At 38.7% G+C, this 57,671-nt stretch carries 55 protein-coding genes, 1 tRNA gene, 1 riboswitch and 1 other annotated feature (2 of these 58 running past the window's edge); of the genes, 11 read left to right on the forward strand and 45 right to left on the reverse strand.

Annotated features, from left to right (window positions below):
• Both ACQKOG_RS07285 and ACQKOG_RS07290 read right to left on the reverse strand, forming a co-directional pair.
• Window positions 1-43 carry the start of a tyrosine-type recombinase/integrase gene (locus ACQKOG_RS07285; protein ID WP_427445795.1) on the reverse strand. The gene continues 950 nt to the left of window position 1, outside the view, so the window shows 43 of its 993 coding nt (coding positions 1-43); its start codon is at window positions 41-43; its stop codon lies off the left edge, out of view.
• A gap of 122 nt (window positions 44-165) precedes the next feature.
• A tRNA-Arg gene (locus ACQKOG_RS07290) sits at window positions 166-239 on the reverse strand.
• A gap of 201 nt (window positions 240-440) precedes the next feature.
• Between ACQKOG_RS07290 and ACQKOG_RS07295 the strand changes: the two genes are divergently transcribed.
• The gene (locus tag ACQKOG_RS07295) at window positions 441-1,187 is read left to right on the forward strand and encodes a glucose 1-dehydrogenase (protein ID WP_427445797.1); all 747 of its coding nucleotides are present in this window, start codon (window positions 441-443) and stop codon (window positions 1,185-1,187) included.
• A gap of 43 nt (window positions 1,188-1,230) precedes the next feature.
• Here ACQKOG_RS07295 and ACQKOG_RS07300 read toward each other — a convergent pair whose 3' ends face one another.
• The 13 genes from ACQKOG_RS07300 to ACQKOG_RS07360 all read right to left on the reverse strand — a co-directional run bounded on the left by ACQKOG_RS07300 (window position 1,231) and on the right by ACQKOG_RS07360 (window position 12,462).
• Window positions 1,231-1,932 (reverse strand): YqjF family protein, encoded by a 702-nt coding sequence (locus ACQKOG_RS07300; RefSeq protein ID WP_370075540.1) that lies wholly within the window; start codon window positions 1,930-1,932, stop codon window positions 1,231-1,233.
• Between the two features lie 61 nt (window positions 1,933-1,993).
• Window positions 1,994-2,167, reverse strand: coding sequence for a DUF2639 domain-containing protein (locus tag ACQKOG_RS07305; RefSeq protein WP_370075542.1), 174 nt, complete (start codon window positions 2,165-2,167; stop codon window positions 1,994-1,996).
• Window positions 2,168-2,803: 636 nt separating this feature from the next.
• Window positions 2,804-4,264 (reverse strand): protein adenylyltransferase SelO, encoded by a 1,461-nt coding sequence (locus ACQKOG_RS07310; protein WP_427445800.1) that lies wholly within the window; start codon window positions 4,262-4,264, stop codon window positions 2,804-2,806.
• Between the two features lie 145 nt (window positions 4,265-4,409).
• Window positions 4,410-4,913: a metallophosphoesterase gene (locus ACQKOG_RS07315; RefSeq protein ID WP_370075546.1), complete on the reverse strand. Its 504-nt coding sequence runs from the start codon at window positions 4,911-4,913 to the stop codon at window positions 4,410-4,412.
• Between the two features lie 12 nt (window positions 4,914-4,925).
• Window positions 4,926-5,519 (reverse strand): XTP/dITP diphosphatase, encoded by a 594-nt coding sequence (locus ACQKOG_RS07320; protein ID WP_402868467.1) that lies wholly within the window; start codon window positions 5,517-5,519, stop codon window positions 4,926-4,928.
• Window position 5,520: 1 nt separating this feature from the next.
• Window positions 5,521-6,270: a ribonuclease PH gene (rph, locus tag ACQKOG_RS07325; RefSeq protein WP_370075550.1), complete on the reverse strand. Its 750-nt coding sequence runs from the start codon at window positions 6,268-6,270 to the stop codon at window positions 5,521-5,523.
• A 133-nt stretch (window positions 6,271-6,403) separates the two neighbouring features.
• Window positions 6,404-7,201: a glutamate racemase gene (racE, locus tag ACQKOG_RS07330; RefSeq protein ID WP_370075552.1), complete on the reverse strand. Its 798-nt coding sequence runs from the start codon at window positions 7,199-7,201 to the stop codon at window positions 6,404-6,406.
• A gap of 10 nt (window positions 7,202-7,211) precedes the next feature.
• Window positions 7,212-7,664 carry a MarR family winged helix-turn-helix transcriptional regulator gene (locus tag ACQKOG_RS07335; protein ID WP_323653188.1) on the reverse strand — a complete coding sequence of 151 codons (453 nt, stop codon included), beginning with the start codon at window positions 7,662-7,664 and terminating at the stop codon, window positions 7,212-7,214.
• 75 nt (window positions 7,665-7,739) lie between these two features.
• Window positions 7,740-7,961, reverse strand: a complete 222-nt coding sequence (locus ACQKOG_RS07340; protein ID WP_004226437.1) for a helix-turn-helix domain-containing protein — start codon at window positions 7,959-7,961, stop codon at window positions 7,740-7,742.
• A gap of 427 nt (window positions 7,962-8,388) precedes the next feature.
• A complete protein-coding gene (locus ACQKOG_RS07345; protein WP_370075554.1) occupies window positions 8,389-8,847 on the reverse strand; it encodes an acyl-CoA thioesterase in 459 nt (152 codons plus the stop codon).
• Between the two features lie 400 nt (window positions 8,848-9,247).
• Window positions 9,248-10,027 (reverse strand): succinate dehydrogenase iron-sulfur subunit, encoded by a 780-nt coding sequence (gene sdhB / locus ACQKOG_RS07350; protein WP_370075556.1) that lies wholly within the window; start codon window positions 10,025-10,027, stop codon window positions 9,248-9,250.
• 5 nt (window positions 10,028-10,032) lie between these two features.
• Window positions 10,033-11,787, reverse strand: coding sequence for a succinate dehydrogenase flavoprotein subunit (sdhA, locus tag ACQKOG_RS07355; protein ID WP_370075558.1), 1,755 nt, complete (start codon window positions 11,785-11,787; stop codon window positions 10,033-10,035).
• Between the two features lie 66 nt (window positions 11,788-11,853).
• Window positions 11,854-12,462 (reverse strand): succinate dehydrogenase cytochrome b558 subunit, encoded by a 609-nt coding sequence (locus ACQKOG_RS07360; protein ID WP_370075560.1) that lies wholly within the window; start codon window positions 12,460-12,462, stop codon window positions 11,854-11,856.
• A gap of 272 nt (window positions 12,463-12,734) precedes the next feature.
• On the opposite strand from ACQKOG_RS07360, the gene ACQKOG_RS07365 reads away from it, so the two are divergent.
• Complete coding sequence (locus tag ACQKOG_RS07365) at window positions 12,735-13,169, forward strand: YslB family protein (protein ID WP_370075562.1); 435 nt, start codon at window positions 12,735-12,737, stop codon at window positions 13,167-13,169.
• 530 nt (window positions 13,170-13,699) lie between these two features.
• On the opposite strand, the gene ACQKOG_RS07370 is transcribed toward ACQKOG_RS07365, so the two are convergent.
• The 17 genes from ACQKOG_RS07370 to zapA all read right to left on the reverse strand — a co-directional run bounded on the left by ACQKOG_RS07370 (window position 13,700) and on the right by zapA (window position 33,790).
• The gene (locus ACQKOG_RS07370) at window positions 13,700-14,959 is read right to left on the reverse strand and encodes a methyl-accepting chemotaxis protein (protein ID WP_427445805.1); all 1,260 of its coding nucleotides are present in this window, start codon (window positions 14,957-14,959) and stop codon (window positions 13,700-13,702) included.
• A gap of 427 nt (window positions 14,960-15,386) precedes the next feature.
• Complete coding sequence (locus ACQKOG_RS07375) at window positions 15,387-16,625, reverse strand: aspartate kinase (protein WP_427445807.1); 1,239 nt, start codon at window positions 16,623-16,625, stop codon at window positions 15,387-15,389.
• Between the two features lie 218 nt (window positions 16,626-16,843).
• A riboswitch (Lysine riboswitch) is annotated at window positions 16,844-17,022 on the reverse strand.
• Window positions 17,023-17,158: 136 nt separating this feature from the next.
• On the reverse strand, window positions 17,159-17,353 hold the full coding sequence (locus ACQKOG_RS07380; RefSeq protein ID WP_370075568.1) for a hypothetical protein: 195 nt from the start codon (window positions 17,351-17,353) through the stop codon (window positions 17,159-17,161).
• A gap of 10 nt (window positions 17,354-17,363) precedes the next feature.
• The gene (gene uvrC / locus ACQKOG_RS07385; protein WP_402868458.1) at window positions 17,364-19,154 is read right to left on the reverse strand and encodes an excinuclease ABC subunit UvrC; all 1,791 of its coding nucleotides are present in this window, start codon (window positions 19,152-19,154) and stop codon (window positions 17,364-17,366) included.
• A 141-nt stretch (window positions 19,155-19,295) separates the two neighbouring features.
• On the reverse strand, window positions 19,296-19,607 hold the full coding sequence (trxA, locus tag ACQKOG_RS07390) for a thioredoxin (RefSeq protein ID WP_004226420.1): 312 nt from the start codon (window positions 19,605-19,607) through the stop codon (window positions 19,296-19,298).
• A gap of 124 nt (window positions 19,608-19,731) precedes the next feature.
• Entirely contained in the window at window positions 19,732-21,090 is a 1,359-nt protein-coding gene (locus ACQKOG_RS07395) for an amino acid permease (protein ID WP_370075570.1), read from the reverse strand.
• Between the two features lie 186 nt (window positions 21,091-21,276).
• Window positions 21,277-21,510 (reverse strand) — a binding site (T-box leader).
• A gap of 430 nt (window positions 21,511-21,940) precedes the next feature.
• On the reverse strand, window positions 21,941-22,918 hold the full coding sequence (locus tag ACQKOG_RS07400) for an electron transfer flavoprotein subunit alpha/FixB family protein (RefSeq protein ID WP_370075571.1): 978 nt from the start codon (window positions 22,916-22,918) through the stop codon (window positions 21,941-21,943).
• Between the two features lie 51 nt (window positions 22,919-22,969).
• The gene (locus ACQKOG_RS07405) at window positions 22,970-23,743 is read right to left on the reverse strand and encodes an electron transfer flavoprotein subunit beta/FixA family protein (RefSeq protein WP_049667561.1); all 774 of its coding nucleotides are present in this window, start codon (window positions 23,741-23,743) and stop codon (window positions 22,970-22,972) included.
• Window positions 23,744-23,860: 117 nt separating this feature from the next.
• On the reverse strand, window positions 23,861-24,634 hold the full coding sequence (locus tag ACQKOG_RS07410) for an enoyl-CoA hydratase (RefSeq protein ID WP_370075572.1): 774 nt from the start codon (window positions 24,632-24,634) through the stop codon (window positions 23,861-23,863).
• Window positions 24,635-24,648: 14 nt separating this feature from the next.
• Entirely contained in the window at window positions 24,649-25,230 is a 582-nt protein-coding gene (locus tag ACQKOG_RS07415) for a TetR/AcrR family transcriptional regulator (RefSeq protein ID WP_049667778.1), read from the reverse strand.
• A 207-nt stretch (window positions 25,231-25,437) separates the two neighbouring features.
• On the reverse strand, window positions 25,438-27,129 hold the full coding sequence (locus tag ACQKOG_RS07420) for an AMP-binding protein (RefSeq protein ID WP_402868454.1): 1,692 nt from the start codon (window positions 27,127-27,129) through the stop codon (window positions 25,438-25,440).
• A 527-nt stretch (window positions 27,130-27,656) separates the two neighbouring features.
• Window positions 27,657-28,238 (reverse strand): hypothetical protein, encoded by a 582-nt coding sequence (locus ACQKOG_RS07425; protein WP_402868452.1) that lies wholly within the window; start codon window positions 28,236-28,238, stop codon window positions 27,657-27,659.
• A gap of 156 nt (window positions 28,239-28,394) precedes the next feature.
• Window positions 28,395-28,808 (reverse strand): DUF350 domain-containing protein, encoded by a 414-nt coding sequence (locus ACQKOG_RS07430; RefSeq protein ID WP_132357141.1) that lies wholly within the window; start codon window positions 28,806-28,808, stop codon window positions 28,395-28,397.
• Window positions 28,809-28,830: 22 nt separating this feature from the next.
• On the reverse strand, window positions 28,831-31,197 hold the full coding sequence (locus ACQKOG_RS07435) for an endonuclease MutS2 (protein WP_402868450.1): 2,367 nt from the start codon (window positions 31,195-31,197) through the stop codon (window positions 28,831-28,833).
• 18 nt (window positions 31,198-31,215) lie between these two features.
• Window positions 31,216-32,925 (reverse strand): DNA polymerase/3'-5' exonuclease PolX, encoded by a 1,710-nt coding sequence (gene polX / locus ACQKOG_RS07440; protein ID WP_427445812.1) that lies wholly within the window; start codon window positions 32,923-32,925, stop codon window positions 31,216-31,218.
• 59 nt (window positions 32,926-32,984) lie between these two features.
• Window positions 32,985-33,524, reverse strand: coding sequence for a CvpA family protein (locus tag ACQKOG_RS07445; protein WP_370075579.1), 540 nt, complete (start codon window positions 33,522-33,524; stop codon window positions 32,985-32,987).
• Between the two features lie 5 nt (window positions 33,525-33,529).
• Complete coding sequence (gene zapA, locus ACQKOG_RS07450; protein ID WP_370075581.1) at window positions 33,530-33,790, reverse strand: cell division protein ZapA; 261 nt, start codon at window positions 33,788-33,790, stop codon at window positions 33,530-33,532.
• A 133-nt stretch (window positions 33,791-33,923) separates the two neighbouring features.
• On the opposite strand from zapA, the gene rnhC reads away from it, so the two are divergent.
• Window positions 33,924-34,850, forward strand: a complete 927-nt coding sequence (gene rnhC / locus ACQKOG_RS07455; protein WP_402868446.1) for a ribonuclease HIII — start codon at window positions 33,924-33,926, stop codon at window positions 34,848-34,850.
• A gap of 129 nt (window positions 34,851-34,979) precedes the next feature.
• Here the strand turns inward: rnhC and ACQKOG_RS07460 are convergent, their stop codons facing one another.
• The 4 genes from ACQKOG_RS07460 to ACQKOG_RS07475 form a co-directional block, all read right to left on the reverse strand.
• Window positions 34,980-36,947, reverse strand: a complete 1,968-nt coding sequence (locus ACQKOG_RS07460) for a methyl-accepting chemotaxis protein (protein WP_415731886.1) — start codon at window positions 36,945-36,947, stop codon at window positions 34,980-34,982.
• A 249-nt stretch (window positions 36,948-37,196) separates the two neighbouring features.
• The gene (gene pheT / locus ACQKOG_RS07465) at window positions 37,197-39,614 is read right to left on the reverse strand and encodes a phenylalanine--tRNA ligase subunit beta (protein ID WP_427445816.1); all 2,418 of its coding nucleotides are present in this window, start codon (window positions 39,612-39,614) and stop codon (window positions 37,197-37,199) included.
• 12 nt (window positions 39,615-39,626) lie between these two features.
• The gene (gene pheS / locus ACQKOG_RS07470; RefSeq protein ID WP_370075589.1) at window positions 39,627-40,664 is read right to left on the reverse strand and encodes a phenylalanine--tRNA ligase subunit alpha; all 1,038 of its coding nucleotides are present in this window, start codon (window positions 40,662-40,664) and stop codon (window positions 39,627-39,629) included.
• A 713-nt stretch (window positions 40,665-41,377) separates the two neighbouring features.
• A complete protein-coding gene (locus tag ACQKOG_RS07475; protein ID WP_427445818.1) occupies window positions 41,378-42,142 on the reverse strand; it encodes a TrmH family RNA methyltransferase in 765 nt (254 codons plus the stop codon).
• Window positions 42,143-42,620: 478 nt separating this feature from the next.
• Between ACQKOG_RS07475 and ACQKOG_RS07480 the strand changes: the two genes are divergently transcribed.
• Complete coding sequence (locus ACQKOG_RS07480) at window positions 42,621-43,016, forward strand: (deoxy)nucleoside triphosphate pyrophosphohydrolase (RefSeq protein ID WP_415731889.1); 396 nt, start codon at window positions 42,621-42,623, stop codon at window positions 43,014-43,016.
• 77 nt (window positions 43,017-43,093) lie between these two features.
• Here the strand turns inward: ACQKOG_RS07480 and ACQKOG_RS07485 are convergent, their stop codons facing one another.
• The gene (locus tag ACQKOG_RS07485) at window positions 43,094-44,443 is read right to left on the reverse strand and encodes an FAD-binding oxidoreductase (RefSeq protein ID WP_427445820.1); all 1,350 of its coding nucleotides are present in this window, start codon (window positions 44,441-44,443) and stop codon (window positions 43,094-43,096) included.
• Between the two features lie 168 nt (window positions 44,444-44,611).
• Here ACQKOG_RS07485 and ACQKOG_RS07490 point away from each other — a divergent pair, with 168 nt between their 5' ends.
• The 3 genes from ACQKOG_RS07490 to ACQKOG_RS07500 all read left to right on the forward strand — a co-directional run bounded on the left by ACQKOG_RS07490 (window position 44,612) and on the right by ACQKOG_RS07500 (window position 46,641).
• Window positions 44,612-46,027, forward strand: coding sequence for a LysM peptidoglycan-binding domain-containing protein (locus ACQKOG_RS07490; protein ID WP_427445822.1), 1,416 nt, complete (start codon window positions 44,612-44,614; stop codon window positions 46,025-46,027).
• A 236-nt stretch (window positions 46,028-46,263) separates the two neighbouring features.
• Window positions 46,264-46,437: a hypothetical protein gene (locus tag ACQKOG_RS07495; protein WP_370075599.1), complete on the forward strand. Its 174-nt coding sequence runs from the start codon at window positions 46,264-46,266 to the stop codon at window positions 46,435-46,437.
• A gap of 12 nt (window positions 46,438-46,449) precedes the next feature.
• Entirely contained in the window at window positions 46,450-46,641 is a 192-nt protein-coding gene (locus tag ACQKOG_RS07500; protein WP_100544861.1) for an H-type small acid-soluble spore protein, read from the forward strand.
• Window positions 46,642-46,951: 310 nt separating this feature from the next.
• Here ACQKOG_RS07500 and ACQKOG_RS07505 read toward each other — a convergent pair whose 3' ends face one another.
• The 3 genes from ACQKOG_RS07505 to ACQKOG_RS07515 form a co-directional block, all read right to left on the reverse strand.
• Window positions 46,952-47,212, reverse strand: coding sequence for a hypothetical protein (locus ACQKOG_RS07505; RefSeq protein ID WP_402868434.1), 261 nt, complete (start codon window positions 47,210-47,212; stop codon window positions 46,952-46,954).
• Between the two features lie 19 nt (window positions 47,213-47,231).
• On the reverse strand, window positions 47,232-49,394 hold the full coding sequence (locus ACQKOG_RS07510) for a bifunctional diguanylate cyclase/phosphodiesterase (protein ID WP_427445826.1): 2,163 nt from the start codon (window positions 49,392-49,394) through the stop codon (window positions 47,232-47,234).
• Window positions 49,395-49,584: 190 nt separating this feature from the next.
• Window positions 49,585-50,106 (reverse strand): sigma-70 family RNA polymerase sigma factor, encoded by a 522-nt coding sequence (locus ACQKOG_RS07515; protein WP_370075605.1) that lies wholly within the window; start codon window positions 50,104-50,106, stop codon window positions 49,585-49,587.
• Between the two features lie 236 nt (window positions 50,107-50,342).
• Between ACQKOG_RS07515 and sspI the strand changes: the two genes are divergently transcribed.
• Together sspI and ACQKOG_RS07525 are read left to right on the forward strand one after the other, a co-directional pair.
• Window positions 50,343-50,552, forward strand: coding sequence for a small acid-soluble spore protein SspI (sspI, locus tag ACQKOG_RS07520; RefSeq protein WP_370075607.1), 210 nt, complete (start codon window positions 50,343-50,345; stop codon window positions 50,550-50,552).
• 78 nt (window positions 50,553-50,630) lie between these two features.
• On the forward strand, window positions 50,631-52,010 hold the full coding sequence (locus ACQKOG_RS07525; RefSeq protein WP_370075609.1) for an FAD-binding oxidoreductase: 1,380 nt from the start codon (window positions 50,631-50,633) through the stop codon (window positions 52,008-52,010).
• A gap of 55 nt (window positions 52,011-52,065) precedes the next feature.
• Here the strand turns inward: ACQKOG_RS07525 and ACQKOG_RS07530 are convergent, their stop codons facing one another.
• Genes ACQKOG_RS07530 through ACQKOG_RS07540 form a run of 3 tightly spaced genes read right to left on the reverse strand, consistent with a single transcriptional unit; the run spans window position 52,066 to window position 55,057 of the window.
• The gene (locus tag ACQKOG_RS07530; protein ID WP_427445829.1) at window positions 52,066-52,902 is read right to left on the reverse strand and encodes an ABC transporter ATP-binding protein; all 837 of its coding nucleotides are present in this window, start codon (window positions 52,900-52,902) and stop codon (window positions 52,066-52,068) included.
• Entirely contained in the window at window positions 52,899-53,900 is a 1,002-nt protein-coding gene (locus tag ACQKOG_RS07535; RefSeq protein WP_402868425.1) for a FecCD family ABC transporter permease, read from the reverse strand. Before ACQKOG_RS07535 ends, ACQKOG_RS07530 begins: the two co-directional genes overlap by 4 nt.
• Before the next feature lie 14 nt (window positions 53,901-53,914).
• Window positions 53,915-55,057 (reverse strand): ABC transporter substrate-binding protein, encoded by a 1,143-nt coding sequence (locus ACQKOG_RS07540; protein ID WP_370075615.1) that lies wholly within the window; start codon window positions 55,055-55,057, stop codon window positions 53,915-53,917.
• Between the two features lie 337 nt (window positions 55,058-55,394).
• Here ACQKOG_RS07540 and ACQKOG_RS07545 point away from each other — a divergent pair, with 337 nt between their 5' ends.
• Window positions 55,395-56,030 carry a hypothetical protein gene (locus tag ACQKOG_RS07545; protein ID WP_370075617.1) on the forward strand — a complete coding sequence of 212 codons (636 nt, stop codon included), beginning with the start codon at window positions 55,395-55,397 and terminating at the stop codon, window positions 56,028-56,030.
• On the forward strand, window positions 56,027-56,638 hold the full coding sequence (locus ACQKOG_RS07550) for a hypothetical protein (protein ID WP_427445832.1): 612 nt from the start codon (window positions 56,027-56,029) through the stop codon (window positions 56,636-56,638). The genes ACQKOG_RS07545 and ACQKOG_RS07550 overlap by 4 nt, the downstream gene beginning before the upstream one ends.
• A 111-nt stretch (window positions 56,639-56,749) precedes the next feature.
• Here ACQKOG_RS07550 and ACQKOG_RS07555 read toward each other — a convergent pair whose 3' ends face one another.
• Window positions 56,750-57,262: a GNAT family N-acetyltransferase gene (locus ACQKOG_RS07555; protein WP_370075621.1), complete on the reverse strand. Its 513-nt coding sequence runs from the start codon at window positions 57,260-57,262 to the stop codon at window positions 56,750-56,752.
• 33 nt (window positions 57,263-57,295) lie between these two features.
• Window positions 57,296-57,671: the 3' portion of an amino acid ABC transporter permease gene (locus tag ACQKOG_RS07560; protein WP_370075622.1), read on the reverse strand. 332 nt of this gene lie beyond the right edge of the window; 376 of the gene's 708 nt are visible here — the last part of the coding sequence; its start codon lies beyond the right edge, outside the window; the stop codon is at window positions 57,296-57,298.

The following is a 57,671-nucleotide window of genomic DNA, read 5'->3' on the forward strand; positions in this document are numbered from 1 at the left end:
TTAAATCCGTACCTACATTTAAGCCGTTTCTTTTTTTAGACAACGCAAAAAACCTCCTAACGTTTAGTTAGAAGGCGTTTCAATTTCCGCAGTTAGACCGCTTCATTGACCGCTATAAAACTACGCTAGAAGGTTGATTTGACGCGGTTTATACCGCAATAATGACGTCCCAGGAGGGATTCGAACCCCCGACCGACGGCTTAGAAGGCCGTTGCTCTATCCTGCTGAGCTACTGAGACATGATGTTATTTTTTTATGTAGTCCATATCAAGGACAATATTTATTATATGTGCTTTATATCATAATGTCAACATTAATTTTACTATGAAGGCAAGGTTTGCCTCATATTAATATTATATGATTTCTTGTACCCCATTATGCCCTCCTCATCTCTACTTTTCCTAAAATAATAAAAAGCAAAAAAACTGGAGGAAGCTATTATGTTTAAAGATTTAGTAGTCGTCGTAACTGGCGGTGCACAAGGGATTGGCAAAGGCATTGCGCTTGCGTATGCACGAAATGGTGCCAATGTTGTAATTGCTGATGTAAATAAAGTGTTAGGTCAGCAATTAGAAAAAGATTTACTTGAGCAAGGTTATTCTGTTCTTTTTGCTCAAACTGATGTTACGAAAGAACAGGACATCGTTTCTTTAATGCAAAAAGCGGTTGATCATTTTAGTACTATTCATATTTTAATTAATAATGCGGGGAAATTTCACCATAAATCTTTTTATGACGTAACATTAAATGAATGGAATGTTATGATTCAAACTAATCTGACGAGTGTCTTTTTGTGTTCGAGAGAGGCTGCAAAAGTTATGCGAGCTAATAACAATGGTGGCTCAATCGTTTCTATAGCCTCTACACGTGCTGAGATGTCTGAGCCCCACACCGAAGCCTATGCAGCAACAAAAGGCGGTATCGTTGCATTTACACATGCTTTAGCGCGTTCTTTAGGTCCAGATCATATTACGGTTAATTGTATTTCACCTGGTTGGATTGAAACAGGTGATTATAAACAGCTCCGTATGATTGATCACGAGCAGCATTTATCGGGGCGTGTAGGCGTACCTGAAGACATTGCACAGGCTTGCTTATATTTAACTAGCCCCACAAATAATTTCGTCACAGGCATTAATCTAACTGTTGATGGTGGGATGACAAAGAAAATGATGTATGAAGAATAAGTCAAACTACTACTAATCAACAAACAAAAGCAAACCAGATTCACTAAGCATTTTTGAATCCGGTTTCTATTTTTGGTGAATAAATTCTAGCTTGCTTACTCTTCGAATAATGAGCAATCGGTTGAATGCCTTGGACAGATTCCCTCACAAATGGAGCTAGTGTGTTGCTCTCAATGTTGATATGGACTCGTTGTAGCTGCCATGGCATATGATCTATATCTATGCGAAATAGGGAATTCTTCCACTTTGACCAAGAATGATAACGTTCTACTAACCATTTATCAAAGGTAGAACTACTTGTTTCACTGGCAATCGGTTGATATGAAATTTCCAACCTTTCATCGAGTGCACCTTGATATAAACTTGTAAAAGAGAAATTGTTCCCTATTTGTTTTAAAGCTATTTTTGAATGGCGATATGATAAACTGCCCTTTGTAGCTATTTGTACAATAAAACGATTCGTAACATCTAAGTTAAAGAAATAGATACCCTTCATGCCGTTATATGTAACATATGTCCGCACATTAAGCTGCAAATGAGTACCTACTCCTGGGAATGGTGGTAGAAATCTCAGTCGTTGTCCTTTTACTTTAAAAAGGACAGCACTAAGCCAAGCGTTATTTTCATAGAGATCCAGCTGCAACTCTTGCGGAATGTACTGTTCTAAATCCTTAGGTGATACTGGCCAATGTAGAAACAACACATCTTGCCATATTTGCGTTAAAATCCACGGTTTACTCCACATAAAATAACTCCTTTCTGTAGTTAGATTCTTTCCTACAAAGGAGTTATTCAAACGAAAATGATTATTTTTGTTCTGAATCTAATGTTTCTGTTTCAACATATCGGTAATATAAGTTGCGCAGTTCGGATTCTTTATAACTGCCTAAATGACTTTTATATTGTGGATGCACCAAAATACCATGATCTCGAAGTTGCTTCACAAACCAACCTTTTGAATACTTATGCACTTTACACATTCCCTTCACTACTATTCATAACATAGCGTATGCTCAGGAATTTATGTAGTGACATTTTTTCAAAATAAAAAAACAAAATGGGTCAAGGTAATTTTGGTGAATGTTGTTGCTATTTAAATAAGGATGATTCCGTTCCAGGCCACTCGCTTTCATACATAAGATACATACTATGTGAGTTGGTTGATTGGAGTGGAGACTGGGCGACTCCTTGGGGATTAGCAAATTGAGGAACGAAGGCTAAAACCATCACGTCCTGTAATAACGCCTTCGTGACCAACATCATGTTGGCCCGAGACCCCGGAGCCAGCAAATAGAGGAACGAAGGCTAAGAGCATCACGTCCTGTGATAACGCCTTCGTGACCAACATCGTGTTGGCCCAAGCGGCTCATCGGACGCCCCCAGGAAGCTTTGCTCTGTGCGAAAGCAAAGCGACAGCAACAAATGTTTTCTGTAGCGAAAGCAAAGCGGCAGCTACAAATGTTTTCTGTAGCGAAAGCAAAGCGGCAGCTACAAATGTTTTCTGTAGCGAAAGCAAAGCGGCAGCTACAAAGCGCCCAGTCGGAACGGAAATCAACCCCTCTTTTTGCCAAGAGGCATACTTTATTTAATATGGCTCTATTCCCTCGTTTTTCAACTTATGTGCCACAAAACGTTCGATATGGTTGGTTAGATGGCGTTGGTAATGTCGCATATTCCTGCTGCTCCACACAATGTGCAAAAGGTTGAGCAAGCGCATCCAATAATCGCTCCATAACGCTATAGTCACCCTGCTCAACAGCAGCCTCTAATGCTTCTTCTACACGGTGATTTCGTGGAATAACTGCTGGATTATAATCGCGCATTAATTGTTGAGACATTTCTTTAGTTTCTTGCTGTCTTTCTATCCTTGCGAGCCAATTCTTATGCCATTCTTTAAATTCATTTGTATTAAATAACGGTGAGTCATCAAATTTATCGAAGGTTAATGCGATAAATGTATTCGTATAGTCAGCTTGATGTTGCTGCATTAACTTTAGAAGCTCTTCAATGAGTGCCCCGTCCTGATCTTCTTCGTTAAATATCCCAAGCTTTGCCCGCATACCTGTTAGCCAGTTTGCATAATACAGCTGAGGATATTGCTTTAAAGTCTCTTGAGCTAAGTGTATAGCCTCTTCCTGATTTTCATGGATTAACGGTATTAATGATTCTGCCAGTCGTGTTAAATTCCATCCACCGATATTAGGCTGGTTCCCGTAAGCATAACGTCCCTGTCGATCAATAGAGCTAAATACTGTCGCTGGATCATACGTATCCATGAAAGCACAAGGACCATAATCAATCGTCTCTCCACTAATGGTCATATTATCTGTGTTCATGACGCCATGAATAAAACCAACTAGCTGCCATTTTGCAATGAGAGATGCTTGTTTCTTGATAACTTCCTGTAGTAGTGTTAAATAACGATTTTTAGTTTCATCAGCATTAGGAAAGTGACGTTCCAAAGCATAATCCGCCAAAGCTTTTAGCTCATCCTCAGTTCCAAAGTTCGCTGCATATTGGAAAGTTCCTACTCGCAAATGACTGCTTGCAATACGGGTTAAAACTGCACCTGGAAGTTCTGTTTCACGGATGATCGATTCTCCAGTAGTCACGACAGCTAAACTTCGAGTAGTTGGAATACCAAGTGCATGCATGGCTTCACTAATAATATATTCACGTAGCATTGGACCAAGTGCTGCTCTACCATCTCCGCCACGGGAATAAGGAGTTCTTCCTGAGCCTTTTAATGCGATATCAAAGCGTTCATGAGCTGGTGTTAGTTGTTCCCCTAATAACAGTGCTCTTCCGTCTCCGAGCATATTAAAGTGACCAAATTGATGACCTGCATAAGCTTGTGCAATGGGCATGCCACCAGTTGGATTGTTGTTACCTACAAAAACCGCTACTGCTTCCTCGCTTTGCAAAGCATCGACGTTTAATCCAAGTGAATTGGCAACTGATTCATTTACCATTATTAACTTTGGTGAACGAACTGGATTTAAATTAATTAATGAATAAAAAATGCTTGGTAGGCGAGTATAGCTATTATCAAAATTCCATCCTATTGTATTTTCCATGTTTTCTCCTTCGTTACGTTTATCTTTATTTTTTCTACTTCGTCATAAACAATTCATAGCCATTTTTACCATTTTGTCTTACCAATCGGGCCGAGATAAAACAAAAAACGCTTAGAGTTTCTAAAACTTAAGCGTTTTTGTTACATCATTTTCGCATAAACTTGTGGCTGGAAATACAGCTATTATCATCCGTAAAGAACTTTACTTCAAAATACGTAGCTTCAACCTCTACAAGAGCAAAGCTTTTTTCTTTACGACCACGTGGTTTTAATAAGCTCCCAGGATTTAAAAATAACACATCATCAATCATTTCCGCCCCAAGAATATGAGAGTGACCAAAGCACGCAATTTGTGCATCTACCTCTTTGGCACGATATGATAACGATAAGATTGAAGTTTTAACATTGAATAAATGTCCATGTGCTACAAAGACTGTGACGTCCTCTAAACCGAATACTTCCTCATTAGGGAAGGCTTGATCGATGTCACAATTTCCGCGTACTTTCTTCATGCCATCCAATGCTTTATGAGAGAAAGGAAGCTCACTATCTCCACAATGAATGAAAGCATCAGCATTTGGGTAAAAGCTACGCACTTTTTCAATCACATTACTATCACCATGTGTATCACTCATGACCAGTATTTGCATGGATATCACCTCTTATTTTATAAGATTAGGTAATTGTTCCTTCAACTTACGAATAGCATTCCCACGGTGGGAAATTGCTCCTTTTTCATCGGCTGTTAGCTCTGCCATCATACGGTTTAAGCTTGGGACAAAGAAGACTGGATCGTAACCAAATCCGTTTGTACCACGTTTTTCGTGTGCAATGATACCTTCACAAGTACCAAAAACTGTTGTCGTTTCAAAATCAGGTCCTGCAATAGCGATGCAACAGCAGAAGCGTGCTGTACGCTTTTCATCTTCGACATTTTTTAGGTTTTCTAACAACTTAACCATGTTTGCTTCATCATCATGATCACCCGCATAGCGTGCAGAATAAACACCAGGTTCACCATTTAATGCATCCACAGCTAAGCCACTATCATCAGCAATAACAATTGTGTTTAGCTCTTTTGCCAATGCTTCTGCCTTTAAGATTGCATTTTCCTCAAAAGTAGTGCCTGTTTCTTCTATTTCCATCTCAGGGGCAACATCAAACATCGTTACTACTTCATAGCCAAGTGGACCAAATAACGCTTCGAAATCTTTTGCTTTTCCTTTATTTTTAGTTGCAATGACTACTTGTTTCATGTTATTCATTTCCTCCCACTTTGTTAGCCAATTCACCTAGTGTCTCTTTTTGAAGTGCAATCAATTGTTGAATGCCTGCTTCACCTAACGCCAGCAGTTCATTTAACTCTTCACGTGAAAAGGTTGCTTCTTCACCTGTCCCTTGAAGCTCAACAAAGCGTCCTGCACCTGTCATGACGATATTCATATCTACAGCAGCAGCAACATCTTCAACGTAGTTTAAGTCTAAAATTGCTCCGTGATCCTCTACAATACCAACACTTGTTGCAGCTAAATAGTCTGTGATTGGGAATTTTGCTAATTGTTTTTCTTCTACAAACTTAGCAATTGCTTGTGTCATCGCTACAAATGCTCCTGTAATTGAAGCTGTACGCGTCCCTCCATCTGCTTGAATCACGTCACAGTCAATCCACACCGTACGCTCACCAAGTGCTTCTAAATCAACGACCGCACGTAATGAACGACCGATTAATCGTTGAATCTCCATTGTGCGGCCATTGACTTTGCCGCGAGATGATTCACGTGCTGTACGCTGTGCTGTTGCACGAGGTAGCATCGAGTATTCTGCAGTAATCCACCCTTTGCCTTGTCCACGTAAAAATCCAGGAACCTTATCCTCAATCGTTGCTGTGCAAATTACTTTTGTATTGCCTACTTGAATTAACACTGAGCCTTCTGGGTGCAATAAATACTCACTATCTATTTTCACAGGACGCAGCGCATCTACATTTCTTCCATCAAATCTTGTCATAATTTTCGTTCCTCCTAAAATCTTTCGCGCACTCATCTTAACATAATTTTCACCTTCAAAAAAGTGCTCGGTCCCCTTATGTACAATGCTAAAAACGGCAAAAATCAGCCTAGCCCCTAGCTAAGCTGATTTTTTATTTTAATGTCATACGTTTTATACGGAGAGTACCTTGCTCAAGCCAGCTTTCAGCAATTGAACGGAAAATCGGTACTGAACCAGTTGCATAAAATTTATGGGCAGGCACAGCGTCTGGATCAGCCAAAGTGCCATTATATTCAAGCATTTCTTGAACATCCTTTGCTGTTTCCTCAGCAGAAGAAAGCACAAAAACTTCTTCTCCTACAACAGCTTCAATTTGTTTTTGCAGAATTGGATAGTGCGTGCATCCTAGTATGACCGTATCAAATTGTTCATTTTTCAACGGCTTTAAGCCTTCCGCAATTAAATTATTTGCAAATTCGCCTTTATATTCGCCACTTTCTACAAGTGGTACGAATGTTGGACAAGCAAGCGGAATAATATGAGTCGACGTATTCAGTGATAATAAGGCTTCCTCATACGCCCCGCTTTTAATTGTTCCTTCTGTTGCAAGCACAACGACTTCATGTCGCTTCGTTTTCTTTACAGCTGCACGTGCGCCAGCATTAATAACGCCTAGTACCGGAAAAGGCATATTTCTTTGTAAACTTTCGAGTGCTACTGCAGTCGCTGTATTACAAGCAATGACGAGCATTTTGATATTCATTTTTTCTAGTGCTTTTGCCATTTGCCAAGTGAAGTTTCGTACTTCCTGACGACTTCTTGGACCATACGGACATCTTGCTGTATCACCAATATAATAGATCGTTTCGTTTGGTAACAGCTTCATTATTTCTTTTGCTACGGTTAAACCGCCTACTCCTGAGTCAATAACGCCTATCGGGGCATTCATACTTTCCGCCTCAATCCTGTTTCATGTGTACATGTAGTTTTTCTAAATAGCTTGATAATTGCGCGACTTCTTGTTCATTAAAACCAACAAGTTTCTCTTGCAAATATTGCTGTCTTTTTTCAATAACCTCTTGAATAATACGTTCGCCCTTCTCGAGAAGATGAACAACAACGACACGACGATCATTTTCGTCACGCATTCGCTTGACTAATTCATTTTTCTCCATTCGGTCCACTAGATCTGTTGTTGTACTAAAAGCTAAGTATAATCGATTTGACAGGTCGCCAATTGTTATATCTCCAAGCTCTTCTAACCACTGTAATGCAACAAATTGTGGCGGCGTAATCGCATATTGTGAAACAATCTCTCTTCCTTTTTGCTTCACAATCGCCGCTATATAGCGTAATTCCTTTTCAACCGTTGCAACGGTTTCAGGTGAGTGCTTTGTTACTTCATCCGACATATAACTATTTCACTCCTAAAAATACGTTGAATAGTTCTATTTTGTCGTTTTTTTTCTGAAATAGCAAGTGTCCAATTAGTCTAATTTAAATTCTTCTAAGCGTAACAGCTCAATTAACGCCTGAGATCGATTCGTTACACCTAACTTTTGAATTGTATTGGAAATGTGATTTCGCACTGTTTTTTCACTAATACCAAGTTGCTCTGCAATATCCCTCGTTGTTTTTTCAGCTAATAAAAGCGCAAATATTTCACGTTCTCGGTTCGTTAAAAGAGAACGATGATGAGAGCCATTCATTTTCAGTTACACCCTCCTCCCCCGCACGTATTGTAACTTATGTTAAGGAATGAGGAGCGGTGACGGCTATTTTCATTAATATCTCGTGTTTCCTAAAAAAAATCGGAAATTACTTCCACCGATTAATGATTTTATGTAAAAATGGATCATCACCATAACAAGTGGTTGTTTTCCGTTCCGACTGGGCGCTTTCACGGGGCGTCTAATGAGCCGCTGATTCTCAAGGAGTCGCCCAGTCTTTACTTCAATCAACTTATATATATGGTGTCATCCACAACTTTTTGTAATGAGTCGTAAAAGTGCAATTTTAATCGTCGAAATCATTATTTATACTTATTTCCTCGAGAAAACTTTTTGCAATGTTGAAAAATATAACTCTCACTATTTTTGTCTATGGACAATTAACTTTCGTAATCCGTTTCCAATACTATAGGAACACCAAGCTTGCTAAGTGAGTTTTTTCTTCCTCAGATAGTGGTACACTCTTACCAGTTCGAGGGTTCATTTGCACTACCGTACCACGACCCGTAAAGCAAACTTCATCATGCTGGTTTTTCGCTAAGTAATGAATATCCAATGATGAGTTCCCTACTGTCGCTACCTTCGTATAAATTCTTAGCACATCATCAAAGAAAACTTGCTTCACGTAATCACACTGTAAGTCGGCTACAATCGGAATACCCTCTACATGTTCATCAATTGCTGATGGCATTAGAACACCTAAATGACGGAAATAATCGATTCGTGCTTGTTCAAAATATGTAAAGCTAACTGTATTGTTCATATGACCGTACATATCCGTTTCTGAAAAACGTACACGAACCTCAATAAAAAATGCAAAATCCTTTGTCCATTCCTGAAAATCTCCGATATAATTTGCTTTCATCTTAGCCATCCCCCTAATTTTTATTCGCTTCTTCCAAAACAACAAATGGAATTCGCAAGTCATAAATGAATATACATTCATTATAAAGGAAAACACTATATTATCATAGAAAATTCACATTTTTACTCGGTAAAACTCATTTTCTGTACACCCCAATGATACCTATCCTATTTTTGCGTAATTCGATCTTTTTATGCTGTAATGAAGACATCATATTTAGTTTATTACTCTTTCTTGAAAATGCCCCTATCTGAACTCCCTATAGTACGAAACTTTAATGGTGAGTAGGATCAATCAAGCATTTACGAGTTTTATTCTACAAAATTATTTAATATTTTTCATAGAAAAAAACTCCCTTACACATTTAGTGTAAGGGAGTTTGGGAGTAAAGCTTGTACTATTAGTCAACGTAGTGGTCAGAACCGAAGAAGTTACGGAACATTTGCACTGTAGTTGCACGGTTTAATGATGCGATAGATGTTGTTAAAGGAATACCTTTTGGACAAGCAGCTACACAGTTTTGTGAGTTACCGCAGTTTGCAAGGCCTCCATCACCCATGATTGCATTTAAACGTTCGTCTTTAATCATTGCACCAGTTGGGTGAGTGTTGAATAGACGTACTTGTGATAATGGTGCTGGTCCGATGAATGAAGCTTTTTCAGACACGTTTGGACACGCTTCCATACATACACCACAAGTCATACATTTAGATAATTCATAAGCCCATTGACGTTTACCTTCTGGCATACGTGGACCTTCACCTAAATCATAAGTACCATCAATTGGAACCCATGCTTTAACTTTTTTAAGTGCATTGAACATGCGTTCACGGTCAACTTGTAAGTCACGAATAACTGGGAAAGTTTTCATAGGCTCAAGTTTAATTGGCTCAGTCAATTGGTCAACAAGAGTTGAACAAGATTGACGTGGGCGGCCATTGATAACCATTGAACATGCACCACAAACTTCTTCAAGACAGTTCATATCCCATGCAACTGGTGTAGTTTTTTCACCATTTGACAAAACTGGATTCTTTTGAATTTCCATTAATACAGAAATGACGTTCATACCATGGCGATAAGGAACTTCGAATTTCTGCCAGTAGCCATTGCCACCTTTTGTATCTTGACGTAAAATTTCAACTTTTACCATTCTTCCAGTATTAGCTGCGATATTCATAATTCTTAGTCTCCTTTCGCAGAGTAATCACGTTTACGTGGTGGAATTAATGAAACGTCGACTTCTTGGTAAGTAATGATTGGGTTACCAGTAGTTGGATCAAACTTCGCCATTGTTGTTTTTAAGAAGTTCTCATCATCACGGTTCGGGAAGTCTGGCTTATAATGTGCACCACGAGATTCATTACGTAATAATGCACCTTTTGTCATTACTTTCGCAAGGTAAATCATATTTTTTAACTGACGCGTAAAGTGAGCACCTTGGTTACTCCACTTTTGTGTATCGTTGATGTTAATGTTTTCCCAACGTTTTTGGAATTCATCAAGTTTATTCAATGTATCTTGAAGTTGGTCATTGTAACGTACTACTGTCATAGTAGCTGTCATCATTTCACCAAGCTCTTTATGAAGCAAGTAAGCGTTTTCTGTGCCGTCCATTTTCATGACAGCATCCCACTTAGCTTGTTCTTCTTTAACGCGAGCATCGAATACTTCTTGTGGAATATCTTCAGCATGCTTTTTAAGATGTTTAACATAATCTACTGCGTTTGGTCCAGCAACCATACCGCCATAGATAGCAGATAATAATGAGTTCGCACCAAGACGGTTTGCACCATGTTGAGAATAATCACATTCACCTGCTGCAAATAGACCAGGAATTTCAGTCATTTGGTTGTAGTCAACCCATAATCCACCCATTGAGTAGTGAACTGCTGGGAAAATTTTCATTGGTAATTTACGTGGATCATCACCTACGAATTTTTCGTAGATTTCAATAATACCACCTAGTTTTACATCTAATTCATGTGGATCTTTATGAGAAAGATCTAGGTATACCATGTTTTCGCCGTTGATACCAAGTTTTTGGTTTACACAAACGTCGAAAATTTCACGTGTTGCAATATCACGTGGTACTAAGTTACCATATGCAGGATATTTTTCTTCCAGGAAGTACCAAGGTTTACCGTCTTTATAAGTCCAAATACGGCCACCTTCTCCACGAGCTGACTCTGACATTAGACGGTTTTTGTCATCTCCAGGAATCGCTGTTGGGTGAATTTGGATGAACTCACCATTCGCGTATGAAGCACCTTGTTGGTAAACGATAGAAGCAGCAGAACCTGTATTAATAACAGAGTTTGTTGTTTTACCGAAGATAATACCAGGGCCACCAGTCGCCATAATAACAGCGTCTGCACGGAATGATTTGATTTCTTCTGTACGCATATCTTGCGCTACGATACCACGACAAACGCCGTCAGGATCGACTACTGCACCAAGGAATTCCCAATGCTCATATTTGTTCACTAAACCAGCTACTTCGTGAGAGCGAACTTGCTCGTCTAGTGCGTATAGTAATTGCTGACCAGTTGTTGCACCAGAGAAGGCTGTACGGTGCATTAAAGTACCACCGAAACGACGGAAGTCAAGAAGACCTTCTGGTGTACGGTTGAACATTACACCCATACGGTCCATTAAGTGAATAATACCAGGGGCTGCATCACACATACCCTTAACAGGTGGTTGGTTCGCTAAGAAGTCCCCACCATAAACTGTATCATCAAAGTGGATCCAAGGAGAATCCCCTTCACCTTTTGTATTTACCGCACCATTAATTCCGCCCTGCGCACATACAGAGTGTGAGCGTTTTACAGGAACTAATGAGAATAAATCAACTTCAGTACCAACTTCAGCTGCTTTAATCGTTGCCATCAGACCAGCTAGACCGCCGCCGACAACAATTATTTTGCTTTTCGCCATGATTATTTCTCACTCCTCTTAAAAAATTGCAATGATTGCATGTACTCTATAGTAGCTTCTATTAAATTAAACAAAAGCTAAAATAGCAGCCACACCAACTACACTTAGAATTACGAAAATAATGTTTGTTACATAAGTAGCAATCTTTTGAGACTGAGGAGATTGTACAATACCCCAGCTAACTAGGAATGCCCATAAACCGTTAGATAAGTGGAAAGTTGCTGATATAATACCAACGATGTAGAATCCAAGCATGAATGGATTAGAAACGATATCCGCCATCATGTCGTAATCAACTTCTGTACCAAGTGCTTTTTGAATACGAGTTTGGAAAATATGCCATGCAATGAAGATCACTAAGAATACACCAGTGAAACGTTGTAATGAGTACATCCAGTTACGGTATGTGCTGAAACGTCCTGTATTTGGTGTAGCAGTGAATGCAATGTAGACACCATAGAATGCGTGGAACATTAATGGAATATAAATGACAATCCATTCAACTAGGATAAGGAATGGAATCTTTTCCATTACTGCGGTAGCATCGTTGTAACTTTCTGCTCCGCCTGTTGCTGTAAAGTTAATGAACAGGTGCATCGTTAAAAACAGACCTACTGGAATGATACCAAGTAGAGAATGTAAGCGACGCCATAAAAACTCTCGATCTTTCGACAAGACTGTTACCCCCCTTAGTACTTAAAATAGCACAACTAAAGAAGTCATCATTTTGTAACTGATACTTCATTGACTGTGTATTTCATCATGGTACAATATTATGACATGTTTATTGTACTCTCAAGAGCTACGAGCGTCAAGGCAACTTAAAGTTTTTCATATTCCTTATTAAATAAGTAATCTAGTACATGATGCATCGTTTTTTCTCGAAAAATCTATCTTTACTTTATCAGTGTCGAATTTTAAGAAAATTCTAAGAAAGAAGGCTTTCAATGTTAAACACTTCATCTCCTACAATCTCAGCATTTGGCTATGAGATAATTCGCGATTATATTTTATCTTCCATTCTTGGTAAACACGAAGATGATGTCCTTTACTGGGCAGGAAAAGATCTAGCTCGGAAGTTCCCATGTACAAGTCAAGATGAACTTATCGCATTTTTCGCAGATGCCTGTTGGGGTAATTTAGAGCTTGTCAAAGAATCGAAAGATGGACGTATATTCCAGTTGACAAATGATCCAGAACTGTTACAAATCGGTCTTCGAAGCTTTAGACTTGAAGCAGGATTTATAGCTGAGCAAATCCAGCAAGTAAAAGGTTATTTAACAGAATGCTATGATGAAAAACGTGAAAAGCAACAAAATGTAACGTTCACAGTAAAATGGGACGTTAAAGAAAGAATCATGAATACCGTTCCTACAGAATAAAACGAAAAGGATTGCCATCCCACATTTATGGATGACAATCCTTTTTATGTATACAATAGAAGTTAATTGTAGCGAAGATTGGGCAACTCCTTGGAGTAGCGTCATAAATGGACAAGCGAAGTAGCTCCATTGGACGCCCCCAGTAAAGCGTCGTGATGGAACAGAAATCACCCCCTCGTTATGATGATGAGTTTAGGGATGACATGTTGCTAAAGCGTATGTCATGTGAATTGGCTGATTGGAGTGGAGGCTGGGCGACTCCTTGGGGATCAGCAATAGAGGAACGAAGGCTAAGAACATCACGTCCTGTGATAACGCCTTCGTAACCAACATCGTGTTGGCCCGAGACCCTGGAGCGAGCATAGCGAGTGAAGCGGCTCATCGGACGCCCCCAGGAAGCTCTGCTCTGCGCGAAAGCGAAGCGTCAGCAACAAATGTTTTCTGTAGCGAAAAGCAAAGCGACAGCTACAAAGCGCCTAGCCAGAACGGAAATCACCCCCTCGTTTATGTTTACGAATCATTTTTCTAATTTATAGTTGTGCACGTCTTTCTTTTAAAAGTACATCTATTAACCCAATAAATGCCTCCAAAATATTAAGTGAGTGTTGAATCATTTCTTCTATGTTATTAATTGACAGTTCATTCACTAATTTTTGTGCGGCCATATGTACTAATTCATGTGGTTGTTCAATATGACGATATTCTGGTAAGTTCTGATATTCCTCAAAATGTCCGTAATACCATTTTCCAAACATACATTGATGATACGTTTTTATCGTTTCTTTCTGACCAGCCTTTTGAATAGCATTTCGTAAAAAGCTAGCATGATCCATTAACCTTGCTGCCAATTGGCTAACTACCGTTTGCTCTGATGGTTTTCTGATTGTCGGTGCAATAGCTTTTAACATTTCAGATACTTGATTTTGTATTATATCCGAGAAGTCACTAGAATGTGATAATTCCGTCGTCGTTTCCGCTAAACGACCTACAGCTATTACATTTTCTTCTGATGCAACTGTTATTTGATGAATACCATGTGCTGCTTCTTCAATATTTCTACTTGTTACAGTCAGATTAGCAATATTGTCCTTCATGACACTTATAAAGTCAGTTAAATAATGTTCGACTTCTTTAATATTTGTTATTGTATTATGTAATTTCTTATCAATGACTGAGCGAATCTTTGTCATTTCTTGCAATGAACCTTTCGAGCTGTTGGCTAAATTCCCTACCTCCATCGCGACAACATTAAAGCCTTTTCCATGCTCACCAGCACGTGCGGCTTCAATAGAGGCATTTAAAGATAGTAGTTGCGTTTGATCGGCAATCCCGGTTACACCTTTACTGATATCATCCATTTTAGTCATTTCATCATTCAGTTGCTCTGTTGAATTTGCTCCTTTGGTCAACAGCTCCTGAACCATTTCACCTTTTGAAATGGATGATTCCATTTCTTCTACAAGTAGTAATGAATGCTGTTTTATTTCTTGAATGTTTGCATTAACATTTTGCTCAACCGCAAGCACCTCCTCTGTATTTGACGACATTTCTTCACTCATTGCTGAAATATCCCCTACACTCGTAGAGACATTTTGAACCTTTAAAGCCGTTTGAAAATTAATTAACTCCATATGCGCTAGTACAAAGTCTAAAATCGCATTTTTCACATCAATACTTTCCTGCTCAAGTTCCAATTCCAAAATTCGCTTTTTTAATATTTGTATTTCTAAATCGTTGTGCTTCTCAACGCTTTCATCCATTGACTTTTGAAATAAACCAAATAACCCCATACAAACTTCCACCTTCCCTTTGGTAAAACATGTCATATTTTATTATATAACAATAGAATTAGATAAAGTATTAAATTGATGTGAACAAAAAAGGATGTGCCTTTTACTGACACATCCTCTTCAACATTATATGAAAAGCGCTTGTTCTAAAATCAATTATGCCCTTCTTTCCGTCGCTTTGGCTGTTCTATCCACGATTTTGGTGGCTCTATCCATGAATTTGAGTGCTCTATCCACGACTTTGGTGGTTCTATCTACGACTTTGGGTGCTCTATCCACGATTTTGGTGGCTCTATCCACGAATTTGACTTTGGGTGCTCTATCCATCTTTGACTCTTTTAAATTGCGTCCGAAGGCATTAGGCCAACAAATGTTTTTTGCGCGAAAGCGTAGCGTCAGCGGCACGAAGTTGATCACTCAGTTGTCGCTACACTTTCTGTACAAAAGACATTTCCTGAAATAAATTAAATTCATCATGTAATGCATTTGCTGCACGAATCATTTCGTCCTGAGGTACAACGACAGACACTTTTATTTCAGAAGTACTTACCATTTTTACAGGGATATCTTCACGGCGTAGACGATCAAACATTCGGGCAGCCACCCCTGGATTAGATGCCATACCAGATCCAATAATGGAAACTTTCGCTAAACCAATTTCAAAATCAGCAAAACTAAATCCTAGTGATACTTTACTATCTTCTAGTACACGTAATGCTTCAGCGAACTCCTCTTTTAAAATGGTAAATGATACAGTCGGCTTTAAGCCATCAATTATTGCTTGTACGATTATATCGACGTTTATACGATTTTCCGCAAGTATTGTGAACATATCTGCTAACGAAGCATTAGAATAAGCATCATAACCAATCGTTAAGCGAATAACGTCTGACTCATAGGCAACACCTCGTACAATTAAATTTTTTTCCATTTCAACTTCCTCCTTCAATAAAGTACCTACTGTATCTATTTCGCTCGACCTAATGATAACCGGGATTTGAAACTTCTTTGCTAACTCTACAGCTCGCGGGTGTAAAATTTGTGACCCTAAGTTTGATAGCTCTAGCATCTCATCATAGGAAATTTCTTTTAGCTTTTGTGCCCCAGCAACATGACTTGGATCAGCTGTATAGACTCCATCCACATTCGTGTAAATATCTACCCGCTTCGCCTTCAATTTTGCTGCAATGGCTATAGCCGTCGTTTCCGCCCCACCTTTACCTAACGTCGTAATATTCCGTAAATTATCGATACCCTGTTCCCCAGCAACGACTACGATTTTCCCCTGTACAAAATGCTCTTCTATTCGTCTAGCATCCATCCCATCAATACGGGCATTGCTATACATAGCATCAGTTTCAATGCCTGCCTGCCAGCCCGTTAATGACACAGCATCATATCCTTCCTCCTGTAAAGCAATTGCCACTAATGTACTAGTAAGTTGTGAGCTTGTTGAAAGTAATGCGTCTAGTTCACGCTTAGATGCATTGTCTGATAAATCACGAACCATCTTTGTTAATTCTTTAGATATACTCCTCATAGCTGTAGTGACAACGACAACATCAAAACCTCTTTCCTTTTCTGCAATCGCCTTTTGCGCAACATTTTGAATGTGCTCTGTTGATGCTAATGCAGCACCACCAAATTTCATCACAACTCTCGCCATCTTTATCATTCTCCTTCGTATTCAATCATTTTACTGATTATAAAGTAGCTATGCTTTTGCAGCTTTTCACAAAATAACACCACAAAAGCAAATAGCACCCCTTCACCTCTTAGGTAAAAGTAACAGACTTGAAAAAATGTTGTTTCGGAAAACTAAAAAGGCAGCTCCTCACATAACGTGAAAGCTGCCTATAACATGTACAATAAAGTAACTTGCGCATGTGTGATAGCTCTCCGAAACGTTTAGAATCGACAGTCTTACATCTCTTAAATGTAAAACCAGCACAGCATCGGAAACAACGATGCTCCACTTCGGCAAGTTCCCCTTTCATACATTTTCACTGGACTTGTTCGTCCTCGCATGTACTACTCTTGAACCTTGCACCTCTATCATCACTAAATAGTGATCGTATTTAATTGAACCTTAGTGAAGAAATTTCCAATTCAATAAGTAGAAACTACTAAAAAAACTAAGGCGCCGTATATAACATCGCTTTATTGAAGAGCAATGTTATATACAACCTTAGCATACGTCTAATCCTTTGACAATGTGTCTTGTCGAAAATCAATTTCGCCTTGGCGTAATTGCCGCTGACGCTTCGCTTTCGCGCAGAAGACATTTGCCGCTGACGCTTCGCTTTCGCACAGATAAACAATGCGTCCGAAGGCTTTATTTTCATTCAGTAGGTGTTTGTACACCCACTGAAAAGGAATTCCATCTGCATTCATCTCACTACCTTTAGAGGTGAGAGTCTTCTGCTGAATGAAAATAAGCATGAATATTGCTAGCAAGATTAGCAGGCATCCCTGCTTCTTGTAATGCCTGCATACTTGCCTCACGAATTTTTTTGACAGAACCAAAATGCTTGAGTAATTGTTGTTTTCGCTTTGGACCAATTCCCTCTATATTATCGAGGACAGATTGTATAGCGTGTTTCTCATGCTGCTGTCGTAAGAAGGTTATAGCAAAGCGGTGTACTTCATCCTGAATTCGTTGTAATAAGTAGAATCCATCACTTGTACGTTTTAACGCAATAACTTCTGGTGGATCACCAAATAGAAGCTGTGAAGTATTATGCTTTTCATCTTTTGCTAATCCGGCAATTGGAATGACAAGGCCGAGCTCATCCTCTAATACTTCACGCGCGACTTCCATTTGTCCCTTCCCACCATCTATTAGTACTAAATCCGGTAAAGGTAGACCATCTTTTAATACACGTGTGTATCGACGACGTATTACTTCCTGCATTGCCCCGTAATCATCGTGCTTGGCGGCGGTACGTGTTTTGTATTTTCGATACTCCTTCTTCGCAGGTTTTCCATCGATAAATACAACCATTGCAGATACAGCATCTGTCCCATGCATATGACTATTATCGAAGGCTTCAATCCGTAACGGCGTAGAAATGCCCATCGCTTCACCGAGCGCCTCACATGCTCCTATTGTGCGCTCTTCCTGACGTTCAATAAGCTGGAACTTCGCTGCTACAGCAATTTCAGCATTTTTCGTCGCTAATTCAACTAGCTCTTTTTTTTGCCCACGTTTTGGTGTCAGTACCTTAACTTCTAGTAATTCCGTTAAAATATCTGCATCAATAGATTGTGGGATAAAAATCTCCTTAGGTTTAATGTGCTCTAGCTTCTCGTAAAATCGTCCAACAAACGTTAAAAATTCCTCTTCTGCCTCTTGATAAACCGGGAAAATCGAGACATCTCGCTCTATAAGCTTTCCTTGACGAACAAAGAAAACTTGAACACACATCCAACCCTTCTCGACGGCATAGCCAAATACATCACGATTCGTTGTATCACTTGATACGATTTTTTGCTTTTGCATGACTGTATCGATATGTGCAATTTGATCGCGAAATTCCTTTGCACGCTCAAACTCTAAATTTTCTGCGGCCGCTAGCATTTTTACTTCTAGCTCCTTTTTGACTTCCTCAACTCCACCATTTAAAAATTTTGTCATATCCTCAATCATATCGTGGTAAGTTTCAGCTTCAATATCCTTCACGCAAGGGGCTAGACATTGCCCCATGTGATAATACAAGCAAACCTTGGTAGGGAGTTGTACACATTTTCGCAGAGGATACAAACGATCTAGCAGCTTTTTTGTCTCACTTGCTGCATACGCATTCGGATATGGCCCAAAATATTTCGCCTTATCCTTTTTCACTTTTCGTGTTGTAATAAGACGTGGATGTTTCTCATTTGTAATTTTTAAATACGGATACGTTTTATCATCCGTTAGCATAATATTGTACTTCGGATCATGTAGTTTTATAAGATTAAGCTCTAAAATTAAAGCTTCAATATTGGAAGATGTCACAATGTACTCAAAGTCTTCTATTTCGCTTACAAGTCTCTGTGTTTTCCCTTCATGCGTACCAGTAAAATACGAGCGTACTCGATTTTTCAGCACTTTTGCCTTCCCGACATAAATAATAGTTCCTTGTCGATCTTTCATCAAATAGCAGCCAGGCTGATCTGGTAAAATTTCAAGCTTTCGTTTAATTAAATCATTCATCGCCTACCTGCCCCCTTTTTCTAAAAAAGCAAATAAAGATTTGTCTATTCTCAAATATAACGTTCGCTTTTCCTCTATATTATATAACGAAAAAAAGCCAAGCACATCATATTGATGGCTTGACTCTTTTTTTCTTACAAATTAAGCATGTTTTGCGATAAATGCTTCTAACGCTTCTTTTGGTTGGAAACCAACAGTTTTATCTACTAATTCACCGTCTTTGAATAAAAGTAATGATGGGATAGACATAATTTGGTATTGCGCTGCAGTACCTTGGTTGTTATCTACATCTACTTTTACAATTTTAGCCGCACTACCTGCAGCATCCATTTCTTCAAGAACTGGTCCAATCATTTTACATGGTCCGCACCAAGCAGCCCAAAAGTCTACTAGTACTAAACCTTCTTTAATATCGTCTTGGAAAGTTGCATCTGTTGCATGTACAATTGCCATTTGAAATCCTCCTTAAACTTACTATGTTTGTAGTATAGCATGGATAAATTCTCTTGAGCGAACAATCTGCCTAGTATGCAAAAATTATGAAAAATAAGGTCGAAAAAGGCATTAAGTTGATTTGTTATTTAGCCTCATTTTCTTGAAAACGACCTTTAAAGACATAAGTTAGCGTAATAAAGAGATAAATAGCTAATGTAATACCTGTTACGATAATAGATGTTGTGAAAATAATACCAATCAGAATTGCACTTAACGCAATAATAGCGATCCAAGTTGTATAAGGGAACAATTTTACTGCATAGGTACTTGTTTTTTCCGGCTGTTTTTTACGCGATTTCAGATGTGCAATCGCAATAATTAACCAAATAAATAACACGGTATATCCAAGCGAACCCATTAGGAAATCAAAAGTTTTGCTTCCCGCAAATAAAGAAAATATTACAGCCATATATAAAGCTAACGTACACGCTAATATGGCATATACCGGAACTTTTCTTTTTGATAAATGGGCAAAGATTTTAGGTACACGCCCGTCCACAGCTTGTGTATACAGAACACGTGATGAACCATAAAGTCCCGAGTTCATTGATGAAATAATAGCAAGTAGAACAACAGCGTTCATAATATGGTCAGCACCAGGGATCCCAATCATTTTAAAAACCATTACAAACGGACTTTCTGGCACCCCGTTTACTTCATTCCAAGGAATCAAACTAACGATAATAAAGAAAGGAATTAAATAAAAAGTCACGATACGTACTAATGTACTGCGAACAGCTTTTGGCACTACTTTCTCTGGATTTTTCGTTTCCGCTAATGTAATACCAATAATTTCAGTACCACCATAAGAATAAATAACTACAAGCATTGCAGCAATCAACCCCATTGATCCGTTCGGGAAGAAACCACCATGCTCCGTTAAATTTGAAAAACCAACAGCTGTATGATTACCAAAAGTAACAAGCAATAAAATTAATCCCGCTATGATGAACACCACAATAACGGTAATTTTAATTAACGCCAGCCAATATTCAGTTTCAGCAAAAACTTTCACCGATAACAAGTTAATGGCTGTAACTAACACCGAAACAGATAATGCAAGTATCCAAATTGGATAATCTGGCAACCAATACTGAATAAAAATGGCCGCAACTATAGATTCCGCCGCAATATTTAACACCCACATTTTCCAATAAATCCAATCTAGGAAATAAGCTGGATACTTTCCTAAAACGGCTTGCACTAAATCTCTAAATGTTCTCGCTTCGCTATTGCGGACTGCCATTTCTGCTAAACCTTGCATAACAAATAGCAGAATAATCCCACCAATTAAGTACGCAATTAGTACTGATGGTCCTGCCATATCAATGGCTGTACTACTTCCCTTAAACAACCCTGCACCAATGGCACCACCTAAAGCCATCATCGTAATATGCCGTGAGGTCATCGTTCTCTGTAATTTCTGATTATCATTTTCCATTTCCTTACCTCCTAAAATCAACAAATGCGCTAAAGTGCTCGTTTACATCCGACAAGCGCTGGAGAGCCAGAAGCAAAAGTAAGTGCTCCTCCATTTTTGCCCGGGGATCGAAGCGACCTCGAGGATGTAGCGCTTTAGCCTAGACGCAAAAAAGGCATATCGTCTGATCCTTCATTATCAAATGAAAGAAGAGACGATATGCCATAAGCAAACCGCGGTACCACTCTAATTGGTTCTATTAGAACCCAGCTTTAAAACCTAATAACGAAGGTTAACCGTCCAGCAAATAGAATATTCTGCAAATTCCATTTATCTTACCGCTCCTAGGCAAGTTCAAAGTCTTATTGGACTGCGTCGCACCAACCCGCAGCTCTCTTCACCAAATAATGAGCTTTTACTACTCCTAATCTTTGCGTTTCTTTATAAAAATCAATTATGCCTCGGCATAATTGCGTCTGGAATCGGCTTTGTGCTTGCACAAAGAACTCCTTCCCGATTCCATGACATCCGCCGGAGGCTTTAACTTCTTTCAGCGGATGTTTTTTGTACCGAAAGCGTAGCGACAGGTACAGATGTTTGATCCGCTGAAAGAAGTTAAATTAATATTCATCACTATACGTTCTAAAATTAATTATGTCAACATTTTATTTTGCAATAACTTTAAAAAATCAAAAAATTCGAACGCAAAAAAGCGGGGAAGACACATCCTCCCCGCTACAAAACAAATATTAATTTCGCCTTGGCGTAATTGTGTCCGGATTTCGAATTGTGCCTGCACAATTCAAAATCCGTGACATCCGCCGGAGGCTTTATCTTCATTCAGTAAATTTGCTGAATGAAGATAATTTAATTAGGCATTCACTTTTAACGCTTTAAATTCTTCGATTAAAAGAGGCACTACCTCAAATAAATCACCTACGATACCGTAGTCCGCAACTTTGAAAATATTTGCTTCTGGATCTTTATTAATCGCAACGATTACTTTTGAGTTTGACATACCAGCTAAGTGTTGAATAGCTCCAGAAATACCCGCTGCAATGTAAAGGTCTGGTGTTACTACCTTACCTGTTTGACCGATTTGAAGTGAGTAGTCACAATATTCAGCATCACATGCACCACGTGAAGCACCAACTGCACCACCAAGTAAATCTGCTAGCGCTTTTAATGGTTCAAAGCCTTCCTCAGATTTTACGCCACGACCACCTGCTACAACTACTTTTGCCTCAGAAAGATCAACACCCTCTGAAGATTTACGTACTACCTCTTTAATGATTGTACGAAGGTTTGTAATATCTACAGTAATAGAAGTGATGTCACCTGATTTACCGCTTACTTTTTCTAATGGTGCAATATTATTTGGACGAACTGAAGCTAAAACCAAACCGTCTTTTACTTTAACTTTTTCAAAAGCCTTACCAGAGTAAATTGGACGGATGAATGCAACATCATCGCCAGCACCCTCAATTGACGTTACATCAGATACAAGACCTGCTTGTAATTTACTTGCAATTTTCGGTGATAAATCTTTACCGTTTGCAGTATGACCAAATACGATACCAGTTGGCTTTTCTTCCTCAATTACTGCTAATAAAGCTTGACCATAGCCATCAGATGTATATTGTTTTAAATGTGGATGCTCCACTGTTACAACACGATCTGCACCATATTCAAATAATGGACCAGTTAAGTTTGCTACGGCATCCCCTAAAAGAACACCAACAACCTCACCACCGTCTGCGATTTGCTTTGCAGCTGCGATTGCTTCGAAAGAAACATTACGTAAGCTTCCTTCACGAACTTCACCTAATACTAATACTTTTTTTGTCATAGTATATTCCCTCCGTTACCCTTTAAGATTCGATTTGTGTCATCAGATGACTTAAACTACTTTCGCCTCTGTATGAAGTAGGTTTACTAGCTCTTTTACTTGTGCAGAAAGTTCGCCTTCTAGAATACGGCCTGCTGCCTTTTGAGCCGGTAAGAAAATATCAACTGTTTCTACCTTAACCTCTACATCATCTTCATCAATATCTAAATCATCTAACTCAAGTTCTGCAAGCGGTTTCTTCTTCGCTTTCATGATCCCTGGTAAAGATGGGTAACGTGGCTCGTTTAAACCTTGTTGAGCTGTTATTAAAAGTGGTAAAGATGTCTCGATAACTTCTGAGTCACCTTCAATATCGCGTACAATTTTCGCAGATGTTCCGTCAATCTCAAGCTTTGTAATTGTTGTTACATAGTTAATACCTAGTAAATCTGCAACACGAGGTCCTACTTGGCCAGAGCCTCCGTCAATTGCAACGTTTCCTGTTAAAATTAAATCAGCATCTTTATCTTTTAAATATTCAGCTAAAATATATGCTGCTGCATTTTGATCCAGTTCATCTAGATCGTCTTCTGTATTAATAAGAACTGCTTCATCTGCTCCCATCGCAAGAGCTGTACGCAATTGCTTCTCTGTATCTTCGCCACCAATTGATACAACTGTTACTTTACCGCCAGCAGCGTCACGTACTTGGATTGCCTCTTCAATGGCATATTCATCGTAAGGATTGATGATGAACTCTGCGCCATCCTCTTGGATTTTACCACCCGACACAACAATTTTTTCTTCTGTATCAAACGTACGTTTAATTAATGCAAAAATATTCATATATCCATACCTCCTGCAACGTTTTTTATTTCTAAGTAAACTTATAAATATTATATATTTTCAGTGTCGATAACGTCGATATCACTCTTTCAAGTCGCTATCGACACTGATGGAATATTATTTACCAGTAAACACAGGCTCGCGTTTTTCAATAAATGCTTGAATTCCCTCTTTTGCATCTTCCGAAACGAATACTGTGCCAAAGGATTTTGCTTCTGCCTCAATACCTTCATAAAACGAAGCATGCTTAGCATATTGCAATGTTTGAATAGCTGCTTTTAAAGCAACTGGGCTCTTCTTCGCAATTTTCTTCGCTACCTTTAGCGTTTCTTCCAATAATGCTTCATCTGTAAATGCACGATTCGCTAAACCCCATTGTACAGCTTCTGTACCAGAAATCGGCTCACTTGTAAACATCATTTCTGCAGCTTTTGCAACCCCTACATATCGAGGTAGTCGTTGTGTACCCCCAAAACCTGGAATAAGACCTAATTGTAATTCAGGTAGTCCTAATTTCGCAGATTCTGTCACAAAGCGCAGATGACAGCTCATCGCTAGTTCAAGGCCCCCACCTAGTGCAGCACCATGAATTGCAGCAATAATAGGTTTAGAGAACGATTCAACTCGCTCAAAAACTTGTTGCCCATTGTTCGCTAGTTTTGAAAATTCATCACCAGATCCAACCTCTGTAAATTCTTTAATGTCTGCACCAGCTGAGAAGAAACGACCTTCGCCATGAAGTACAAGGACACGTACAGTGTCATCATTTTCTACTTCATCTAGCACAGCATTTACTTCGGTAATGATCCCACGAGATAATGCATTTGCTGGTGGGCGTGCAATTGTAATAATCGCTACTCCATCCTCTGCTTTCCAACTTAGAAATTCCATTTCTCCACATCCTTTTAAGCTTTAATGCCGTTCAAGATTAATGCCTGAACTTTTGGAACCTGTTCTATCAAATCATATCGATATTCATTCATAACCCACGATGTAATGGTTTCGTCAATTGTTCCAAATACCATTTGACGTGCCAAGCGTACATCCATCGTTTGATTGAACTCACCTGACAGCATACCTTCGATTAAAATTTGATCAAGTAATTGTAAATACTCTCTTAACACCGAATTGATCTTCAGTCGTAAATCTTTATTCGATTGTCGTAGTTCCAATTGTGTGACGGTTGCTAGGTATCGATCTGTCGCTAGAACATTAAAATGATTTTCAATCATTCGTGAAAGTTTGTCCTTAGACGTACTTCCATTTTCTATTATATCTTGTAATGACTCTACAAAAACAGCCATTTTTTCATTAAAGACAGAAATTAATATATCTTCTTTATTTTTAAAATATAAATAGATTGTTCCGTCGGCCACCCCTGCCTGTTTAGCAATCTTCGATACCTGTGCTTGGTGATACCCATTTTCTGCAATAACGATGACAGCTGCATCAATAATTTGCTTATATTTTGGCTTATCACGTTTCACTTTTATATCACCACCTAAAAAAACTTGCACACGTCTAAATTCATGCTCAATACATGATGTCATCCTTCAATGACCAGCCATCTCAAACTGATAGATTGTTAAGGATATGACGTGGCAACCTAAAAAAATATGAAAATATGAATGGTCATTCATTCATATTTTCATATTATAATTTACATCTTTGCTTGTCAATACTTTATCACGTATTTATTTTGCTTCTTTATTCACCAATTTCGTTTTTTCTTCATCAACTAATGCGCGCCGCAAAATTTTTCCAACTGCTGTTTTCGGTAGCTCATCTCTAAACTCATAATAGCGAGGAACTTTGAAAGCAGCTAAGTTTTGACGGCAATATTTATTTAATTCGTCTTCCGTAATCGAATATCCTTCTTTTAAAACAATATAAGCTTTTACGGTTTCTCCACGATACGGGTCAGGTATACCAGCAACAACACATTCTTGGATTTCTTCGCGCTCATATAGTACTTCCTCTACCTCACGAGGGTAAATATTAAAACCACCTGCAATAATTATATCTTTTTTACGATCAACTACATAGAAATAGCCTTCCTCGTCCATATAGCCAAGATCGCCTGTTAAAAACCAGCCATCTACGAACGCCGCTGCAGTATCCTCAGGGCGATTCCAATAGCCTTTCATAACCTGAGGGCCCTTTACAGCTATTTCACCAACCTCACCGACTGGAAGCACCTCAGCATCCCCTGCACGTAAAATTATTGAATCCGTATTTGGCCAAGGTAAACCAATCGAGCCCATGACACGCTTACCCCAAATAGGTGTTGAATGTGTGACAGGAGAAGTTTCTGTTAATCCATATCCTTCGACAAGTTTTCCCCCTGTTGCCGCTTCAAATTTCTCCTGCACCTCTACAGGCAATGAAGCGGATCCACTTATGCATGCTTTGATAGACGACAAGTCGTACTTTGCAATATCCGGATGATTTAATAAACCAATATATAAAGTCGGTGCACCTGGGAATAGTGTTGGTTTTTGCTTATCAATTGTTTTTAACGCTGTCTCTGCATCAAACTTTGGTAATAACACCATCTTATTTTGCGTGAATACGGATAATAAAATAACAGCCGTCATACCATAAACATGAAAGAATGGCAGTATGCCCATAATGGTTTCCTCGCCATGTACACATTTATACATCCACGCATCACACATTGTTGTATTAGCAATTAAGTTTTTATGGGTCAACATTACACCTTTAGGGAAGCCAGTCGTTCCACCTGTATATTGAAGCAGTGCTACGTCCTCTTCAAAATCAAATGGAATATCAATCATTTTGATGGGCGCTGAGCGCATAATTTCTGTAAATAAATGATTTTGACCACTATGTTCAACCTTTACACTAAAACCGTACTGCTTTTTTTGAATATAGGGATAAACCAAATTTTTTGGAAATGGTAAATAATCTTTAATAGCCGTGACAATTACATTTTCAAGTGCAGTTTCTTTTATGATTTTCATAACACGTGGATACAAAATATCCATCAATAAAATAACTTTCGCACCTGAATCAGCCATTTGATATTGAAGTTCACGCTCAGTATAAAGTGGATTTGTTTGTACGACAATCGCTCCAGCATACATTGCCCCGTAGTAAGCGATTACACTTTGCGGTGAGTTTGGTAGCATAATAGCTACTCGATCTCCCTTCTCTACTCCAAGGGCTTGTAAATAGTTTGCGAACCTTAGCGCTGAATCATATAGCTCAGTGTACGTCAAATCCTTTCCCATAAAATGAATCGCAACTTTGGATGGATTCTTTTTATAGGCACGTGTCAAAAACTCTTGCACAGGAATTTCCTCAAACGTTAAAGACGATGGTACTTCTTCAGGATAATTTTTTAGCCATGGTTTTGTTGTCATACGTCCTCTCCCCTTTGCCCCAAATTTGTAAACTCTTATTTTAATTATAATGAAAAAGAAATACTCTTTCAAACACAAAATAGAAAATAAGTGCATTTTCGATTAATTATTATGCATTTAACAACATTTATATAACTGTATTTCTTAGGATTTTTGATCGACAGAGCGTATGAATACTCATTCATTCTTTCTTTTTTCATGCACAAAACTGAGTTAATATTTCTATATTCCAAAAATATTTTTTTAATGATAACTTTTTAGATAGATGAAGGAATATTAATAGGTTCTAGTATTATTTTTAGATAGGGTTGATATGAGGATGATGTAACTTATGATTTTTTTTGAGGGTATAGTAGTTTTTTATTTATTGGGGCGGTTACACACTCAACCTGAGGGGGGCTCTCTTCGGGCCAGAGTAGTTCTTTACACTTTTCCGTCACTTCGGCTATTCTTTCCGTCGCTTTGACTCTTCTTTCCGTCGCCCTGCCTTCTTTCCGTCGCTTTGACCTTTCGTTCCGTCGCTCTGGCTATTCTTTCCGTCGCTTTGACTCTTCTTTCCGTCGCTCTGGCTCTTCTTTCCGTCGCCCTGCCTTCTTTCCGTCGCTTTGACCTTTCGTTCCGTCGCCCTGACTCTTCTTTCCGTCGCTCTGGCTCTTCTTTCCGTCGCCCTGGCTATTCTTTCCGTCGCCCTGACTCTTCTTTCCGTCGCCCTGACTCTTCTTTCCGTCGCTCTGGCTCTTCTTTCCGTCGCTTTGACTCTTCTTTCCGCCACCCTGCCTTCTTTCCGTCGCTTTGACCTTTCGTTCCGTCGCCCTGGCTATTCTTTCCGTCGCCCTGACTCTTCTTTCCGTCGCTCTGGCTATTCTTTCCGTCGCCCTGACTCTTCTTTCCGTCGCTTTGACCTTTCGTTCCGTCGCTCTGGCTATTCTTTCCGTCGCTCTGGCTATTCTTTCCGTCGCCCTGCCTTCTTTCCGTCGCTTTGACCTTTCGTTCCGTCGCTCTGGCTCTTCTTTCCGTCGCCCTGACTCTTCTTTCCGTCGCCCTGGCTCTTCTTTCCGTCGCCCTGACTCTTCTTTCCGTCGCTTTGACTTCTTTCCGTCGCTAGACACTCGAGCAATTCTTCTCTTTACCCATAAAAAAACGCATCCTCATAAAAGGATGCGTTTTTTTGCTTAAAGGGTCATCATATAATAGACACCGACTGCCAAAAATGCGATGCAGACAACGATTAGTACTTTTGCTAATTTTTCCATGTCATTACACTCCTATGCAATACTTGCCCCAATAACAAACGATAGACCGAGTGAAATGGTAAAGGAAATGAAACCGACTGAGCGATTATCGTTTGCGATTTCTTGATCAACATTAAAACGTGGGGTCATAAATTCAAATAAGAAATACGCCACAATCAGTAATGTAAAACCAAAGAGGCCCCAGCCAATCATTTCACTTAAAGTACTATGGCGCGCAATGGAAAAGCGAAAAATATTACAGATCCCCAGTATTTTCCCGCCGGTTGCAAGTGCCACAGCGATATTACCATTTTTAATTTCTTCCCAGTTTTTATATTTCGTAACGACTTCGAACAATGCCATCGAGACGACTAAACATAATACAACAACACTAAAATATCCCGCCGTTTCGATAATTGGATATCGCCAAAAGCTAGAATTCAGCATTTTTCTCCGTCCCCTTTACTGCTTATTTCAATTCCACAACCGTGACACCTAATCCTCCCTCGCCCGCTTCACCAAAACGGAAGGATTTTACACGCTTATGCTTTTTCAAATAGCTTTGAATTCCCTGACGTAATGCACCTGTACCGACACCATGAATAATTGATACACGCCCATAGTTAGCAAGCAAGGCATCATCAATATATTTTTCCGTACGTATGATGGCATCTTCATACCGTTCGCCGCGTAAATCTAATTCTAATTTCACTTGGCTATTGCGATTTTTCACACCAGCCATACGTTGAACAGGTTCTTTTTCGGGTTTAATGTACTCTAGATCACTATCCGAGATTTTCATTTTCAAAATACCCATTTGGACAACCCATTCGATATCTGATACTTTTTCGAGCAATGTACCCCGTTGTCCATAGCTTAACACCTTTACCTCGTCTCCGACAACTAAGTTTTGTGAACGAGCCTTTACTTGTGCCGCTTTTTTTAGCACTTTATTGTTTTCAAGTGGTGTAGCTTCTTCCAATCGTTTACGTGCTTCGATGAGTTCATGCTCTTTGACAACTTGGTCTGCATTTTTGCGCATTTCTCGAAGCTCAGTAATAATTGATTCTGCTTCTCTTTTTGCTTCATCAACAATTTTACGAGCCTTCTCTTTCGCTTTTTTATCGAGTGCTTCTTTGCGGTCATCGTAAGCTTGTAGTTTTTCTTGTAGCTCTTTTCGTAGGGCTTCAGACTCTATCATTAATTCATGAGAGCGTTCTGCATCATCTTCGGATTGGCGACGAGTCTCTTCAAGTGAAGCAATCATTGACTCTACTTCATGGCGATCTGTACCTGTAAAGCTTTTCGCACGGTCAATAATCGATTCTGGTAAGCCCAGGCGACTTGAAATTTCAAATGCATTAGAGCGGCCTGGTACACCAATAAGTAGACGGTATGTTGGACTCAATGTCTCAATATCAAACTCTACACTTGCATTGGCAACTCCTGGACGATTATAGCCATATGCTTTTAGCTCAGGATAGTGCGTTGTTGCCATAACGCGGGCGCCACGACCATGTACTTCATCTAAAATGGAGATGGCCAGAGCTGCCCCTTCCTGAGGGTCTGTCCCGGCACCTAATTCATCAAATAGAACGAGTGATTCGTCATCAAACTTTTGTAAGATATCTACTATGTTGACCATATGAGAGGAGAATGTTGACAATGATTGCTCAATTGACTGTTCATCTCCAATATCTGCAAAAAGCTGCTTGAAAACAGCAAGCTCTGAACCATCAAGTGCAGGAACTGGTAACCCAGCCTGTGCCATTAATGTACATAGTCCAACTGTTTTTAAAGTGACGGTTTTACCACCCGTGTTTGGTCCTGTAATCACAATTGCCGTGATGTCTTTCCCAAATTCAATATCGTTAGCAACCGCCGTTTCAATTGGTAAAAGTGGATGACGTGCACGAACAAGTCGAATATAGCCGTCGTTATTCATTTTAGGCATTGTACATTTGTTCGCTTGACCGTACTTGCCTTTCGCTAAAATAACGTCAATCTCACCTAGTACTTTTACTAAGTTAAATAAATCTGGAGCTACTTCCTCTACCATTGCACTTAAGGCAAGTAAGATACGTTCAATTTCAGCTTGCTCTTTCATTTTTAAGCGATGAATTTCATTATTCGCTTGTACAATCGAATCTGGCTCGATAAATAATGTTTGGCCAGAAGATGATTGGTCATGCACAATTCCACCATAATGATGACGATACTCTTGCTTAACGGGAATAACAAAGCGATCATTACGAATCGTTACAAGTGTATCTGAGAGCATTTTTGAAGCATTACTCCCACGTATAAGGCTTTCTAGCTTAGAACGTACTTTAGCCTCCTCTGCGCGCAAAGACTGGCGAATTGAACGCAAAGTTTGGCTTGCAGAGTCAAGCACTGAGCCATTGTCATCAATACAGTTATTAATTTCATGTTGCAAGCCTGTCAAAACAGGCATTGCTTCCTTTTTGGCGATGAAATGAGGAATCTCAATCACTTCTTCTGATTCTATATCTTCGATAAAATTACGAAGAATTCTACTAGCTCGAATTGTACTTGAAACTTCCATTAGTTCCATCGCTGACAGCATGCCACCGATTTGTGCACGCCTTGCAGCTGGTCGCACATCAAAAATTCCACCCATCGGCACATTGCCTTTAACACGTAAAATGGATAGTCCTTCATCCATTTCTTCTAATAATTGTACAACTTTTTCATAGTCTGTCTGTGGTACAAGTTCATCAACCGCTGATTTACCGATTGAAGAAGTACAGTATGTAGCCACTTGCTGACGTACTTTATCATATTCTAGTGTTTTCAATGCGCGTTCTGCGATCACCGAGAACACCTCCTCAACCTATTTATTTCGTCGAATAAACGCTTCAAACTGTTCTCGCGTCCATGTATTCACAATCATATCCTTTTTCAACCATGCTCTGTTTGCGTAGCGCACCCCAATATCCATAAAGCGTAAATGAGCAATATCATGGGCATCCGTATTGATTGCTACGGGCACACCAGCTGCCAAAGCCATTTCTAAATGATCAACACATAAATCAAGACGATATGGATTCGCATTTAACTCTAAAATTTTACCATATTCCTTTGCCCACGAAATTAATTGCTCCATATCAGGATTATAGCCATTACGATTCTCAATAATGCGACCAGTTGGATGTGCAATCATATGAACGTACGGATTTTGCATCGCCGTCAGTAAACGTGCCATAATTTTGTCCTGCGATTGTGTAAAGCTAGAGTGAATAGAGGCAATTACGAAATCTAATTCTCTTAGCACCTCATCTTCAAAATCTAGGGAACCATCCGGCAAAATATCCATTTCTGTCCCCGCATATAAATGGAAATCTGGATGTGCTTCATTAAATGTCTCAATTTCAGCACGTTGCTTTGTTAAGCGCTCCGGCGTTAGACCATTCGCTACTTTTAAAAATTGTGAATGGTCAGTAATAACACTATATTGATAGCCACGCGCTATTAATGCCTTGCCCATTTCAGCTACAGAGTATGCACCATCAGACCAAGTCGTATGCATATGCAAATCTGCTTTCATATCTTCTATTTTCACTAGACTTTTAATGTCATCTGTTTTGTCAAATTCCGTTGTTCCTGTACGCAAACTCGGCGGGATAAATGGTAAATCAAAATGCGCAAAAAATTCTTCTTCATCCTTAAACGTTAATACGGTGCCATCAGCCTGCTCTACACCATATTCACTAATTTTTTCACCACGGGCTTTAGCAATTTGACGCATGCGTACATTGTGATCTTTTGAGCCTGTGAAATGATGCAAGGCCGTTGCATATTCAACATCTCTTACTAATCGGAAATCTACACTTACAGGCTCATCTAGATCTAAAATAACTGAAATTTTTGTATCACCAGCTGCTACGACTTCTTGTACAGAAAGCTCATTCAGTAGCTTTTCACGTACAGTTTCAACTGCTTCGGTTACAACAATAAAATCAATATCTTTACTTGTTTCAGCTGCACGACGGAAGCTTCCCGCAACAGAAAAACGTTCCACTTCTTCCATACTACCTAGAAGAGCTTCAATTTGTAAAACAACTGGATCCAGCTGCCAAATCGGTAAACGTTCTGATCGATTTGCTAAATTTGCAAGTTCCTTTAAAATTTTTTCTTCGGTCTTAGCCGCAAAGCCTGCCAGCTCACGAACTTTACCTTCCTCACAAGCAGTCTTTAAACTTTCCGCACAATCGACCCCTAACTCTTGATGAAGCTTAGCAATTTTTTTACCACCTAAGCCTGGAAGTTTTAATAGCGGGAGCAATCCTTTTGGTACAATTTCTTCTAATTCCTTTAATAAGCTTGATTCACCATTTGTCATTAAATCCTCAATAACAGCCGCTGTACCTTTACCTATACCTTTAAGCTTTGTTACATCCTCCATCTCACTTAATGAGCGCTCGTCCCCCTCAAGTGCGGCAGCAGCTTTTCGAAAGGCAGACACTTTGAATGGATTTTCCCCTTGTAATTCCATATACAATGCAATTTTTTCAAATGTGCGAATAATTGTTTTTTTGTTCATTGGGAATTCCTCCTATCGTAAAAACACTTCCCTCAAAACCGAGAGAAGTGCACAGTTTGCTATTGCATATAAATATACCACCAATTTTGGAACATACTTGTAATAATTGGGGTGTGTTCCAAAATGAGACCACTTAACAACGACTTCGACATTAAACTTTGAATAGAAGCAACTGGCAATAAAGCAAGAATGTACAGCAAAATAAACATAATTAAATAGTTTTCAATCATGCCAAACAATGCTCCAAGCCAGCGATTTACTGTACCTAACACAGGTAAATACGCTATAAAATCAAAAATCGATGCCACAATTTGCATTGTAATTTTCACCGCAAAGAAAATAACTGCAAATGCAATGACACGGTAAAAAGTGCGGTCTAAATCCAGGCTATCAATAACTACTCCAAGACTACCTGAATCCGTTACACCTGGATACGGAACCCAAAACACAAATTTTTGTGCTAATGGTTTATAATAGATATACGCAACTATTAGGGCAACTATAAAGCTAACGATATGCATCATCTGAACAATGAAACCACGTTTTGCACCAACGATGAGCCCGGCTAATAGCACCGCTAATATGATTAAATCTAACATTCACTTCAACCCTTTAATTTTTTCAATTCTTCTTCTAATTGTTCCATTTGTTCTTTTAATAGTAAATAATCGTGAACGGTATTTACTGCTGTAAGAACGGCAAGCTTTGTGCTATCAAGAGAGGGATTATGTACATTCATTTCGCGCATACGGTCATCAACAATCGAAGCGACAAGTCGCATATGTCCCATGGATTCAGAGCCGACCATTTTATATGTATGACCGTAGATTTCCACAGAAATTTTATTCTTTTCTTGATTTTCCATAGTCGCACCCTCCTTTAAAATTTTTGTGCTCACGAATTTTTTTATTGTGAGCAGCTTACACAAAAAAGCTATTTATTATCATAACATGAAAGGTATAAAATTGTGAACAACGAGGACAGAAAGGAACGAGTAAATGTCAAATATTGTACTTTCCATATCAACAAATATACAAAAAGAGGTGATGTCTTACTATGCAAACCATTTTGTAGAGCGTAAAGCTCCAGGTGTAATCTTTGCCGCAAAGCTCCCAGATACAGCAATTACGATGTACAAATCAGGTAAATTAATGTTCCAAGGGGGAGGAGCTGAACGAGAAGCTGCACGCTGGGGAAACATAGAAGTAAAAAACACACAAAAATCATCGTCGATAGGAGCAAAGGGCGATGTTCTTCCAGAAGGTTTTGCTACGATGTCGGTGCTAGGCTCAGACGAAACTGGTACTGGTGATTATTTCGGCCCAATAACAGTTGCAGCCGTATATGTCCCATCATCAAAAATTGCGCTTATAAACGAACTTGGTGTCAAAGACTCAAAAATGCTAACGGATGATTACATGCGTAAAATAGCACCTGATCTACGTGCAGCTTGCGTCCATAGTGTACTTGTACTACGCAATGAAAAATATAACGAATTACAAGCACGAGGTTACTCTCAAGGTAAGATGAAAGCTATGATGCACAATCGGGCACTTAAAAATGCACTGGCAAAAATGGCGCCAGAAAAACCAGAGCATATTTTGATAGATCAGTTTGCGGAACGCGGCGTTTATTACAATTACTTAAAAAATGAACGCGATATTGTTCGAGAGGATGTGCTATTTTCTACCAAGGCCGAGCAATTACATCTTTCCGTAGCAACCGCGTCGATATTAGCTCGTGCTTCATTTTTAAAAGAAATGGACCGACTGAGCGAGATTGCTGGAATAGAGTTGTTGAAGGGAGCTTCAGCGAAAGTAGATGCGTTAGCAGCACGCATTTGGCGGAAACAAGGTGAGGAATTTTTACGCTCCATTACGAAATGGCATTTTGCGAATACTGAGAAAGCTAAAAAGATGAAATAAAATTGGTCTATTAGACAAAAAAATTTCGCTATACTCCAGCAGATTACAAGTTATACACAACTTGTTCTCTATTGAAGTTAGCGAAATTCTTTATATCAAAAACTTATTATGACCAGATTTTTGTTTAGCTTAATATTTAAACTGTCTAATTGTTTGTTGTAGATTTTCAGACATTTTAGCAAGGGCTTCAGCCGATGCAGCGATTTCTTCCATAGAAGCAAGCTGTTCCTCTGTTGCGGCGGAAATATTTTGTGCACTTGCTGTATTTTCATTTGTTCGCTGAAGTACACTTTCAATACCCATTGCCACTTGATTGGAGTGTTCAGAAATAACTTTTGCTGTCTCTGAAATTTGTCCTATTTCATAGGTTACGCTTTGTACATTATCACTAATTTCTTTGAATGACTTTCCTGCCATATTTGTTACATCAATTCCCTTTAATACCTCAGCTGAACCAGCAGACATTGATTCAACCGCTAGTTTTGTATCGGCTTGAATATAATCAATGATATCTTTTATTTGCATTGTTGATTGTGCGGATTGCTCAGCAAGCTTTCGCACCTCATCAGCAACAACTGCAAAACCTTTTCCATGCTCACCTGCACGAGCAGCTTCAATTGCAGCATTTAAAGCTAAAAGATTTGTTTGATCAGCAATTTGCGTAATGGCCTCTACAATACGTCCGATTTCATTAGAACGTTCACTTAGTGTTTGTACTGTGTTTTCAAGTGCTTGGACAGTACTTTGAATCATTTTCATTTGGCCAATTGCTGTTTGAATAGTTTTGTCTCCTATCACAACAGCCTCCATTGCTTTATTCGACATCTCATTAACGGTATCGGACTTTACTGCAATTTGCTGAATGGATGAAGACATTTCAAGTACAGCGTTAGTGCTATCATTAATTGTTTCGGCTTGCAAATCAACCGTTTCAGCAAATGTTTGAATGGAATCAACAATTTGCGATGTAGCTCGTTTATTTTCTGATGTACTGGCTGTAAGTTCCTCCGATGATGCAGCTAACTGATTTGATTCCTCACCAATGTTACCAACTACACCACGTAAAGATAGAATCATTTTATTGAATATATCCGCCAATTTACCTATCTCATCATGTCTTTTAATTTCAATTAAATTACGTAAATCACCGTCTCCTACCTGCTCAGCTACTGTTGACAACTTTTGTAATGGGTGAATGATTGATCTTATAATGAAGGCACCAATGATTCCAAATATGATAAGAGCAATAAGAATGACTGTCATAGTGTTTGTTAAAATTGGTTTTGTGACAGTTGCTACATCTGCTAAATCCATAGTACCAACAATTTTCCAACCTGTTAGTTTATTGGTAGTAAAAAACACTTGATACTCTTTTCCATCTTCCTTAATGGTAAAACTACCATCTTCTTTTCCTTGCATCTTTTCTATATATGACTTTTTAAGCTCCGATCCTGCCTCTAACTCCGGATCAGCAATAATAAGATTATTGGCATTTACTAATGTAGCATAGCCATTATCACCTATTTCCACTGAATTCACTAGCTCGGAAATTCCGTCTAAATTTAGACCAATAGAAATAACTCCTGAACGATCCTGTAAACCAGCTGATACTGCTAATATTAATTCACCTGTAATCGTTGATTTATATGGATCAATCATAACGTTTTTGCCAGGTGATTCAATAGCCGTTAAGTACCATGGTCGCGTAAATGGATCATAATCAGTTGAGGATTCAGCTTGTGGTTCACGCATAAATTTGTGCCCCTCAATTGCCAAATTGACAACAGAGACATTGCTATGTAAAGCATTATATTTTTCTAATTCCTTTAAAGCATCTGCATCTTGCACATTCTTATTAAAAGAAGCAGCTAAATACTCCACATCACTTTGAATAGGTGATATCTCATTTGAAATTAGTGTATTTAATAAATCGACATTTTCGCGTGAGCTTTTACTTAATTCCTTATAATATTGATCAGAAGCCTTCAAATATGAAAACGTACCAATAGCAATGCTGGGGATTAAAAGTGTCAAAGTAAACGCCCATATTAATCGGGCTCGTACGGAAAAGCCTCTTCTTTTTCGATGATTTTTCATAATAACTACCACCCCATAGTAAATTTTTCTATCCAAAACTTACTATACACATAATATAGATAAAAATTTTATTTTTTGTTATTTCTAAATATTGATGAAAAACTTAAATTGAGAATTAGCTTAGAGTATCTTCTCTCCCGTGCCTTACTTTTCTCACACTTTCTGCAAAAACTACTTGTAGCAGTTGTATGAGGTTAACAAAACAAAAAGCTGCCTCACTACGAGACAGCTTACAAAATTATTATTAAATTAGCGTACTTCTGTACCTTCAATTGTTGCAATAGCTTTTAACACTTTGTTATGTGCTGCAACAACTTCTTCATCTGTTAAAGTACGTTCTGGATCGAAGTATGTTAGAGAGAATGCAACTGATTTTTTACCAGCCTCCATTTTTTCACCTTCATATACGTCGAATACACGAACGTCTTTCAATAATTTCACGTTTGCTGAGCGAATCGCAGCAATAACTTCTCCAGCTGTTGTTGTACGGTCCATGATAAGTGCAATATCACGAGACATTGCTGGGAAGCGAGGCACAGGTGTATAACCAAGAGGTGCTTCTTTTGCATTAGCATTTAATAATGTTACTAGATTCATTTCCATTACATATGTGTCTTTTACACCCCATGTTTTTTGCTCTGCTGGATGTAATCCACCGATAATGCCCACTTGTTCACCGTCTAAAAGAATGCTAGCAGTACGTCCTGGGTGTAATCCATCTACTTCAGCTTTCACAAATGAAATACGATCCTCTAAACCAAGCTTACCGATAACACCTTCTACAATACCTTTTAAGACGAAGAAATCTACTGCTTTTTTCTCCCCTTGCCAAGCATGGTCAAGCCATTTTCCTGTTACTACTGCCGCCACATGCTCTTCCTCATATGGTAGCCCCTCTTCTGATTGCCCAAGGAAAACTGAACCGATTTCATACAATGCCACATTGTCAGCTTTACGCGCAACATTATACGCAGCAGCTTCAATTAAATGTGGGATAAGACTTTGACGTAGTGTTGAACGGTCCTCACTCATCGGCATTAGTAAACGTGTTACTGGCTCAGCTTTCAATGCAAAGCGTTGTGACAATGCATCTGAAGTTAATGAGTAAGTGACAGCTTGGTAAAGGCCTGCTCCTTCCATGTAGTTACGAACTACACGACGATTTGCTTGATATGGAGTTAGACGCCCTACTTGGTTTGCTCCCTCTGGTAAAGTCATTGGGATTTCATCATAGCCGTATAAACGAGCAATTTCTTCTACAATATCTTCTTCAATTTTAATATCTTGACGACGTGTTGGTGCATCAACGATTAGCAAACCATTTGCTGCTTCTACGCCAAATTTAAGTCGCTCCAAAATAGTCAACATTTCTTCTAATGAAATTTTCATGCCTAAACGTTCATTAATAAAATCTGGAGAAACGACAACACGTGCTGGTGATTTATCTAGTTCATCCACGATGCATGTTCCCTCTAACACTTCACCGCCAGCTAATTCAGCTAGTAGTGCTGCAGCACGTTCTGCAGCAGGTAACACACGGTTAGGGTCAACACCCTTTTCAAAACGAGCAGAAGCATCTGAACGAAGTCCAAGATGACGTGATGTTTGACGTACAGTTAAACCGTCGAAGTAAGCAGATTCGATGACAACCGTTGTTGTAGAATCATTTACCTCAGAGTTTGCACCACCCATTACACCTGCGATAGCTACTGGCTCTTTACCATTTGTAATGACTAAATCTGTTGCTTTTAATGTACGCTCTTGGTCATCTAAAGTAGTAATTTTTTCGCCTTCTGTTGCTTTACGCACTACGATTTCACCTGTTGCAAGACTATCGTAGTCAAAGGCATGAAGCGGTTGACCGTATTCCATTAAAATGTAGTTCGTTACATCGACAACATTATTGTGTGGGCGTACGCCTGCTGCCATCAAACGATTTTGTAGCCACATTGGTGATTCCGCTATTTTTACGTTTTTCACAACTTTTGCTACATACATTGGGTTTGCTTGTAAATCTTCTACGCGAAGCTTAAACAAATCTTCAGCTTTTTCAGAAGATGTGCTGTAGGCGATTTCTGGATACTTCACTTCTTCAGAAAGAATTGCGCCAACTTCATACGCCACACCTAGCATTGACAGTGCGTCTGAGCGGTTTGGTGTTAAACCAAGCTCTAACACTGTGTCACGTAAACCTAAAATAGCAAGGGCATCCGAACCTACCTCAGCACCCTCTGGAAGCACATAAATACCTTCAGAATATGCTTTAGGAACAAGTTTCCCTTCGATTCCTAACTCTTGTAATGAACAAATCATACCGTTTGATTCATGTCCACGAAGTTTTGCTTTTTTTATTTTAATGCCGCCTGGTAAATGTGCACCTGGACGAGCGACAATAACTTTTTGACCAGCATCAACGTTTGGAGCACCACAAATAATTTGTTGTGGTTCAGCTTCACCAACATCCACTTGGCAAATATTTAATTTATCTGCTTCAGGATGTTTCTCTTTTGATACGATATAGCCGACAACAACTTTATCCATGCCGTTAGCACGGTCAATTACTGCATCTACTTCAATTCCAGAACGCGTAATTTTTTCAGCTAACTCTTCAGTCGCTAAATCTTGTGTATTTACATAATCTTTTAACCATTCTAATGATACTAACATCTTTTATCCCCCTTACGCCTCTGTTCGCTCGAATTGTGATAAGAAACGTGAGTCATTTGTATAGAAATGACGAATATCGTCGACACCATATTTCAACATTGCGATACGCTCAGCACCAATACCGAATGCAAAGCCTGACACTTTCTTCGGATCATAGCCAGACATTTCTAGTACTCTTGGATGTACCATACCAGCGCCTAAAATTTCAATCCAGCCTGTTCCTTTACAAATGTTACAGCCTGAACCACCACATTTGAAACATGAAATATCCATTTCAACAGATGGCTCTGTGAATGGGAAGAAGCTTGGACGAAGTCGAATTTCGCGGTCTGCACCGAACATTTTTTTCGCTAATGTATCAAGCGTACCTTTAAGGTCACTCATGCGAATATTTTCACCAATTACTAACCCTTCAATTTGCATGAATTGGTGCGAGTGTGTAGCATCATCGTTGTCTCGACGGAATACTTTCCCTGGGCAAATAATGCGAATTGATTCACCTTTTTTTGCCTCCATCGTGCGAGCTTGAACAGGTGATGTTTGTGTACGTAGTAATATTTCCTCGGAAATATAGAACGAATCTTGCATATCACGAGCAGGATGTCCCTTCGGTAAGTTCAGTGCCTCGAAGTTATAATAATCCTTTTCCACTTCTGGACCTTCTGCAATTTCATAGCCCATACCGATAAATAAATCTTCAATTTCTTCAATAACGCGTGTTAATGGATGACGATTGCCAACTTTAATTTCACGACCAGGTAAAGTGACATCAATCGACTCACTTGCTAATTTTTCAGCAATTGCCGCTTCCTCTAGCACAGCTACCTTTTCCTCTAATACAGCAGTTACATTTTCACGAACTGTATTGACTAAGGCACCCATTTTTGGGCGTTCCTCAGCTGATAATTTCCCCATCCCTTTTAATAAATCCGTGATAGGTCCTTTTTTCCCTAGATATGCTACTCGCACATCATTTAATTCCTTTAAATTTGCTGCCGCTTCAATTTTAGCAAGTGCTTCTTGCTCTAATTGCTTTAATTGCTCTTCCATGTAATAAACCCTCCTTGTTCAAATCCATGCCAGTTTTGTTGATGGCATAAAAAAACTCGCCCCTAAAAAAGGGACGAGGACATCTTCGCGGTACCACCCTAGTTATTGCAAGGCAAATTCCTAGCAATCACTTCATTGACATAACGACTAGATTAAAGCCGGCATACCTTTACAGCATTTCGCTGGTCCCGGTAGCTGCTCGCGGGATGAATTCAAAACTGCATTGGTACGGCGCTAGCTCTCAATCTCCGGCCTGCGCTCCCTGTCGTCCATTCACAATCTTTACTACTTCCCGGTCAAAGCATTTAAGTTTACATTTTAACTGTGATTATACAATACTATACCAATTCAAATCAAGAGCTATGTGCCTATTGCAGTAGATATTGATGGTTCTATCGGCAATTTTAGGCTCATCACCAAAACGTGTGGTTGATTTCCGTTCCGGCTGGGCGCTTTCCCGGGGGAGTCCGATGAGCCGCTTCGCTTCGCTGCAGGGTCTCGGACCAACATGATGTTGGTCAGGAAGGCGTTATCACAGGATGTGATGGTTTTAGCCTTTGTTCCTCTATCGCTGATCCCCAAGGAGTCGCCCAGCCTCCACTCCAATCAACTAATATACAGTGCAAATATTTAAATATATTATCTATAACTTTTTAGTGATGAGCTCAATTTTAATATATCCTTATTATTCCATCTTTGATTACTTTTATTCCCTACTTAACAAATCCATATAAAACGATTCCTGTTGCTACTGCTACGTTTAAAGATTCCGCTTGTCCCAAAATTGGAATAATAATATTTTGATCTGTCATCGAAAGTAATTGTGGATGAATACCACTACCTTCATTCCCCATCATTATCGCGAATGCACCAGTATGCTCAATATCATTATAGACAACTGCATCCTCATCTAAAGCAGTTCCAAATACTGGTACACCATTATCTTGTAGCTGCTCAATCCATTCCTCTAAATCACCACGAAGGACAGGAATGTGGAAATGCGAGCCTTGCGCAGAGCGAAGCGTTTTAGGATTATATAAATCCGCACAGCCCTTACCGAGTATGACTGCATCCAAACCAGCTGCATCCGCAGTACGAATCATCGTTCCAATATTTCCTGGATCTTGCACAGCATCAATTAGTAGCACCTTGCGCCATGAAGCCATTACATCTTCTTCTAACAAAGGTTGCTTACAAACTGCAAATACACCTTGAGATGTTTCCGTTTCAGCAAACTCTTTGGCAACAGCTGCTGTTACTTCAACTACGGCTACATTATCAATCGGCCAAAGCATTGGTAAATCTACACCTTCACGTACAATTAGCTGTAGCACCTGCTCGTTATTTTTTAATGCTTCCTCTACCAAGTGGAATCCCTCTACTAGGAATTCTCCAGATCTTTCACGCTCTTTACGTGTTGTCGCAAGCTTCTTCCAATATTTCACTAACGCATTTTGCGTAGATTCAATTCTTTTCATCGTACCTCGTACCGCCTTTTTCCTATATATTGTTCATTATTATACAGTAGAAAACGATAAATTACATAGTCATGCAAAAAACAGTTTAATTGTTATTTCTCCATTTACCAATCATTGGAAAATAATGCCCTCTGACGGAACGGAAATCAACTCCACGCTATTACGATGAGCCATACACGCTAAGATATTTTGCCATCATCTGTATTTTGGGATGACATTTTGTTAAAACGTATACCATGTGAAAAAGTTGATTGGAGTGGAGGCTGGGCGACTCCTTGGGGATTAGCGTCACAGATGAGACCCTGGAGCGCAGCGAAGCGGCTCATCGGACGCCCCCAGGAAAGCGCCCAGCCGGAACGGAAATCAACCCCACGCTATGGAAATGAGCAAAATTATTCCCTACTAGATAATGGGGGAATTCAGTGATATATGTTATAATTTTCAATATTTTAAGAATGCACAACGGGGATGAAAATAAATGAAAAAAAATGTACATGTAGTAGGTGCAATTATCGAAAATGATAAGCACGAAATTTTTTGTGCGTTAAGAAATCCTAATATGGTACTAGCAAATTATTGGGAATTCCCTGGTGGTAAAATCGAAGAGGGCGAATCGCCGGAACAAGCTTTAACTCGTGAAATATTAGAGGAGTTTAATTGCTCTATACAAGTTGAGGAAAAGGTTGAGGATACCATTTATGAATATGAAAAATTTATCGTACGCTTAGAAACATTTAAAGCGTCGATTACAAAGGGAGAGCCGGTCCTGCTAGAACATACTGAAATTAGATGGGTCCCTCGAAACGAACTTCTCAATCTTAATTTTGCTCCTGCTGATATTCCAGCGATCAATAAAATACTTGCAGAAAAATAGTCTATGGGCAGTTAATGTAGAAAAAAAGAGCAGATTCCCATCTTCAGTCTGCTCTTTCATTTTTCATTGACTCTCACTTAAAGCCATTTTCTATTTGGCGGAATACTTTGAGGAAAATGAAATACATTAAACGGATCGTATTTTCCCTTTACCTCTCTAAGCATTCTAAGGTTACGACCATAATAGGCAGTTGGCCAATCTTTTATAAAACGATCTGGGAAATTCACATAATCACCAGCAGTGTAAGGTGACAAAGTTCTTCTTAAATTCTCCACCCACTGAATATTTTTTTCTTCTTCTTTAGCTTTTTTCCATGAAGTATTATACTCCTGAGCAAGCAAAGCATTCCTATAATAATAAGCTGTTCGGTTTGACGCAATTTGGCTTACCGCACCTCTAAGAGACTGCTGCCAAATGGTCGTATCTCTATTTGGAGCGTTCGATAAAAATTCTTTCATTTGTACAATGGCAGCATGAGGGAATGGCCTTTCAATAAAGGATCCTGACCTTTTACGAAGGGCTGGTTTGTTGCCGCTCGGTAAGTCGAAAAATTCTACAGCTTTAATATACGGTACTTCCTTTATCCATATATTCGTTGGTGAACCTGTTTTCCTTAAAGGACGGAGTAGTTTCTTTAACTCAGATGCCGTACCTATAAACTCACCTTGAGCAACAATTTCGCCCACTTCCTTAGATTTCAGCTCAATCTGTGAGGTCAAGCGTTCATCTGTATACGGTGCCCATTTTTGCCATGCGTCAAAGGCTCGTTCAAAATCTTCCCATTCCCATGTAATGGAGAAAATCGATACGTTAGAAATAGGATGCAGTTTAAATGTAAGAGCTGTAACGATGCCAAAATTCCCACCGCCCCCGCCACAACTTGCCCAAAATAAATCACTATTTCTCTGCTTATCAGCTTGGATTACTTCAGCCCCTTCATGACCACTCGCAACAACTATTTCCAGTTCTAGTAGATTGTCACATGTTAGCCCAAATGGACGCGATAGCATGCCAATTCCGCCACCAAGTGTTAAACCAACAACCCCTACACTACCTTCAGTTCCTGCCGGGATTGTAAAACCATTTTCCCATAATACCCGATACACTTTTCTTATATTAGCGCCCGCTTCAATTGTCGCTGTCATATCTTGCCGATTAATTGTTATGTCATTCATATCACTAACATCTATAACAAGACCTTCATTTAATAATGAATAATTTTCATAGTTATGTCTTCCACTTCTGATTCGAAACGATTCATTATTTTCTCTCGCCCATCTTAATGCGTTGATAACATCTTTCGTACGTCGACAAAATACAATGATACCGGGAAATTTGGGATCATTTAAGTTATTATTTGTTCTTGCTTGCTCATAGTCCGGATCTTTAGGGGTAACAATTCTTCCTGTGAGCTTTACTTTCTTCAAAATACAGCTCCTCTCTCAAATGATGCAATACATATGTTTTATCCTATGCTTATCACTTGGAAAGAATATGAAAATCGGAATTTTTATCGCTTAAAAATGAAAGATAAATGCTCATTCTCTTTATTCATACATATGATGCTATATTGAAACCACTAAGGAGGTGTCCTAATGATTATTCATGTTGTGAGCGCTGGTGAAACACTTTGGCAAATTGCAAACAGCTATTCTGTACCTATAAATTCCATTATCCAATTAAACGCTTTATCTAATCCAGATCAATTAGTAATCGGGCAAGCACTTGTTATCCCTTCTCCCTACACAACTCATATAGTAAAAAGGGGTGACACCTTATGGTCGATTTCCCAACATTATGGGGTGGCTATGCAATCGATTATCACAGAAAATCATTTAACAAATCCAGATGTTTTAACACCTGGAACTAGACTAATTATTCCACCCACTACACATATTGTGCTGCCAGGGGAAACTCTATCGCAAATTGCTACACAATACGGAACGACTGTTCAAGCAATTGTTTTAGAAAATGGAATTTCAGATCCAAACATGATTTATGCTGGTGCGCATTTGATTATTCCGAGAGCAAAGCCTTCCATTGAAGTAAATGCTTATACGTATGAAGAGCCTAAAGAAGCCGTACAGTCGATTAACGCAATCGGTCATTTACTAACTTATTTTAGTCCCTTTGCTTATATGGTGAAGGAGGATGGAACATTACAGCCTATAAAGGATAAAGAAATGATCGATGCAGCTATTGCCAAAAACATTACACCTATGTTGACCCTTACGAATTTCTCTTCCACAGAGGCCGGTTCCAACTTATCACATGTTATTTTATCTAATGCAGATTTACGGGAAAAGGTTATTAACAATACTTTGCAAGTGATGCAGGAAAAGGGCTATAAAGTTCTAAACGTTGATTTTGAAAACGTTCTTCCAGCAGATCGAGAGAATTACAACACTTTCCTTCAATTAGCTGTTGATCGTCTTCACCCAAAAGGATTCCTAGTATCAACGGCACTTGCGCCAAAAACGAGCGCAACGCAGGCAGGAACATTATATGAAGCACATGATTATGAAGCACACGGAAGAATTGCAGACTTTGTCATTTTGATGACATATGAGTGGGGATACCGACTTGGTCCACCACAAGCCATTTCACCCATTAACGAAATGAGAAAAGTTGTGGAATATGCTTTATCAGTTATGCCTGCTAACAAAATATTTTTAGGCTTTGAAATTTATGCTCGCGATTGGCTTCTACCTCATGTTAAAGGTCAGGAGGCAGAAACATTCAGCTCTCAAGAAGCCCTTAACAGAGCAATAAAACATGGCGCAACCATTCAATACGATAGGACCGCACAGTCGCCGTTTTTCCGTTATGTTGATGAACAAGGTAAAAATCATGAGGTATGGTTTGAAGATGCTAGAAGTGCACAAGCTAAGTTTTACATGACGAAAGAATATAATCTTCGAGGTATTAGCTATTGGGCTTTAGGTTTCCCTTTCCCACAAAACTGGGCGTTATTAAATAATGATTTTTCTATCAAAAAGGTTTCCTTATAAATTAAGACTCATCGTGAGGGTGATTTCGGTTCCAAAGGATGTCCAATGAGCCACTTTGAGGGCGTTAAAAAACCTTGGAATTCAGGCCTTTTTAAGCTTATTATGCTCATTTAAGGCTGATCTATTAACACAAAAAGTACTACAATAAATTCTTACCTTTCCCTAGTTTTTCCCATGATAAAATAATCAATTCAAAGCCATATTAAGAAATATCAAATCGAAAGGAGAAACTGAACATGGGAAGAGACAATAAGCAAGGTAAAAGCGCCAACAAAGGGTCATTGCCTCAAACGCCAAAAAACCAAAAAATAGCGCCAGACAAAGTGAGTGAAAAAGCTAGTGAAGAGTTTTCTCAAGAGTTTATGAACATGATTAATTCAGTCACTAAAGAAGGCAAAACAAAAAAATAAGGGGGCCTTCAAGTGGATTATACACGTGCACAAGAAATTGTCGCCTCACCAAAAGAATATGAAGTAAGCTATAATGGTGTATCTATTTGGATTGACAAACTTCATGATGATGGTAAAACTGCAACTGTCCATTTACGTCGTTCTTTAGAGGAACGATCTGAAGTGGACATAGGAGAATTAAAAGAAGAGTACCTCGTACATTAAACTTTATCCTCAAATAAAAAACTGCTTACTTCCTGTGGCGAAGTAGGCAGTTTTCATGTTGTTGAAAACTATTACGGCAATGACATTAATGGGGTCATATTAAATAAAGTTTAGCTCTCGGCAAATCGAGGGGGTGGTTTCCGTTCTAGGCTACTCGCTTTGTCGCTGACGCTTCGCTTTCGCGCAGAGCAGAGCTTCCTGTGGGCGAGCGCCGAGCCGCTTCCCCATGGGAGTCGAGTAGCCTCCCACTCCAATCAACAACAACATAGAACTTTTATAAAATTAATGCATCCCAAAAGTGAAAAGTACTTTAATAACCCCAGAATATTGCCAATGCGAAGATCCATGAAATAACAGTAGACCATAAAAACAATTGTTTAGAATCACTAGCAAATTTTCTTAATAATAAACCTAACATCACTGAAATAGCTATTATTAACAGTAAACTTAGAAAAAATGGAGCATTCGGAAAAGACTCACTCATCGTAGAAAAAATCAATGTTTTTAATGATAAAAATAAAAAGGTTGTTAAAAATATACTATACCCTACTACCATTATTATTTTTTTCAATTTTTTTCACCTCTGATATTTAAATGACGTAATCCTCTTCATATTTAAACTCTGTTAAAATATCCCTTGCTCGATTGTTTAACTCTGTGAAGGTGTTGGAAATCTGTTCAGCAGAAATCGGTTTACTAAATAAATAGCCCTGAATATAATCACAACCACCGTTAATAAGGAAAGCAAGCTGCTCCACTTCTTCAATTCCTTCAGCAACAACCTTTAATCTCAAATGCTTCGCCATTGATAAAATCATGGAAACGAGCGCCTCATCATTTGGGTTATGCTGAATATTTCGAACGAACGCCCGATCAATTTTTAAACAATCGATTGGAAAATCTTTTAAATATGAAAGTGACGAATACCCTGTCCCAAAGTCATCAACAGCAATTTGGATACCAATTGCCTTTAACTCATGAAGTAGCTGAGTTATTTGATCAATGTTCATCGTCATACTTTCTGTAATTTCTAATTGTAAATATTTCGGTTCTAAATTTGTACGTTGTAAGATTTCTTGTACCATTTGCACTAAATCTTGCTGGAATAACTGTCCAATGGATAAATTCACAGCAACCTTCACCGGAGGCAAACCTTGCTCCTTCCATGTCTTCGCTTGACTGCACGCCATTTCTAAAATCCATTTTCCTAAAGGAATAATTAGACCAGATTCTTCTGCAATTGGGATAAACAACTCAGGTGAAACAAATCCACGGGTTGGATGACGCCAACGTACTAGCGCTTCTACCGATTCAATTTTACCCGTTTTTAAATTTACTTGAGGCTGAAAATCCAAGTAGAATTCTTCATTAGCTAATGCTTTATGGAGCTCTTGCTCAATCAATATACGATCAGCAATGCCATTTGACATATATGGCTTATAAAAAAGAACTCTTTGAGGTATTTGACCAGCTTCCCTCATCGCTAACTGGGCGTGCATTAAAAGCTCTTCCCCTGAGCAATCTTCTTCATGCAAGGCAATGCCAATATTAAGATTTCCGTTGAGCGGAAATAGTTGTACTTGTAATGGTTTTTTCATAGCACTCTTCAAGTTCAAGCAAAATTGTAGCAACTCTTCTCTTGTCTTCACCCGATTAATATAAATAATAAACTGTCCCTCACGAAGCTTTGTAGCAAAATAATGAGGCGGTAATATAGCTTGAATTCTCTCACCTACGAGCTTCATCATTGTATTAGAATAGCTTATACCTATAGATGAGCGAATAGCAGCAAGGCGGTCAATCTCAATAGCAATGATTGCTTTTTGATGACTATTATCGTGTAAATCCTCTTTTAATGTTTTCAATAATAAATGTTCATTTGGAAGCTTAGTAATATCATCATGATAAGCTTGAAAATGAAGCTCCTGTTGCGAATGCTCAAGATCTCGCTTTATTTTTAAAAGTTGCGTATATGGTTTTTCAACAGTTGTATAATAAATGGCTTTTAGGAAAAAGTAGAATGCGAAAAATTGATAAATTAATGCTGAAAAGCCCCAAATTGATTTCAAATCTTTGATGAACGCAAAGAAAATATCACTAATAATCAAATAAATTGCTGCGGTAATAAGCCACATAACTCGTTTAGGCAACTTTTTTTTATACTTACTTAAAATCACTATCGTTACACCTTGTAAGACAGCAGACATTAAATGAACAATAGCGCTTGCTTTCAGCAACAATTGTTCTTCAAGTAAAAAATATTTTGAAGAGAGATACACTAGAAAAAGGCTCAGTAGTACAAATAATAAGGAACTGCTATATGTATAATTACGATCATTCATCGTTAAGCGTTTTTTTGGCTTTAAAATAATAAAAAGAAAACCGATTGATAAGCATAAACGCATTATTAAATCCAACCATATTTCCAAATATAGTGTATCAGCCATTGGATATTGAGCGGTAACCAAGCTCACTAATTCAAACAAGGCGATGATAAAAAATAAATTACCTATGTATAATGTTTGGCTCGATAATAAGTGTGAAAAAACGAGCCAAGATTGAATAGCGATTGCCATTGTAAAAACAATAATTAGTATTTGTATAATCAAATTCAAACAAATGTAACTTTCTTCCTTAAAAGAACCAAATACCTGATTACTTAAACCTAATAGTGGCAACACTAGCAATAGTGGCAATACTACATACCAAATCTCTTTCTTTTCTATCTCTAATTGTTTCAACCAATTCTCCAACAGAAACCCTCCATACCAATATATATAAAATTAGATAGGTAATATGATCTACCTAAAGGAAATATAAAATTAAAAATTGTATTTTTCTTTGACTTCTTACAAATCATAGCATTTTTATTGGAATTTGTATGCAACTAAAAGTATGCCAATATTCAGTTTTGATATTAGCATACCTTTGATACTTATCGCACTATTCGTCTTTTGAATATAATAACTCGCGAAGCTTAATCATTATTCTTGTGCGTCTTTTTTTTACTGCGTCCACAGATAAACCTAGTTCTTTAGCTATTTCCAAGTAACTAAAACCTTCTACATAAAAAAGTAGTAGTATTTTTCTTTCTTCAAATTTTAAATGAGACATAATGCATTCTATAAGAACTGGACTGCTTTCACTCATTTTATGATCTCGAATATAATTTATCGTGTCATTATCCATAGGTGTATGAATATTTCCAAAACTCTTTTCCTTTGAAAGCTCTTTTAAAATTTCTCCTTTAACGGTTGTATAAATATAAGCAGAAAACAACCCTTTTGATTGATCCGCTTTACGCCAAGCCTCCCACACGGCTATGGATGCTATATGACGATAATACTCAAAATCTTTATAAATGCGGCACCTTAACAAAATCGACGTTATCATCGGTTGGACTAATTCTAATACTTCCTCAAACGGTTGCTCAGGCGATAACTGTTTATTATGCTGTGTTGTCATCCTATTGTCCTGTCGACTGTGCACAGTCCATTATTCCTAGGTGCCTTCATCTTAATTACTATATAAGGAGGTGTCGAACCGCTCTTTTGTCAATATGATCAGAAAGTTTTTATAAGTCCTTTTTAATATTTATACATAAAAACAGTATGATTTTTAAAAAATCATATCTTTTAACTGTCATACTATACATATTTCTTAAAAGGTTGGACAAAATTACTACTAAGGAGGCGAAATAGATGAATTTTCAAATAAGAGATGCGATTACGACAAACGTACATGGTCAATCAGCGGCTGAATTTAAGGATATTGTCGAAGATGCAATTAACCGTGGTGAAGAGCATTTACTTCCAGGGCTTGGTGTGTTTTTTGAAAAATGGTGGCAGCAATCTAGTCCTACTGAGCAGGATGCATTTGTTCAAAAACTTGAAAAAGCCTTTGCTCACTAATTTTTTATAGACAGTTCATTCCATTTCCAATAAATGCATGATAAAGTTTAACTTATCAGAAAATTAGGAGGGATTGGAATGACTGTTGCTGTAGAATTAATAGTAAATCAACTAAAAAAAGTTTTATCTGAAGAACAGGTGTCAACAAACGAAACGGTGCGACAGCTACATGGAAGGGACGAATCTCATCATACAATGAGCTTACCAGATATCGTTGTCTTTCCTCGTTCCACGGCCGATGTCAGTGCCATCTTAAAAATTGCGCATGCGGAACGTGTACCAGTCGTACCTTTTGGTGTTGGCTCAAGCTTGGAAGGAAATGCAATTCCCATTGCAAATGGCATTTCTATCGATTTCTCTGAAATGAATGCTATTTTAGAAATTCGACCAGATGACCTGCTTGTGAAAGTACAACCGGGTGTAACACGTGCTCAATTGAATAAAGAATTAAAAAAACATGGACTTCAATTCACAGTTGACCCTGGTGCTGATGCTACACTTGGTGGAATGGCAGCAACTAATGCCAGCGGGACAACAGCAGTGCGGTATGGTGTTATGCGCGATCAAGTACGAAATTTAGAGGTTGTACTCGCAGACGGTTCAGTCATTCATACCGGGAGCTTAGCAGCAAAATCCTCTTCTGGGTATCACTTGAATGGCCTTTTCATTGGCTCTGAAGGTACGCTAGGTTGCTTTACAGAATTAACTTTACAAGTCTATGGTATACCCGAATTTGTAACGGCGGGACGTGTAGTTTTTACGACAGTTGGCGATGCTGTCAGTGCAGTAACCGCATTGTTGCAAGCGGGTATTTCAATTGGCCGTGTTGAACTGGTCGATGAAGCCTCTATCAAACAAGCAAATATTTATAATGAAACATCCTATGATGAAAAACCAACACTGTTTTTAGAATTTCACGGAAATGAAGCAGGTATGCATGCCGATATAGAATTTGCTAAAGAAATTTTCGAGGACTTCGGCTGTCTTTCTGTTGAATTTGAACAAGACAATGCGGCACGTAATAAGCTCTGGGAGGCGCGCCATTCATTGGCCTATGCATATATCCATGCCTATCCAGGAAAAAAGCTTATGTCGACTGATGTTTGTGTACCAATATCTATGCTTGCTGAATCCGTTTTATATGCTCGTGAACAACTTGAGGATGTTGGTCTTGCAGGAGGAATTGTAGGTCATGTTGGAGACGGTAACTTCCATGCCTTGTTAATGTTAGATCCAAATGATGCTGAGGAGCAGGCAAAAGCAGACTGCTTCAATGAACATATTGTGCACTTTGCTTTACTGCGTGGTGGCACTTGTACGGGTGAACACGGTGTTGGTATTGGGAAAATGAAATATCAGAGTACAGAGCACGGTACATCACTATTAGTGATGAAGAGCATAAAGGTAGCGCTTGATCCACATAACATTATGAATCCAGGGAAAATTTTCAACATGTAATGTAGATACTTAAAAATAAACACGATCTCACCCATGAACGGAGAGACCGTGTTTATTATTGTAGATTATCATAACGACTGTTACGCTCCGTACCAAGAGCACTTGGTATCATCGTTTCAACCAGATAATCGCCTTCTTCAAAGATAATTTTTTTCAATTCAAGATTAAAAAATTCCTTCATCTTTGCTTCTGTCATCACTTCCTGTACGTTACCGTAAATGACCCCTTTTTCTTTTGCTGTCATTAAGACTCGATCTGCTAGATAAAATGCATGATTGGGATAATGGGTATTTATGATGCACGATATACCCCGTTCCTTTGATAAACGCTTAATAGTTTGTAAAATAACTATTTGTTTTTGAATATCCAAATGCGACTCTGGTTCATCTAAAATCAAAACTTCTGGCTCAGAAACAAGAGTTCTTGCAATTAAAGCTAACTGCAACTCACCACCGCTAATTTCATTGCATGATTTTTTAGCAAGATGTAAAATATCAATCGTCTTCAGTGCTTGATGAGCGGCTTCCAAATCCTTCGCAGATGGCTGAGCTAGCGTGCTAATATACGGAGCCCTTCCCATTAGGACAAGCTCTTCTACTGAAAATCCAAATACCATTTTATGCGCTTGTGGTACATAACCAACACGTTTCCATAGTTCTTTACGATTTAATGTTGCAAGAGGTTTGTCGTCGATTAAAGTCTTTCCTTTTTTCCATTCAAGCAACCCTGTTATACATTTTAACATCGTCGTTTTCCCTGCTCCGTTCGGACCTAGAATCGCCATTATTTCACCAGGCTCCAATGAGAAATTGATGTCTTGTGCATATAAATCAGGTAATTTTTTTCTTCTTCTTTCATAATGATAATTACCGTTTACAACTTCAATTTTCATGCCCAGCCACCTCCTGAACGGCGTAATAAATAAGCAAAGAAAGGCGCTCCAATAATTGCTGTTAAAATAGATAAAGGTATTTCCGTTGCTGTTAATGAACGAGCTAAATCATCAATTATTAATAGATAAACACTACCAATAGCCACAGATACCGGTAATACTAATTGATTATTATTTCCGACAAGCATACGTGCAACATGTGGAATAATTAAACCAACCCAGCCAACAATACCAGCAACAGCTACGGATGCAGCTGTAATTAAAGTTGCACCGAAAATGACTAACCATTTTAAACGTGCAACTGGAATTCCCATTGACTTTGCTTCATCCTCAGGCAATGTTAAAATATTTAATCTCCAACGTAGTAAATACAGTAATATGATTCCAATTAAAATTAGCGGACCACCAATAAATAAATCCTTGTAGGTTGCCGTGCTAAGACTCCCCATTAACCAGTAAGTAATTGCCGGTAATTTTTCCTCCGGATCGGCCACAAATTTTGTTAACGAAATTAATGCATTAAAAAGTGCGGATGTCACAACACCAGCTAACACAAACATAAAAATAGGGGCATTCTTTTTTGCACCAGCAATTAAATACGTAAAACCAATCGCTCCTAATCCAAAGATAAGTGCCAATATTTGCGCATACATATTTTGACCAAATAATAATATCCCTAGTGAAGCTCCGAATCCCGCACCTGCAGAAACCCCTAAAATATCAGGGGATACTAATGGGTTTCCAAACATCCCTTGGAATCCCGCACCTGCAATAGATAACCCCCCACCAATTAGTAAAGCTAGTAAAATTCTTGGCAAACGAATATTCAGAACTACAGTTTCTTCCATCTGCGTCCATGTCTGCTCGACAGTAATTACTTTAGAAGCCAGTATTTTAATGATCTGCTCTAAACCTACTTCAAATCGACCAATCCCAAGAGAAACGATTGCTACCAAAATCGGTAGCAACCATAAAAGCGCAATTTTCCATTTCTTCATAATTACAATCACCCTTAATATTTTGCTGCATCTGAAGAAGGATTTAAGATAGAATGGATTTCATCATCCGAAATATCAAATTCGTAGAAGTCCTTGTAATACGCTTTAATCTCATCTTCTATTTTATAATCAAATAATGTTGGATGATTTTTTTGTGCCATCCATTTTAGCATTAATGGCGCATCGCCACTTGGTGGGAACCAGCGATAAATACCTAATGGAATTTTATAAACTTTACCCTCTTGAACAGCCTTCACCTGACTCCAATCCTGCCCACTCACCTTATTTTCAAGTAAGTCCTCTGGCTGCGTTTCAGTAAAATTGGTGATATAAATGATATCTGGATTCCAAGCATAGATTTGCTCCATATTTACTTCTTTTCTTCCGTCCACATCATTTTCAGCTACATCTATAGCTCCAGTTGCATTAAGCCATTGGTTACCAAAGAAATTTCTACCACCGACAGTAATTGATTTATCATTATGCATATGTAAAATCATTGCTCGTGGCTTGTCCTGTGTGGCAACATCTTTCAATTTAGCATTTAGTTCTGACTGTACTTTTTCCCCTTCATCTAAGAAGCGGTCAGCACGATCAGTTGTTCCTGTTATTTGACTCGTTAAAGTCAACCAACTATTGAAAGTTGCTAGAGGTTCAGCAGCTGCTGCATCAATAGCTTTTACAGCAACAACAGGAATTCCTGCTTCAGAGATTTTGTTAATTGAATTCTCATCTGTTGCAATTTCTACGTAGAGCTGAGGATTTATTTTCATTAATTCTTCTACATTTACTTCTCCGTTTTGTACAAAGGATGTTTCTGCTTTTAAAACATCTGGTGAGATTTTTGCTAAAATTGAATTTTTCGCGGCATTATACGAATTCGGGTGCATGCCAACAATTTCTTTCGTTGAGTTTGTCGCGACATACCATGTGGAGAAATAAGGTAAAATCCCCCCTGTCACGACACGCTCAATTGTGCTTGGTACTGTTACTTCACGCCCAAGCTGATCCGTCACAATTTTTCCCTCTGCTGTAGTCTGAACCTCCGATTTTGAAGTTTCAGCAGATTGATTAGATGCTGATCCTCCATCTTGATTGCCACAAGCTGCAAGCATTGCGGTTAATGCTAGCGTTGCTAAATAACCATATTTTTTCATTTATTTTCTTCCTCTCTTAACCATTTTGCTATTCCATGTAAAAAGGGCTTCGACTGATCGATAAAACCAAGCCCAATATGAAACATTGGATCAAACGTTATGACAACTAATTCTCCGTTCCTTTCTATTCCGATTCAATTGATAATGATTATCATTTGCATCTAAATACATATTACAGTATAATGATAATGATTATCATTGTCAAACTAGTTTTATGTACTCCCTTTTGTTTCCAAGATATTAGTGGAATAATATCGCCGTTGAACATTACTCAAAGAGCATAAAATATTTTTTCGATATAATTTAGTACTTTACTTTTATTTTTGGAGGAATCAATATGAGTGTCCCAATTTCGATACTAAAACTAGACCCTGGACATGCTTTCGGTGTGAATGGTCGTATGCAAAAAGATACAGGTAATGAAGCAAAATTAATTGATCAATATGATTTTGCATACGCAAATCTAGAAGAAGTGGATGTTATTCTAATACCAAATTTTATTGATCAAGAATTTTTGTACAGTCAACGTGAGAAGATTGCTGCCTTTTTGGAAGAAAAGAAAATCGTAGTGTATTGTGGCCATCTATTTCGCGAATGGCTACCAGGTTGCGGTCCATTCATGCCACAGCTTATTCGTAATTATAAAGACTATGAGGTTTTTCCAACTGCAGATTCAGCTATTTTTCAGGATGTAACTACTGAAGATATGACATTTAAAAAAGGTGTTGCTGGCTTTTTTGCACGTGGTTTTCATCACGCACCAGACGATGCAGAATTATTACTTACTTTTTCAAACGGTAGAGCCGTTACATATGTAGACCGCACTACAACAAAAGGTACTATTTTAGTCCATGCAGGACGGGATTTACTAGGCTATGCTAATGAAAATAAATCAACTGACCGTATTCGCCCACAATTTTTAACATGGCTCGAAGCAGAGGTACAATCATTAAAGGAGGGCACAGAACAATGAGAAGAATCGGTGTTATATATAGTGGTAATGAGTCACATTATCGTACATTTCATGAACCAAAATTCAATCAATATATTAAAAAATTAATTTATCACCCTGATTTCCTAGAAACGGACATCGACGACTTAAATGTGCTTATTGTTCCCTCTCAATTAAACAACAAACTTTTACTCGCTAGCGTTTCAAAAATACATTCGTTTGCTGAAAAAGGTGGAATTGTAGTTGCATTTGGACCACAGCCATGGAATTGGCTACCTGCACAACAGTGGGAAGAGCGACTAACAAATTTTTGGTGGTGGCTTGAAAAAGATGCTTCAAGTGGTCTAGTATTACAAAAATCAGAACACCCTCTGTTTAACGGATATTTAACACTTGCTGACTGCACATGGCATCAACATGGAGTTTTTTGGCCTCCTGAGAATGCAGATATTTTAGTAACAACGGAAGATGGTGGTGCAGTTTTGTATATTGATACTGACTCTACCGCCGGAACTTGGATCATTACGACATTAGATCCTGATTTCCATTTCGGCTCTTACTTTATGCCAGCAACTGAGCGATTCCTTGAAGGTTTTTTCCCATACTTAGCCTTCGGAAAAATTTCATAAGCTCTGATTTAAAGACAAATGCCATAGAAAAAGGGGCGGAAAAACCCTTTTCCTATGGCATTAAAAATTTAACGGGAAATTATGCTTAATAGACCCCATACTATTCTTTATTTAAAAATCATAGCGGAAGCTTTTTACTAGCTTATCTCCTTTATAAAATTCCTTTGATTCATCTCTTACAAAGCCTAGAGATAAGTAAAGATTAATAGCAGCCTGCATAATATCACCTGAGTGCAAATATAATGCTTGATCCTGACGATTGCGTGCAAAGGCGAAGCTTTCGTGCAATAATTTTTTAGCAACACCTAGCCCTCTTCCTTTAGGATGCACGCCAAGCAAGCGCACAATGGTAGACTGTATGTTAAGCTCTGGCAAACCGTATGCTTTTTCAGCATCAGTAAATAATTGCAGTCCTCCTAAAATTTCATCGCCACGCTTTGCCACTAAAATTGTTTCTGCATTAGGATTACCAACAGATGCCCGAATATCACTTAAGTATGAAGCCCAGTTCTCTGGGTTTTCATATTCTTTTTCATATTGTGCATAACTTTCTACTAGGACTTCTAAATACCTTGCATAGTCTTCCTCTTTCAAATGTTCAATCACTATTTCAGCTACTGTCATCGTTCTATCCCCTTTCTATATAAACAACTCTATTTAAATGCCGCCCCTACTATAGGCAGTTACTCTTTTTTCGATACGATGTGCCAGCCATTCAACGATAGCTGAAACACCCCAATAAATTAGCCCGACAGCGATAAATGCCTCCAAAAACTTTAAATTAATAGAAGCAACGATATTCGCAACTCCTGTTAACTCTTTAACGGATAGGAAAAAAGCTAGTGACGTAGCATGTAAGAAACCGATAAAGACATTTGTGAAGTTAGGAATGGATTTACTAAATGCTTGCGGTAAAATATAGCGTCGCATCGCCTGTGAAAATGTTAAACCGACTGCATAAGCTGCCTCTAGCTGTCCCTTAGGCACACTTAAAATACCGGACCGAATTATTTCGGAGGCATATGCTCCTGCA

This window comes from Lysinibacillus sp. NPDC093216, from assembly GCF_050280325.1.
Classification (GTDB): domain Bacteria; phylum Bacillota; class Bacilli; order Bacillales_A; family Planococcaceae; genus Lysinibacillus.

Coding starts and splice junctions, on each gene's coding strand:
- ACQKOG_RS07295 (WP_427445797.1), top strand. CDS start 441: ATGTTTAAAGATTTAGTAGTCGTCGTAACTGGCGGTGCACAAGGGATT.
- ACQKOG_RS07300 (WP_370075540.1), bottom strand. CDS start 1,932: ATGTGGAGTAAACCGTGGATTTTAACGCAAATATGGCAAGATGTGTTG.
- ACQKOG_RS07305 (WP_370075542.1), bottom strand. CDS start 2,167: ATGTGTAAAGTGCATAAGTATTCAAAAGGTTGGTTTGTGAAGCAACTT.
- ACQKOG_RS07310 (WP_427445800.1), bottom strand. CDS start 4,264: ATGGAAAATACAATAGGATGGAATTTTGATAATAGCTATACTCGCCTA.
- ACQKOG_RS07315 (WP_370075546.1), bottom strand. CDS start 4,913: ATGCAAATACTGGTCATGAGTGATACACATGGTGATAGTAATGTGATT.
- ACQKOG_RS07320 (WP_402868467.1), bottom strand. CDS start 5,519: ATGAAACAAGTAGTCATTGCAACTAAAAATAAAGGAAAAGCAAAAGAT.
- rph (WP_370075550.1), bottom strand. CDS start 6,270: ATGACAAGATTTGATGGAAGAAATGTAGATGCGCTGCGTCCTGTGAAA.
- racE (WP_370075552.1), bottom strand. CDS start 7,201: ATGAATGCCCCGATAGGCGTTATTGACTCAGGAGTAGGCGGTTTAACC.
- ACQKOG_RS07335 (WP_323653188.1), bottom strand. CDS start 7,664: ATGTCGGATGAAGTAACAAAGCACTCACCTGAAACCGTTGCAACGGTT.
- ACQKOG_RS07340 (WP_004226437.1), bottom strand. CDS start 7,961: ATGAATGGCTCTCATCATCGTTCTCTTTTAACGAACCGAGAACGTGAA.
- ACQKOG_RS07345 (WP_370075554.1), bottom strand. CDS start 8,847: ATGAAAGCAAATTATATCGGAGATTTTCAGGAATGGACAAAGGATTTT.
- sdhB (WP_370075556.1), bottom strand. CDS start 10,027: ATGAATATCGCAGCTAATACTGGAAGAATGGTAAAAGTTGAAATTTTA.
- sdhA (WP_370075558.1), bottom strand. CDS start 11,787: ATGGCGAAAAGCAAAATAATTGTTGTCGGCGGCGGTCTAGCTGGTCTG.
- ACQKOG_RS07365 (WP_370075562.1), top strand. CDS start 12,735: ATGTTAAACACTTCATCTCCTACAATCTCAGCATTTGGCTATGAGATA.
- ACQKOG_RS07370 (WP_427445805.1), bottom strand. CDS start 14,959: ATGGGGTTATTTGGTTTATTTCAAAAGTCAATGGATGAAAGCGTTGAG.
- ACQKOG_RS07375 (WP_427445807.1), bottom strand. CDS start 16,625: ATGGCGAGAGTTGTGATGAAATTTGGTGGTGCTGCATTAGCATCAACA.
- ACQKOG_RS07380 (WP_370075568.1), bottom strand. CDS start 17,353: ATGAATGCAGATGGAATTCCTTTTCAGTGGGTGTACAAACACCTACTG.
- uvrC (WP_402868458.1), bottom strand. CDS start 19,154: ATGAATGATTTAATTAAACGAAAGCTTGAAATTTTACCAGATCAGCCT.
- trxA (WP_004226420.1), bottom strand. CDS start 19,607: ATGGCAATTGTACATGCAACAGATGCAACTTTCCAAGACGATATTAAA.
- ACQKOG_RS07395 (WP_370075570.1), bottom strand. CDS start 21,090: ATGGAAAATGATAATCAGAAATTACAGAGAACGATGACCTCACGGCAT.
- ACQKOG_RS07400 (WP_370075571.1), bottom strand. CDS start 22,918: ATGACAAAAAAAGTATTAGTATTAGGTGAAGTTCGTGAAGGAAGCTTA.
- ACQKOG_RS07405 (WP_049667561.1), bottom strand. CDS start 23,743: ATGAATATTTTTGCATTAATTAAACGTACGTTTGATACAGAAGAAAAA.
- ACQKOG_RS07410 (WP_370075572.1), bottom strand. CDS start 24,634: ATGGAATTTCTAAGTTGGAAAGCAGAGGATGGAGTAGCGATTATTACA.
- ACQKOG_RS07420 (WP_402868454.1), bottom strand. CDS start 27,129: ATGACAACAAAACCATGGCTAAAAAATTATCCTGAAGAAGTACCATCG.
- ACQKOG_RS07430 (WP_132357141.1), bottom strand. CDS start 28,808: ATGCTGAATTCTAGCTTTTGGCGATATCCAATTATCGAAACGGCGGGA.
- polX (WP_427445812.1), bottom strand. CDS start 32,925: ATGAACAAAAAAACAATTATTCGCACATTTGAAAAAATTGCATTGTAT.
- ACQKOG_RS07445 (WP_370075579.1), bottom strand. CDS start 33,524: ATGTTAGATTTAATCATATTAGCGGTGCTATTAGCCGGGCTCATCGTT.
- zapA (WP_370075581.1), bottom strand. CDS start 33,790: ATGGAAAATCAAGAAAAGAATAAAATTTCTGTGGAAATCTACGGTCAT.
- rnhC (WP_402868446.1), top strand. CDS start 33,924: ATGTCAAATATTGTACTTTCCATATCAACAAATATACAAAAAGAGGTG.
- ACQKOG_RS07460 (WP_415731886.1), bottom strand. CDS start 36,947: ATGAAAAATCATCGAAAAAGAAGAGGCTTTTCCGTACGAGCCCGATTA.
- pheT (WP_427445816.1), bottom strand. CDS start 39,614: ATGTTAGTATCATTAGAATGGTTAAAAGATTATGTAAATACACAAGAT.
- pheS (WP_370075589.1), bottom strand. CDS start 40,664: ATGGAAGAGCAATTAAAGCAATTAGAGCAAGAAGCACTTGCTAAAATT.
- ACQKOG_RS07475 (WP_427445818.1), bottom strand. CDS start 42,142: ATGAAAAGAATTGAATCTACGCAAAATGCGTTAGTGAAATATTGGAAG.
- ACQKOG_RS07480 (WP_415731889.1), top strand. CDS start 42,621: ATGAAAAAAAATGTACATGTAGTAGGTGCAATTATCGAAAATGATAAG.
- ACQKOG_RS07490 (WP_427445822.1), top strand. CDS start 44,612: ATGATTATTCATGTTGTGAGCGCTGGTGAAACACTTTGGCAAATTGCA.
- ACQKOG_RS07495 (WP_370075599.1), top strand. CDS start 46,264: ATGGGAAGAGACAATAAGCAAGGTAAAAGCGCCAACAAAGGGTCATTG.
- ACQKOG_RS07515 (WP_370075605.1), bottom strand. CDS start 50,106: ATGACAACACAGCATAATAAACAGTTATCGCCTGAGCAACCGTTTGAG.
- sspI (WP_370075607.1), top strand. CDS start 50,343: ATGAATTTTCAAATAAGAGATGCGATTACGACAAACGTACATGGTCAA.
- ACQKOG_RS07525 (WP_370075609.1), top strand. CDS start 50,631: ATGACTGTTGCTGTAGAATTAATAGTAAATCAACTAAAAAAAGTTTTA.
- ACQKOG_RS07530 (WP_427445829.1), bottom strand. CDS start 52,902: ATGAAAATTGAAGTTGTAAACGGTAATTATCATTATGAAAGAAGAAGA.
- ACQKOG_RS07535 (WP_402868425.1), bottom strand. CDS start 53,900: ATGAAGAAATGGAAAATTGCGCTTTTATGGTTGCTACCGATTTTGGTA.
- ACQKOG_RS07540 (WP_370075615.1), bottom strand. CDS start 55,057: ATGAAAAAATATGGTTATTTAGCAACGCTAGCATTAACCGCAATGCTT.
- ACQKOG_RS07545 (WP_370075617.1), top strand. CDS start 55,395: ATGAGTGTCCCAATTTCGATACTAAAACTAGACCCTGGACATGCTTTC.
- ACQKOG_RS07550 (WP_427445832.1), top strand. CDS start 56,027: ATGAGAAGAATCGGTGTTATATATAGTGGTAATGAGTCACATTATCGT.
- ACQKOG_RS07555 (WP_370075621.1), bottom strand. CDS start 57,262: ATGACAGTAGCTGAAATAGTGATTGAACATTTGAAAGAGGAAGACTAT.